55 protein-coding genes and 1 other annotated feature (2 of these 56 cut by a window edge) are annotated in these 57,671 nt (G+C 29.5%); of the genes, 41 read left to right on the forward strand and 14 right to left on the reverse strand.

The window, feature by feature from the left end; genetic code table 11:
• The 10 genes from BUB33_RS02955 to BUB33_RS03000 all read left to right on the forward strand — a co-directional run.
• On the forward strand, positions 1-1,411 hold the 3' portion of the coding sequence (locus BUB33_RS02955) for an ABC transporter ATP-binding protein (protein WP_072973009.1). The gene continues 806 nt to the left of window position 1, outside the view; the window shows 1,411 of its 2,217 coding nt (coding positions 807-2,217); its start codon lies off the left edge, out of view; the stop codon is at positions 1,409-1,411.
• Positions 1,408-3,255, forward strand: a complete 1,848-nt coding sequence (locus BUB33_RS02960; RefSeq protein WP_072973010.1) for an ABC transporter ATP-binding protein — start codon at positions 1,408-1,410, stop codon at positions 3,253-3,255. Before BUB33_RS02955 ends, BUB33_RS02960 begins: the two co-directional genes overlap by 4 nt.
• Positions 3,256-3,379: 124 nt before the next feature.
• Positions 3,380-4,210, forward strand: coding sequence for an ATP-grasp domain-containing protein (locus BUB33_RS02965; RefSeq protein WP_200778104.1), 831 nt, complete (start codon positions 3,380-3,382; stop codon positions 4,208-4,210).
• Between the two features lie 150 nt (positions 4,211-4,360).
• Entirely contained in the window at positions 4,361-5,362 is a 1,002-nt protein-coding gene (locus BUB33_RS02970) for a lipoate--protein ligase (RefSeq protein ID WP_072973011.1), read from the forward strand.
• Positions 5,363-5,364: 2 nt separating this feature from the next.
• Complete coding sequence (gene lipA / locus BUB33_RS02975; RefSeq protein ID WP_072973012.1) at positions 5,365-6,207, forward strand: lipoyl synthase; 843 nt, start codon at positions 5,365-5,367, stop codon at positions 6,205-6,207.
• 173 nt (positions 6,208-6,380) lie between these two features.
• Positions 6,381-7,025 (forward strand): corrinoid protein, encoded by a 645-nt coding sequence (locus BUB33_RS02980; protein WP_072973013.1) that lies wholly within the window; start codon positions 6,381-6,383, stop codon positions 7,023-7,025.
• A 17-nt stretch (positions 7,026-7,042) separates the two neighbouring features.
• Complete coding sequence (locus tag BUB33_RS02985) at positions 7,043-8,116, forward strand: uroporphyrinogen decarboxylase family protein (protein ID WP_072973029.1); 1,074 nt, start codon at positions 7,043-7,045, stop codon at positions 8,114-8,116.
• Between the two features lie 10 nt (positions 8,117-8,126).
• Positions 8,127-9,134, forward strand: coding sequence for a uroporphyrinogen decarboxylase family protein (locus BUB33_RS02990; RefSeq protein ID WP_072973030.1), 1,008 nt, complete (start codon positions 8,127-8,129; stop codon positions 9,132-9,134).
• Positions 9,125-10,849 carry an ASKHA domain-containing protein gene (locus tag BUB33_RS02995; protein WP_072973031.1) on the forward strand — a complete coding sequence of 575 codons (1,725 nt, stop codon included), beginning with the start codon at positions 9,125-9,127 and terminating at the stop codon, positions 10,847-10,849. The genes BUB33_RS02990 and BUB33_RS02995 overlap by 10 nt, the downstream gene beginning before the upstream one ends.
• A gap of 13 nt (positions 10,850-10,862) precedes the next feature.
• Positions 10,863-11,723 carry a uroporphyrinogen decarboxylase family protein gene (locus tag BUB33_RS03000; RefSeq protein WP_072973032.1) on the forward strand — a complete coding sequence of 287 codons (861 nt, stop codon included), beginning with the start codon at positions 10,863-10,865 and terminating at the stop codon, positions 11,721-11,723.
• A gap of 306 nt (positions 11,724-12,029) precedes the next feature.
• Here the strand turns inward: BUB33_RS03000 and BUB33_RS03005 are convergent, their stop codons facing one another.
• Positions 12,030-12,230, reverse strand: coding sequence for a helix-turn-helix domain-containing protein (locus tag BUB33_RS03005; RefSeq protein WP_072973034.1), 201 nt, complete (start codon positions 12,228-12,230; stop codon positions 12,030-12,032).
• Positions 12,231-12,285: 55 nt separating this feature from the next.
• Complete coding sequence (locus tag BUB33_RS03010; protein WP_072973035.1) at positions 12,286-12,873, reverse strand: 5' nucleotidase, NT5C type; 588 nt, start codon at positions 12,871-12,873, stop codon at positions 12,286-12,288.
• Between the two features lie 183 nt (positions 12,874-13,056).
• Here BUB33_RS03010 and BUB33_RS03015 point away from each other — a divergent pair, with 183 nt between their 5' ends.
• From BUB33_RS03015 to hisIE, 11 genes are all read left to right on the forward strand, one after another.
• The gene (locus tag BUB33_RS03015; protein ID WP_084725101.1) at positions 13,057-14,799 is read left to right on the forward strand and encodes an ABC transporter ATP-binding protein; all 1,743 of its coding nucleotides are present in this window, start codon (positions 13,057-13,059) and stop codon (positions 14,797-14,799) included.
• Complete coding sequence (locus BUB33_RS03020; RefSeq protein ID WP_072973037.1) at positions 14,789-16,531, forward strand: ABC transporter ATP-binding protein; 1,743 nt, start codon at positions 14,789-14,791, stop codon at positions 16,529-16,531. Before BUB33_RS03015 ends, BUB33_RS03020 begins: the two co-directional genes overlap by 11 nt.
• 44 nt (positions 16,532-16,575) lie before the next feature.
• On the forward strand, positions 16,576-17,058 hold the full coding sequence (locus tag BUB33_RS03025) for an acyl-CoA thioesterase (RefSeq protein ID WP_072973039.1): 483 nt from the start codon (positions 16,576-16,578) through the stop codon (positions 17,056-17,058).
• A gap of 339 nt (positions 17,059-17,397) precedes the next feature.
• Positions 17,398-18,360: an ATP phosphoribosyltransferase regulatory subunit gene (locus BUB33_RS03030; protein WP_072973041.1), complete on the forward strand. Its 963-nt coding sequence runs from the start codon at positions 17,398-17,400 to the stop codon at positions 18,358-18,360.
• Between the two features lies 1 nt (position 18,361).
• Complete coding sequence (gene hisG / locus BUB33_RS03035; RefSeq protein ID WP_072973043.1) at positions 18,362-18,985, forward strand: ATP phosphoribosyltransferase; 624 nt, start codon at positions 18,362-18,364, stop codon at positions 18,983-18,985.
• A 1-nt stretch (position 18,986) separates the two neighbouring features.
• On the forward strand, positions 18,987-20,270 hold the full coding sequence (gene hisD, locus BUB33_RS03040; RefSeq protein WP_072973045.1) for a histidinol dehydrogenase: 1,284 nt from the start codon (positions 18,987-18,989) through the stop codon (positions 20,268-20,270).
• A gap of 3 nt (positions 20,271-20,273) precedes the next feature.
• Positions 20,274-21,326, forward strand: a complete 1,053-nt coding sequence (gene hisC / locus BUB33_RS03045; RefSeq protein ID WP_084725105.1) for a histidinol-phosphate transaminase — start codon at positions 20,274-20,276, stop codon at positions 21,324-21,326.
• Positions 21,313-21,891, forward strand: coding sequence for an imidazoleglycerol-phosphate dehydratase HisB (hisB, locus tag BUB33_RS03050; RefSeq protein ID WP_072973047.1), 579 nt, complete (start codon positions 21,313-21,315; stop codon positions 21,889-21,891). Before hisC ends, hisB begins: the two co-directional genes overlap by 14 nt.
• A 15-nt stretch (positions 21,892-21,906) precedes the next feature.
• Positions 21,907-22,617 (forward strand): 1-(5-phosphoribosyl)-5-[(5-phosphoribosylamino)methylideneamino]imidazole-4-carboxamide isomerase, encoded by a 711-nt coding sequence (gene hisA / locus BUB33_RS03055; RefSeq protein ID WP_072973049.1) that lies wholly within the window; start codon positions 21,907-21,909, stop codon positions 22,615-22,617.
• Positions 22,611-23,363: an imidazole glycerol phosphate synthase subunit HisF gene (gene hisF, locus BUB33_RS03060; RefSeq protein ID WP_072973051.1), complete on the forward strand. Its 753-nt coding sequence runs from the start codon at positions 22,611-22,613 to the stop codon at positions 23,361-23,363. Before hisA ends, hisF begins: the two co-directional genes overlap by 7 nt.
• 10 nt (positions 23,364-23,373) lie before the next feature.
• Positions 23,374-24,000 carry a bifunctional phosphoribosyl-AMP cyclohydrolase/phosphoribosyl-ATP diphosphatase HisIE gene (gene hisIE, locus BUB33_RS03065; protein WP_072973053.1) on the forward strand — a complete coding sequence of 209 codons (627 nt, stop codon included), beginning with the start codon at positions 23,374-23,376 and terminating at the stop codon, positions 23,998-24,000.
• Between the two features lie 84 nt (positions 24,001-24,084).
• Here hisIE and BUB33_RS03070 read toward each other — a convergent pair whose 3' ends face one another.
• From BUB33_RS03070 to BUB33_RS03085, 4 genes are all read right to left on the reverse strand, one after another.
• Positions 24,085-24,753: a DUF6320 domain-containing protein gene (locus BUB33_RS03070; protein ID WP_072973055.1), complete on the reverse strand. Its 669-nt coding sequence runs from the start codon at positions 24,751-24,753 to the stop codon at positions 24,085-24,087.
• Between the two features lie 15 nt (positions 24,754-24,768).
• Positions 24,769-26,037 (reverse strand): hypothetical protein, encoded by a 1,269-nt coding sequence (locus tag BUB33_RS03075; protein ID WP_072973057.1) that lies wholly within the window; start codon positions 26,035-26,037, stop codon positions 24,769-24,771.
• A 15-nt stretch (positions 26,038-26,052) separates the two neighbouring features.
• Entirely contained in the window at positions 26,053-26,973 is a 921-nt protein-coding gene (locus BUB33_RS03080; protein ID WP_072973058.1) for an alpha/beta hydrolase, read from the reverse strand.
• 130 nt (positions 26,974-27,103) lie between these two features.
• Positions 27,104-27,367 (reverse strand): YciI family protein, encoded by a 264-nt coding sequence (locus BUB33_RS03085; protein ID WP_072973060.1) that lies wholly within the window; start codon positions 27,365-27,367, stop codon positions 27,104-27,106.
• 187 nt (positions 27,368-27,554) lie between these two features.
• On the opposite strand from BUB33_RS03085, the gene BUB33_RS03090 reads away from it, so the two are divergent.
• The 5 genes from BUB33_RS03090 (at position 27,555) to BUB33_RS03110 (ending at position 31,528) form a co-directional block, all read left to right on the forward strand.
• On the forward strand, positions 27,555-28,103 hold the full coding sequence (locus BUB33_RS03090; RefSeq protein WP_072973062.1) for a DJ-1 family glyoxalase III: 549 nt from the start codon (positions 27,555-27,557) through the stop codon (positions 28,101-28,103).
• 191 nt (positions 28,104-28,294) lie between these two features.
• Complete coding sequence (locus tag BUB33_RS03095; protein ID WP_115322204.1) at positions 28,295-29,527, forward strand: ABC transporter substrate-binding protein; 1,233 nt, start codon at positions 28,295-28,297, stop codon at positions 29,525-29,527.
• A 12-nt stretch (positions 29,528-29,539) separates the two neighbouring features.
• Entirely contained in the window at positions 29,540-30,241 is a 702-nt protein-coding gene (locus BUB33_RS03100; protein ID WP_072973065.1) for a GTP-binding protein, read from the forward strand.
• The gene (locus BUB33_RS03105; protein ID WP_084725107.1) at positions 30,234-31,244 is read left to right on the forward strand and encodes an ATP-binding cassette domain-containing protein; all 1,011 of its coding nucleotides are present in this window, start codon (positions 30,234-30,236) and stop codon (positions 31,242-31,244) included. The genes BUB33_RS03100 and BUB33_RS03105 overlap by 8 nt, the downstream gene beginning before the upstream one ends.
• A 41-nt stretch (positions 31,245-31,285) precedes the next feature.
• Positions 31,286-31,528, forward strand: coding sequence for a hypothetical protein (locus tag BUB33_RS03110; RefSeq protein ID WP_072973067.1), 243 nt, complete (start codon positions 31,286-31,288; stop codon positions 31,526-31,528).
• A gap of 68 nt (positions 31,529-31,596) precedes the next feature.
• Here BUB33_RS03110 and BUB33_RS03115 read toward each other — a convergent pair whose 3' ends face one another.
• Positions 31,597-31,992 (reverse strand): bactofilin family protein, encoded by a 396-nt coding sequence (locus tag BUB33_RS03115; protein WP_072973068.1) that lies wholly within the window; start codon positions 31,990-31,992, stop codon positions 31,597-31,599.
• Between the two features lie 17 nt (positions 31,993-32,009).
• Positions 32,010-32,918: a M23 family metallopeptidase gene (locus BUB33_RS03120; protein WP_072973069.1), complete on the reverse strand. Its 909-nt coding sequence runs from the start codon at positions 32,916-32,918 to the stop codon at positions 32,010-32,012.
• Positions 32,919-33,150: 232 nt separating this feature from the next.
• Between BUB33_RS03120 and hcp the strand changes: the two genes are divergently transcribed.
• The 12 genes from hcp (at position 33,151) to gnd (ending at position 46,422) form a co-directional block, all read left to right on the forward strand.
• Positions 33,151-34,803: a hydroxylamine reductase gene (gene hcp, locus BUB33_RS03125; RefSeq protein WP_072973070.1), complete on the forward strand. Its 1,653-nt coding sequence runs from the start codon at positions 33,151-33,153 to the stop codon at positions 34,801-34,803.
• Positions 34,804-34,849: 46 nt separating this feature from the next.
• Positions 34,850-35,035, forward strand: a complete 186-nt coding sequence (locus BUB33_RS15790; protein ID WP_143154880.1) for a hypothetical protein — start codon at positions 34,850-34,852, stop codon at positions 35,033-35,035.
• 149 nt (positions 35,036-35,184) lie between these two features.
• Positions 35,185-35,441, forward strand: a binding site (T-box leader).
• 264 nt (positions 35,442-35,705) lie between these two features.
• Positions 35,706-36,221 (forward strand): tryptophan transporter, encoded by a 516-nt coding sequence (locus BUB33_RS03130; protein ID WP_072973071.1) that lies wholly within the window; start codon positions 35,706-35,708, stop codon positions 36,219-36,221.
• Positions 36,222-36,369: 148 nt separating this feature from the next.
• Positions 36,370-37,545, forward strand: a complete 1,176-nt coding sequence (locus BUB33_RS03135) for a cation diffusion facilitator family transporter (protein ID WP_072973072.1) — start codon at positions 36,370-36,372, stop codon at positions 37,543-37,545.
• Positions 37,546-37,812: 267 nt separating this feature from the next.
• Positions 37,813-38,043 (forward strand): DUF896 domain-containing protein, encoded by a 231-nt coding sequence (locus BUB33_RS03140; protein WP_072973074.1) that lies wholly within the window; start codon positions 37,813-37,815, stop codon positions 38,041-38,043.
• Positions 38,044-38,842: 799 nt separating this feature from the next.
• Positions 38,843-39,007 (forward strand): hypothetical protein, encoded by a 165-nt coding sequence (locus tag BUB33_RS15970; protein ID WP_159429158.1) that lies wholly within the window; start codon positions 38,843-38,845, stop codon positions 39,005-39,007.
• A 698-nt stretch (positions 39,008-39,705) separates the two neighbouring features.
• Positions 39,706-40,167: an OsmC family protein gene (locus BUB33_RS03145; RefSeq protein ID WP_072973076.1), complete on the forward strand. Its 462-nt coding sequence runs from the start codon at positions 39,706-39,708 to the stop codon at positions 40,165-40,167.
• A gap of 20 nt (positions 40,168-40,187) precedes the next feature.
• Entirely contained in the window at positions 40,188-41,426 is a 1,239-nt protein-coding gene (locus tag BUB33_RS03150) for a metal-dependent hydrolase family protein (protein ID WP_072973079.1), read from the forward strand.
• A gap of 149 nt (positions 41,427-41,575) precedes the next feature.
• Positions 41,576-42,433 carry a MurR/RpiR family transcriptional regulator gene (locus BUB33_RS03155; RefSeq protein WP_072973081.1) on the forward strand — a complete coding sequence of 286 codons (858 nt, stop codon included), beginning with the start codon at positions 41,576-41,578 and terminating at the stop codon, positions 42,431-42,433.
• Between the two features lie 116 nt (positions 42,434-42,549).
• Entirely contained in the window at positions 42,550-44,079 is a 1,530-nt protein-coding gene (locus BUB33_RS03160) for a gluconokinase (RefSeq protein ID WP_072973083.1), read from the forward strand.
• 12 nt (positions 44,080-44,091) lie between these two features.
• Positions 44,092-45,438: a GntP family permease gene (locus BUB33_RS03165; RefSeq protein WP_072973085.1), complete on the forward strand. Its 1,347-nt coding sequence runs from the start codon at positions 44,092-44,094 to the stop codon at positions 45,436-45,438.
• Positions 45,439-45,525: 87 nt separating this feature from the next.
• Positions 45,526-46,422 (forward strand): phosphogluconate dehydrogenase (NAD(+)-dependent, decarboxylating), encoded by an 897-nt coding sequence (gene gnd / locus BUB33_RS03170; protein WP_072973087.1) that lies wholly within the window; start codon positions 45,526-45,528, stop codon positions 46,420-46,422.
• Between the two features lie 69 nt (positions 46,423-46,491).
• Here gnd and rsiV read toward each other — a convergent pair whose 3' ends face one another.
• The 6 genes from rsiV to BUB33_RS03200 all read right to left on the reverse strand — a co-directional run bounded on the left by rsiV (position 46,492) and on the right by BUB33_RS03200 (position 53,084).
• Positions 46,492-47,388 (reverse strand): anti-sigma-V factor RsiV, encoded by an 897-nt coding sequence (rsiV, locus tag BUB33_RS03175; RefSeq protein ID WP_072973089.1) that lies wholly within the window; start codon positions 47,386-47,388, stop codon positions 46,492-46,494.
• Complete coding sequence (locus BUB33_RS03180; RefSeq protein WP_072973090.1) at positions 47,381-47,890, reverse strand: sigma-70 family RNA polymerase sigma factor; 510 nt, start codon at positions 47,888-47,890, stop codon at positions 47,381-47,383. Before BUB33_RS03180 ends, rsiV begins: the two co-directional genes overlap by 8 nt.
• 189 nt (positions 47,891-48,079) lie before the next feature.
• On the reverse strand, positions 48,080-48,850 hold the full coding sequence (locus tag BUB33_RS03185) for a Na-translocating system protein MpsC family protein (RefSeq protein ID WP_200778106.1): 771 nt from the start codon (positions 48,848-48,850) through the stop codon (positions 48,080-48,082).
• A 232-nt stretch (positions 48,851-49,082) separates the two neighbouring features.
• A complete protein-coding gene (locus BUB33_RS03190) occupies positions 49,083-51,077 on the reverse strand; it encodes a methyl-accepting chemotaxis protein (protein WP_072973092.1) in 1,995 nt (664 codons plus the stop codon).
• Between the two features lie 133 nt (positions 51,078-51,210).
• Positions 51,211-51,843, reverse strand: coding sequence for a hypothetical protein (locus tag BUB33_RS03195; protein ID WP_072973093.1), 633 nt, complete (start codon positions 51,841-51,843; stop codon positions 51,211-51,213).
• A gap of 44 nt (positions 51,844-51,887) precedes the next feature.
• A complete protein-coding gene (locus BUB33_RS03200; RefSeq protein WP_072973094.1) occupies positions 51,888-53,084 on the reverse strand; it encodes a GAF domain-containing sensor histidine kinase in 1,197 nt (398 codons plus the stop codon).
• Between the two features lie 496 nt (positions 53,085-53,580).
• Here BUB33_RS03200 and BUB33_RS03205 point away from each other — a divergent pair, with 496 nt between their 5' ends.
• From BUB33_RS03205 to BUB33_RS03215, 3 genes are all read left to right on the forward strand, one after another.
• Positions 53,581-54,360 (forward strand): ABC transporter ATP-binding protein, encoded by a 780-nt coding sequence (locus BUB33_RS03205; RefSeq protein ID WP_072973095.1) that lies wholly within the window; start codon positions 53,581-53,583, stop codon positions 54,358-54,360.
• A complete protein-coding gene (locus BUB33_RS03210) occupies positions 54,361-55,986 on the forward strand; it encodes a hypothetical protein (RefSeq protein ID WP_072973096.1) in 1,626 nt (541 codons plus the stop codon).
• A 219-nt stretch (positions 55,987-56,205) separates the two neighbouring features.
• Positions 56,206-57,671, forward strand: the 5' portion of a protein-coding gene (locus BUB33_RS03215; protein ID WP_072973097.1) for a sensor domain-containing diguanylate cyclase. Its footprint extends 118 nt past the window's final position; 1,466 of the gene's 1,584 nt are visible here — the first part of the coding sequence; it begins with the start codon at positions 56,206-56,208; its stop codon lies beyond the right edge, outside the window.

The raw sequence follows: 57,671 nt of genomic DNA on the forward strand, positions 1-57,671 counted from the left end.
AGCTTCCTTAATAACTAGAAGTACAAATGATATACAGCAGGTACAAATGTTTAGTATGTTAATGCTTAGGATGGTATTTTATGCACCAATACTTGGAGTTGGAGGAATTATAAGAGCTCTTAGAACAAATACTTCAATGGCATGGATAGTTGCAGTAGGAGTTATGGCTATTTTAACCTTAGTTATAGTTATTTTCTCCATAGCTATGCCAAGATTTAAAAAGCTACAGAAGTTAGTAGATAGGGTTAATCTTGTAATGAGAGAATCTCTCAATGGGCTTATGGTAATAAGGGCTTTTAATACTCAAGGATTTGAAGAAAAGAAATTTGACAATGCAAATAATGATTTAACAAAGACTAATCTATTTGTATCAAGAATAATGACTACTATGATGCCTACTATGATGTTTATTATGAATGGTATTATGCTCCTTATCATATGGGTAGGAGCCCATGAAATAGATAAAGGTGCGATACAAGTAGGAGATATGATGGCATTTATGCAGTATACAATGCAGATAATCATGTCATTCTTTATGCTATCAATGGTTTCAATAATACTTCCAAGGGCTTCCGTATCGGCAGGGAGAATTGCGGAGGTATTAAATAAAGAGCTTACAATTAAAGAAGCTGAAAACCTTAAAGAATTTAATAAAGATGTTAAAGGATTATTGGAATTTAAAAATGTAAGTTTTAAATATCCTATGGCAGAGGAATATGTTTTAAAAGATATATCCTTTATAGCAATGCCAGGAGAGACTACAGCTTTTATTGGAAGTACAGGAAGTGGAAAATCGACCCTTATTAATCTTATTCCAAGATTTTATGATGTTACAGAGGGAGAGATTCTTCTTGATGGTATAAATATAAGGGATATAAAACTCCATGATTTAAGAGAAAAAATAGGATATGTTCCTCAAAAGGGAGTTTTATTTACAGGAACTATAGAAAGCAATTTAAAATATGGAAAAAATTCTGGAGTTAGTGATGAAGATATTTTAAAAGCTATAGAAATATCTCAAGCTAAAGAATTTATAGATGAAAAGGATAAAGGTATTTTATCTGAAATATCTCAGGAAGGAACTAATATTTCTGGAGGTCAAAGGCAAAGACTTTCAATTGCTAGGGCATTAGTCAAGAAACCAGAAATATTTATCTTTGATGATAGTTTTTCAGCTCTGGATTTTAAAACTGATGCAGCTTTAAGAAAGGCAATGAGCGAAGAAATTAAAGATAGAACTTTATTAATAGTTGCACAAAGGATCAATACAATAATGAATGCTGAAAATATTATAGTTTTAGATGAGGGAAGAATCGTGGGTATGGGAACTCATAAGGAACTTTTAAGAAATTGTGATGTTTACAGACAAATTGCTCTATCTCAACTATCAGAGGAGGAATTGGCTATATGAGTGAAAGAAATATAAAAAGTGGAAGACGAGGAGGACCAATGGGGCAGGGACCAATTGGAGGAAGATTTGAAAAACCTAAGGATTTTAAAGGAACTTTTTCAAAACTTCTAGAATATTTAAGACCCTATAGGTTGAGATTAATTACAGTAGTAATGTTTGCTATAGGAAGTACTATTTTTACCATAAGAGCACCTAAGATACTTGGTAAAGCTACAACTAAAATATTTGAAGGATTAATAAGTAAAATATCTGGTGCAAAAGATGGGGGAATAGATTTTCAGTATATATTAAATATAATTTTACTCTTAATAGGATTATATATATTATCAGCCTTGTTTGCCTTTATACAGGGCTTCATTGTTACAGGTGTGGCACAAAAAGTATCCTATAATTTAAGAAAAGATATATCTCAAAAGGTTAATAGACTTCCTCTTAAATATTTTGACTTGGTATCCCATGGAGATGTATTGTCAAGGGTTACAAATGATGTAGATACAGTAAGTCAGTCATTAAATCAAAGTATGAGTCAGATAATAACTTCTACTACTACTTTAATAGGTGTTCTTATTATGATGTTTTCCATATCTTGGCAAATGACTATTTCTGCAATACTTATATTACCTGTTTCTATGATTTTAGTCATGACAGTAGTTAAAAAATCGCAGAAATATTTTAAGGAACAGCAAAGCTCCCTTGGGAAAGTAAATGGTCATATAGAAGAAGTTTATGGAGGTCATAATATAATGAAGGCCTTCAATGCAGAGGAAGAGGTAATTGGAAAATTTAGTAGAATTAATGGTGAGCTTTATAAATCTGCTTGGAAAGCACAATTTATTTCTGGTATGATGATGCCTATCATGAATTTTATCGGCAATATTGGCTATGTAGTAGTTTCTGTTCTAGGAGGATGGTATGCTATTAGAAAGAAAATTGAAGTAGGAGATATACTTTCCTTTATTCAATATATAAGAAACTTTACTCAGCCAATAACTCAAGTGGCTCAAATATCCAATGTACTTCAATCTACAGTTGCTGCAGCTGAAAGAGTATTTGAATTTTTAGAAGAAGAGGAAGAAACTAAGGAGTCAGAAGTACCTATTAAATTGGAAGAAGTAGAAGGAAGAGTAAGATTTGAGAATATTAAGTTTGGATATAATGAAGACAAGATAATAATTAATAACTTTTCAAGTGATATAAAACCAGGGCAAAAAGTAGCCATAGTAGGGCCTACAGGAGCAGGTAAGACTACTATAGTTAAGCTTCTTATGAGGTTTTACGATTTGAATGAAGGCAGAATACTCATAGATGGTTACGATATAAATGATTTTACAAGGAAGGATTTAAGAGATAATTTTGGGATGGTTCTTCAAGATACGTGGTTATTTAGTGGAACTATTATGGAAAATATAAGATATGGCAGGTTAGATGCAACAGATGAAGAAGTAATACAGGCTTCCAAATCAGCCCATGCTCATAGGTTTATACAAACTTTGCCAGAGGGATATAATATGGTGATAAATGAAGAAGCTAACAATATATCTCAAGGACAGAAACAACTCTTAACTATAGCAAGAGCTATTCTTTCAGATCCTAAAATTCTTATTTTAGACGAAGCAACTTCTTCTGTAGATACTAGAACAGAAATATTGATACAAAGAGCCATGAAAAACCTTATGAAGGGAAGGACGGCCTTTATAATTGCTCATAGACTTTCAACCATTAGAGATGCAGACTTAATCCTTGTTATGAAAGATGGGGATATAATAGAGAAAGGTAACCATGAAGAGCTTCTAAGACAGAATGGATTCTATGCAGAATTATATAATAGTCAGTTTGCAGCTTAATATACAGTAAATATATTAAAATAAAATTCACTCTTAAAGGTAATAAATGACTTTAAGGGTGAATTTTTTACATTTTTTCAATAAAAAAATATTGCTAAAATTATTTTGAAGGAGTAAAATATTTTTGTTGAATATTAGAAAGGATGGTCAGATGAGATTAATTACATTTAACCCTTTTAGAACTATGGGTATTCCTAAGGTTACCTATATTAAACCTGAAAATATGTTTAAAGAAATAGAGAAGATAAAAGAAGCAGACTATATATTATTTCCTGAATACTGGCAAGTAAATACTTTGGTTTATGGACTAAAAAAGAAGATATTTCCAAATATTAACACATATCAGCTAGGACATAATAAAATAGAAACAACTAGGGTATTACAAGCAATATTTCCTGAAAATGTACCATATACACAAATATTAAGTAAGGATAGTGGAAATATAGAAATAATAGAAGAAGAATTTGGATATCCATTGGTTGCTAAGGAAATAAAAAATTCCATGGGAAGAGGAGTATTTCTTATAGAAAATAGAAAAGAACTTAAATCCTATATAGAGAATAATGAATTTTTATATATTCAAGAAAGACTTCCTATAGATAGGGATTTGAGAATAGTCTATGTAGGAGATAAGGTAATAGGTGCTTATTGGAGGATTGCTGGAGAAGGTCAGTTTCACAATAATATTGCAAAGGGTGCATCCTATGATTATGATAATATTCCAAAGGAAGCTATTGATTTAGTAGAGAATATAGCAAGGGAATTAAATATAAATCATGCAGGATTTGATGTAGTAGTAGCTCATAATAAATTATATATTTTAGAATATAATGTGATGTTTGGTAATGAAGGTCTAAGAAATATGGGAATTAATGTAGAAGAATACATTAGTGAATATATAAATAATGACCCGGATTTTACACCAAGCAATCCAACATTTCCAAGAGCCTCTTAATAGAGGCTTTTTTATATGCTTTAAAGAATTAGAGGATAAGTTTTTTTACTTCATAATCAGGAATAAATATGATAGGATAAAAGGTAGATGAGATTGTTAATTTAGATACATAATTAAGTAAGATAAAATTAGGCAATAGGAGAGTGAAAAATGATATATGTAATAAATAACAGCAATGACCCTTTTTTCAATCATGCCGCAGAAGAATATTTAATGAATAATTTTGATGATGAGGTATTTATGTTATGGATAAATAAACCATCCATATTAATAGGCAGAAATCAAAATACGGTGTCAGAAATAAATCTTGATTATGTAAAGAATAATGGAATAGAAGTGGTAAGACGTCTGTCTGGTGGGGGCACCGTATATAATGATTTTGGAAACATGAACTTTACTTTTATAACCAATAGAATTTCATTAGAACCCCAGATAAAAAATGGGTTTGAAAAATTTGCATTGCCTGTAATAAATGCATTGCAGTCCTTAGGTGTTAATGCAATATTTACTGGCAGAAATGATATAACCATAGATGATAAAAAATTTTCTGGTAATGCTCAATATTTTCAGAAAGATAAATTATTACATCATGGCACCCTTTTATTTGATTGTGATATGAGCAAACTATCTTTGGCACTTAAAAGTAAAGCAGTAAAATTTAAAGATAAAGGTGTTAAATCTGTAGGAGCTAGGGTGACTAATATATTTCCTCATTTAAAAAAACCTATGACTTTAGAAGATTTTAAGGAGTATCTGAAGAATTACATAATAGATGATCATAATATAGAGAATATCTATAAATTTAGTGAAGAAGATTTAAAAGAGATAAATAAAATAGCTAAGGAAAGATTTAGTACATGGGAATGGAACTATGGTAAATCTCCAGAGTATAGGTATGAAAATGCAGTAAAATATCCTAGTGGAGTAGTAGAATATAATTTAAATGTAGAAGATGGTATAATAGTAGATATATCTATCTATGGTGATTTCTTTGGAGAAGAGGATATTAAAGAGTTGGAATTGGCTTTAATAGGGGCAAAGCATAGTATGGATGAATTAGAAAATCAATTGAAAAATATTAGTGTGGATAAATATATTAAGGGCTTATCAAATAAGGAATTTATTAAAGGACTATTAGATATGGAGGGATAAAAATGCATTTAAGAAAACCAGAATGGATTAGAGTGAAGATGCAAGGAGGGGATGTGTCAAATAAGGTTGATGCTTTATTATCAGATCTTTCACTAAATACAGTATGCGATGAGGCAAATTGTCCAAATAGAATGGAATGTTTTGCACGGGGTACAGCTACTTTTATGATATTAGGCAGGAACTGTACTAGGAACTGTACTTTTTGTAATGTAACTAGGGAAATGCCAGAAGAAGTAAATCCAAAAGAACCAGAAAATGTGGCTAAGGCTGTGGACAAACTAGGTTTGAAACATGCAGTTATTACATCAGTTACTAGGGATGATTTAGAGGATCAAGGAGCTAACCAATTTGCAAAGGTTGTAGAGGAAATAAGAAAGACTAATCCAAATGTAACTATTGAACTACTTATACCTGATATGCAGGGAAATGAAGAATTAATAGATATTATAATAAACGCAGAACCAAATATATTAAATCACAATGTAGAAACAGTACCAGAATTATATGATGAGGTTAGACCTATGGCAATATTTGAAAGGTCAATAGAATTACTTAATTATGTAAAGAAGAAAAAGCCGGATATGAAAACTAAATCAGGTATTATGCTAGGATTAGGAGAGACTAAAGAACAAGTAATAGATGTATTTAAAAGATTGAGGGAAGTTGATTGTGATATGCTAACATTAGGGCAATATCTGCAACCTACTACTAAGCATATTCCAGTAGTAGAATATATTACACCGCAGCAATTTGATGAATATAAGGAAATTGCATTATCTATGGGATTTAAAAGGGTGGCATCGGCACCACTTGTTAGAAGCTCATATTATGCAGAGGATTTTTAGAGTAGTATATTAGAAGCAAGAGATATCAAAGCATTGATTTCTTTTGCTTCTTTTAATTTTTATAAGCATTTCTATAGTGGCTGATTTATCTATCAATAATATCTATTAGAATAGTATTGTGAATTAATATACAATAATAATTGAGAAATCTAGTAAATCAAGGAGGAGTGGCGATGAATGAAGAGAACTTGTTTCAACAAATAAGTGAGGCTGTAGTTGAGATGGAAGATGAGATAGTAGAAGAGCTTTGCAATAAGTCCTTAGAACTTTCCATACCGGCAGAAAAGACTATTACTAAGGGACTGGTAGCAGGTATGGATAGGGTAGGACAACTTTATGAGGAACAAGAGTATTTTCTGCCAGAAGTACTTACATGCTCAGATACATTAAATATAGGTCTAGATATATTGAAACCACATATAAGAACGGAAGTTAGTGATAATCCTATAAAAGTAGTTATTGGAGTTGTTGAAGGAGATACCCATGATATAGGAAAAAACCTAGTAAAGATAATGACAGAATCTGCTGGAATTGAGGTATATGATTTAGGTAGGGATGTTCCTCTTAAAAACTTTATAACTGTAGCGGAAGAGGTAAAAGCAAATTTCATATGTATGTCAACTTTAATGACTACTACTATGATGGGAATGAAGACAGTAATAGATATGTTAAAGGAATATAATATAAGGGATAAATACAAGGTGATGATAGGCGGTGGCCCCATATCTCAGAGATTTGCCGATGAGATAGGGGCAGATGCATATACTGTAGATGCAAATGAAGCTGTAAAAAGAATTAAGTTATTAGCTGGTAATTAATTAGAGGGGGAATAGAATTGAAAAAAGATCAGATGACTCCTAAGGAAAGAATGGCGGCTTTTTCAAAAGGGAATGAGATAGATCGTATACCATGTATCCCACATATGGGTGTAACTATGGCACCATTTATAAATATACCATTAAAGGAATACTATCATTCGGCAGAAAGAATGGCAGAATTAGAATTGGCACTTTTTAAAAGATTAAGACATGATGGTGTAAGTGTTTCAGCTACTTTAAGAGGGGTGGCTGAGGCAATGGGGTCAAAGATGTACTACCCTGAGAACAATATTTCTTTGATGGAAGCACCAGCTATAAACAAGATAGATGAAATCGAAAATCTAAAGCCTTCTAATCCAGAAAAGGATGGCAAATTACCATTAGTTTTAAGGGCAGCAAAAATTATAAAAGATAGTATAGGACATGAAGTAAATGTCGGGGCAGGATTAGCGGGCCCTTTTAGTACGGCAGCATCTGTAGTAGGGACGGAAAATCTTTTAAAATGGATGCTAAAATATCCAGATAAGATTCATATACTAATGGAGATAGTCACGGAATCAAATAATAGATTTATAGAAAAAGCAGCAGAATTAGGTGTTGGTGTAGGATTATCTGACCCTGTTTCTTCAACTAGCCTAATAAGTGCTAAGCAGTTTAAGGAATTTTCTGCACCATATATTAAGAAAAATGTAGATAAGATGAAATCTTTGACAGGGAGTAGTATTTCAATTCATATTTGTGGTAAAAGTAAGGATATTTGGGAGTCAGTGATGGATACAGGAGTTTCAAGTTTTAGTATAGATAATGTAGAGGATCTTCAAGATGCTAAAGAAATAATGGGACATAGAATTACAATATCGGGAAATGTTCCACCAGTTGATGTAATGCAAAAAGGAACAAGAGAAGATGTGCTTAAAGCTGCTAAAGAATGTATCAGGAAGACCTATGGCATTAAGAAAGGATATGTACTTAGTTCTGGGTGCCAAATCCCAATGAATACCCCTATGGAAAATATCGATGCATTAATGGATGCAGCTAGGCTTTATGGCAGTTATCCAATTGATGAAGAGCTATTATTTAGTGAAGATTAGGAGATAATATATGAATGAAAAAGATAGGATATTAAAAACCCTTAGGGGTGAAAAAGTAGATAGACCTCCAGTGATATGTCCAGGAGGGATGATGAATGCAGCAGTTACAGAAGTTTTAGAAGGGATGAAGGCAAACCATAATACGGATGTAGATGCTATGGTTGCTACTGCCATTAAGATAAGAGAAATCATAGGATTTGAAAACTACGGAGTACCTTTTTGCATGACCTGTGAAGCAGAGCCATTTGGTGTTGTCATTAGTGAAGGTGATAAAAACAATGAACCAAGAATACTGGAGTATAACAAAGCTTCTTTAGAAGATATAATGAATGATTCTTATCCCCATTTATCCATAAATTCTAGAGGTGAAACTGTAATTAAGGCAATAAAAGTCCTAAAAAATGATGAAATTCCTGTAATAGGTAATATAACAGGACCAATAAGTACGGCTACTTCCATAGTTGATCCCCTTAAACTGTTTAAGATGCTGAGAAGGGAACCTAATGAGGCATATAGATTTATTGAATATGTAAATGATTATTTAATAGAATATGCAATAAAGATGGTAGAGGCAGGTGCTGATATCATAGCAATATCTGACCCTACAGCAACTGGTGAAATATTGGGACAGAAAAATTTTGATAAATTTGCAATGCCCATGTATATAAAATTTTTAGAGAAAATGAAAAAGACAAACACACCTGTAATAATTCATATATGTGGTGATGCAAAAACAATCATTGATAGCCTAAATTCTTTAGATGTAGAGGCACTTAGCTTTGATTCCATAGTAAATATGAGATTTGCAAAATCCAAGCTTAGAACAAAGCTCATGGGGAATGTAAGTACATTACTGCTGCAAAATGGTTCTATAGATAAAATTATTTCCATTACAAAGAATGCCATGAATTCTGGTGTAGATATTGTGTCGCCTGCTTGTGGACTTGGGATGTCTACACCTATAGAAAATCTTAGGACTATGACAGATTATGTGAAAGGAAGTATAAAATGCCTATAGTTAAATTTATTAAAGAAGGTATAAATGTCGAAGTAGAGAAAAATAAAACCTTATTAGATGCTATTAGACAGGCAAAATTAGATATAGAAACCCCATGCAATGGTATGGGGTTTTGTGGTAAATGTAAGGTAATAGCTAGAGGACAATTATCACACCCAAGTAATGAAGAAAAAAGCAATATAAATGAAAGTGTAGATGAAAGATTGTCATGTATGGCAATGGTTCTTGGAGACGTAGAAGTAGAGTTAATACGAAATGAAAAGATATTAAAGACAATAAATAAGGGTGTCAGTATTGAAGCACCAGTAGATAGCCCTGTAAAGATTATTAAGCTTCCGAAGATTGATAAAAGTAATTCTGCTCCGTATTCTGATTATTTAGGATATGACTTTAATTCACTAGGATTATATAGAAAGATAAGTAATATAGAAGAAAATAATATTGAAGAAATATGGGGTGTTGTATTTGAGGATAAAATATTGGATATTAGCAGCTATGAAAAAAATATCCTTGGAATAGGAATAGATATTGGAACAACAGGTATTTCCTATTATTTAGTAGAATTATCTAAGGGTGAGATAATGGAAAAATTATCTTCCTTAAACCCTCAAGTGCAATTTGGTGGTGATGTACTTACAAGAATTGCATATTGTATGGAAGAACCATTTGGAGAAATTAAGTTGCAAGAATTAATAGTAAATGAAATAAACAATACAATAAGGAAATTATTAGGTAACACTTACAATATAGATGATATTTATCATATTGTAGTTTCAGCAAATACAACTATGCTACATCTTCTATTGGGAATAAATCCTAAATCGTTGGCTAAAGCACCTTATAGACCCATATTTTTAAGTATAAAGGATATTAAAGCAAAGGATATATCCATTAAAGCTAATGAAGAGGCAATACTTAGTATAATGCCATCTGCTTCCGCCTATGTAGGGGGAGATATAGTAGCTGGAATCATGGCTTCGAATTTTCAGGATAATAGTAAAGCCTTATTTATTGATATCGGTACAAATGGAGAGTTGGCAGCTATAAAGGATGGAAAACTTATATCTACATCTACAGCAGCAGGTCCTGCCCTTGAGGGAATGAATATAGAATGTGGATGTCGTGCACAGAAGGGAGCTATAGAGAAATTCCATATAGATGAGGAATATAATATCCATTATGGAACAATAGGAGATGAAGAAGCTTTAGGAATTTGTGGCAGTGGACTTATAGATATAGCCGGGGCTTTAGTCAAGAAAAATATATTAATGAAATCTGGTAGATGGAATAAAAACCTTCATCCTAAATTAGCTAAAAGATTAGTGGATAAGAAATTCTATATTACAGACAATATATTTATTTCCCAGAAGGATATAAGACAAATCCAATTAGCAAAGGGAGCTATAGCAGCTGGTTTGATTTTGATGTTAGAGGAAATAGGATTAACAATAGAGGAGATACCAAAAGTATATATTGCAGGTGCATTTGGATATCATGTTAACCCTGATAATATAAAGGTCATAGGACTTATACCTAAAGGATTTAGTGGAGAGATATCTTTCCTTGGAAACACCTCATTAGAGGGTTCAAGACTAGTTTTAATAAATAGAGAATGTCTTGAAAATGTATATAGAATTAAAGAAGATATGGAGGTATTGGAGTTATCCCTTAGAAAAAATTTTCAAGATATCTTTGTATCTCAACTAAATTTTTAGGGAAGGTGAAAAAATGGAATTTCAAAATATTTTTAAATGTGTTGCAAATACAGTAGATACAATTCAAGATTCTATTTTAGAAGAATTGAATCTATCTTTTGAAGAAGCAAATAACCATGGCTATAAGATGGCTACACTTTCAAGGAGTATAAAAGAACACAATGGAAAGGCATATTGTAGGTTACCATTTTGCCACACTGTAGAAGCTGAAGCCTTAGGTTCTACAGTAATATTTGATGAAAAAGTAGGTAATAGGATTGGTAAATATGGAATTAGTCAAATAAATGAAATTGAGAATATATCAAAAATAGACTTGAATAAAGGAAGAATTTCAAAGGTTCTAGAAGCCATAAGTATATTAAAAAGAGAGGGAGAAAAGGTAATACTTGATGTAACAGGTCCAATTAGTATAGCAACATCCATCATGGATAGTAAATTATTTTATAGAACCATTAGAAAAGATAAGGATAAGGCTATTAAATTATTGGAAGTAATAGAGGATAGTATAATAGAATTTATTTTAGGGGGTATTGAACAAGGGGCAGATATTATTTCTTTTGCAGACCCTACAGGAACTATAGATATAGTTGGACCAAAGATGTATGAGGAAATAGGGGGAAGGTTCGTATATAATATAATGAAAATGATAGAAAGCAAACTAAATAGCAGTACTATACATTTATGTGGCAAAACATCTACTTCTCTTGCATATATAGGACTTTTAGAAACTGAAGAAATAGAAGTAGAAGGTAAAAATTATTTTGAGATGATAGACAATATTAGGAAGGAAAGAAAAGATATTAAATTTATCGGTCATTGGTGCTTGAAGTTGGATAAAAAAGATAATATATTGATTAACTGTAGACTAAAATAGATTAAAACTATATTAATATTATTTTTATTAAATCCTCATATATAATGGATTGCTATATGCTAATAACTCCTACAGATATGGGATATCTGTAGGTTTTTTTATGTCTAATTTTAGGAATATTAGTTGGGGTAGTTATTGGAGTGCTATTAGGTGTTATGACTATGGGATTTATCATACTGGAAACTATGCTCGCTATAGGAGCAATAGGAATTAGTTTAAGTGGAGAGAAGTTATTATCATAAAAAATATTGCCCCTTGATTTTATTAAGGGGTATTTTTTAATCAATAAAAATGGATATAAGCAGTTTATATTTTCAAGACTAAATCATCTACTTTAACGCCTAAAACTTCTGCTAATAGAACTACTTTGTTAAAAGCGGGATTTTTCTTTGTTCCTCGCTCTAATTCTTCAATATAAGATTTAGAGATATGAGTGAATTTTGCTATATCCAATGTAGTATATCCTTTTCTATTCCTTAGTTCTCTTACCTTTGAACCATTTAGCATAAAAATCCTCCTCTAAAATATTATATTTAATTATACTTAATATAATCTAAAATTATTATGCAATTCTAAAATCATTATATTGTTCTGCAATATTTACTATTATATTTTCTATTTCATACCAATTTGTTACACGAGTAACCTTAGATGGTAATGACCCTCTGTTGTAGTTACAGTCTATAAGCAATACTTCAAATCCAGCCTCAGCCATTTGTATAGCATTTTCATAGCGATCTTCTATAAAGATATCACAATTTAAATCCTTTGCAGTGCCAACTTTATTATGAGAACCTAATAATGTTAATGAATCCATAGGAATTTTATGATGAGAAAGCCACATATAAGTTACAGCCTTCATTCGTTCTTCTCTTGCAGTAACAAAATGGATCCCATGTTCTTTGTACAAATTATCAAGAACTTTTTTTACACCTTTTCTGATTTTGGACTCTAGATGCAATGCTTCACCGTATAAAGTATAAAATAACTCATAGGCTGTTCTATCTACGCCTAAAACTTCATGTATTTCGTATACTGTCACATCTTTAGGGGTGATTTTGGTATTAAAATAATCATTTACTCTAGGGAGCCAGTAATAAGCTTCAGTAATAGTTCCATCAATATCAATACATAAATTTAATTCTTTCATTATTTTCCCTCCTATATTTATATTGTGCTTTGATTATACAATATAAATATAAATTGTCTTTTAATAGTAAGTTAAGTTTAGGTAAAGAATTATAATGCAGAAACAAAAGTCAATAGACATCCCAGAATAAAATGATTAGAATATACATAATGAGATTTTAAAATAAAAGGAATGAAAACTATTATGAAAGATATAAAATTTAAAGAAATCAAGAATCCAAATAAGATAATTAGTTATTGGAAAAATGAAAAGTTTATTGTAATATTGATTATATTTTTTGGTTTGGCATATAATATTGGAATTGTTCTAGGACCTATTTATCAGGGAAAATTAATAGACTCTATTTTGAGAGGAGAAAGTATATCTGATTTAATAGTTTTAGGAATTAAATTTGTTGCTATAATTAGTACAATTCAAATCATGAGATATTTTAAACGTCTTTATATAAGAATGTTTGCCAACAATACCAGTGCTACAATGCGTTTTATGCTTTATAATGATATTATTAATAAAAGTATTATAGATTTGGATAATGAAAACATGGGGAATTTAATGACAAAGGTTATTTCAGATGTGGAATTATGTGTAGAAGGTATGCGTAAGTTCACTACAGAGATATTTGATACAGGTGTAGTTATGGTATCATACTTTATTTCAATGCTTATTTATGACGTAAGGATAACCATTGTAGCATCTGTTTTTATTCCTATTGCTATTATCTTAGCTGAAAAACTTAAAGTTCTTATATATAAGTATTCCACTGCATTTCGTAAAAAAAGTAGTGAGGTCGCTGATTTAACATATAGGAGTATTGAAAATGCTATTCTTTATCGTGTCAATGGAATTGAAAGTCAGAATCAAGAAAGATATAATATAGAGTTAGAAGATTTAAAAGATAAGGCAATTAAGGCTGATATTTTAGAAAATTCTATGCAACCAATTTATAAACTTATTGCTCTGTTAGGAGTTATTCTTGTAATATACTTAGGTGGAAATAAAGTAATAGCTGGTATTTGGACAGTAGGGGTTTTTTCTGCTTATATATCAATTTTTATTTCAATGGCAGCTAAGGCAAGTAAGGCAGCAAAGTTATTTAATTCTGTGCAGAAATCCCAAGTATCATGGAAAAGAATTAGACCCTATTTTTCCCCCTATTATAAGAAGGATATTACCACTAAGATTAAAAAGGGTGAAACAAATCTCATTGTTAGAAACCTTAGTTTTAAATATCCTAACAGTAAAGAGAATATTATTGAGAATATCAATTTTGAAGCTAGAAGAGGAGAAATTATCGGTATAACAGGACCTATAGCCTGTGGGAAAACTACTCTTGGCATATCATTATTGGGACAATATCCTTATATGGGAAGTATAAAGATAGATGGAAAGGAATTAAAAGATTATTCAGAGTATGAACGCAGCCAGATGATTTCTTATTTAGGCCATAGACCCCAACTACTTTCAGATACAATTTATAACAATATTACCCTTGGAGATGCTCAAGACATTAAATATGTTTTAAAAGATGTTTGTTTTGAGAATGATTTAAAAGCTATGCCCAAAAGAGAGTTTACTATGGTGGGGAATAATGGAATTCGCCTAAGTGGAGGGCAACAATCAAGAATAGCTATTGCTAGAACTTTAGTAAGAAAAAATAAAATCATTATTTTAGATGATCCGTTTTCAGCAATTGATATGAAAACTGAAGAAATGATAATTGAAAATTTAAGAAAGAACTATAAAGATAGTATAATCATTTTAATTTCTCATAGATTGAGTATTTTCAATAAAATAAATAAAATTCTGCTAATTAACAGTGATAAGAAAGTGGATTATGGAACACATGAAGAATTGATGAGAGATTCTAGACTGTATAGAACCATATATACTTTACAAAGCAGTGGAGGTGGAAAGGATGAAATCTAATTTAGTAAAAGAAACTTTTAAAAATGTAATTAAAAATAATCTTATAGTATTTCTATTACTTATAATCATTATTATAGGAATAGTTATTATATCCTTACTTCCCCCACAGATTTTAAGAAAGATAATTGATGAAAAATTAGTGCCTAGAGATATTGAAGGGTTGCTGCTATTAAGTATTGCTTATCTTGGTACTTTAATTTTAATTGGAATATTTGATTTTCTAAAGGAAGCTATTTTAACTATTCTAGGTCAAAAATTTACTAAGGAAATTCGTATGGAGATGATGAAAAAACTTGGAAGAATAAACTCAATGTTTTTTTCCTACAATGACTCTGGTTCTATAGTTTCTCGCTTCACTAATGATGTAGATGCTATTAGTTCTTTATTTACATCAGGCATTGTAAGTATGTTAATTGATTTATTTAAAATTATAGGTATTTTAATATCTATTTGGATATTTAGTGTAAGACTTGGGATAATTGTTTTGATTTTATTACCAATTATATATTTTATTATAAGGATATTTCAAAAGAGTATGTTAAAGGCACAAATAGAAAATCGTATATTATTGGGAAAATTAAACAATCATATTTCTGAAAGTTTAAAAAACATACAGATGATTAAATCCTTTAGCAAAGAAAGTTATATGGAGGATAATTATAAAATATATCTATTGGATAACTATAGGACAATGGAAAAGGTTAATTTTTATGATTCCATATTCTCTCCAATTATTATGATTATTCGTGCCATCATAATTGCTATTGTTGCTGTATTATCATCGAAGCAATTGGGATATCTAGGCATATCTGTAGGTATGGTCGCTGCTTCCATTGAATTAATTTCTAATCTTTTAGGACCAATACAGGATTTAGGTATGGAACTTCAAAGTATTCAAGGAGCTATATCAGGTGTATACAGAGTTAATGAGTTTTATAATGAGATAGAGGATGATTATAAAGATAATAGTCTGTCTGCTGAAATTCTTATATCAGATAGAAATGATATAAAACTTTCATTTAATAATCTTAGTTTTTATTATGAAGAAGGAAAGGAAATTCTAGAAGATGTAAATCTTAAAATTCAATCACAGGAAAAGGTGGCTTTTATAGGTAGAACAGGAGTAGGTAAGTCAACTTTATTTAAACTAATATTAGGACTGCTTAAACCATCCAATGGAAATATATCCATAAATGGAGTCGATGTATATAGTATTCCTAATAGTGAAAAGCGAAAAATATTTGGTTATGTAGACCAAAATTTTAATACCATAAACGGTACTGTTGCAGAACAAGTTAGCTTAGGGGATAAGAGTATTACTAAAGAGCAAATTCAAGAAGCTATAGATTTCGTAGGATTAGGTGATTATGTATTATCATTAGAAAATGGATATGATACAAAGATGGATAATAATCTTTTTTCACAGGGGCAAAAACAATTATTGGCTATTGCAAGAGCCATAGTTACTAATCCACCTATATTGCTTCTTGATGAAATAACTGCAAACTTAGATGCTATTACCGAAGAAAATATAATATCTGTATTACAGAAGGCTAGTGATACACGTACTATATTATCCATATCCCATAGACTATTTTCCATGATTTCTTGTGATACTGTAGTTATTTTAGAAAATGGAAAAATTAAAAATTCAGGTTCACCAGAATTACTTTTAAAAAATGATGAATGGTATCGCAACCATATTGAATTAGAAAAGTTAACATGGAGATAATCTCTATTTATTATTAAAGACATAAAAAGATGGAGGAACAAAAGATGAATAATTTAAAACTATATAATAATATATTTTTTCCAAAAACAGAAACATCCATATTAATGGAGCCAATTCATAGTAATATTCATGGTAATGTTCATGGTGGAGAATTGATGAAGATAATGGATACTGTAGCAGGTATAACTGCAACAAAACATTGTAAAGGCATTGTGGTTACTGCTAGAATTGATGAAATTGTATTTCATAAACCAATTCATGTAGGAAATGTTATTACCTGTATTTCTCAATTAGCCTATGTTGGCAACTCTTCTATGGAAATATTAGTTAGAGTTTTAGTTCATGAAATAGAAAACTATTCTGAGCCTGAAACAGCTTTGACTGCATTTTTTACTATGGTTCATTTAGTGGATAACAAACCAGCTAAAGTACCAGAGTTAGCTATAACTACTAAGGAAGAGGAAGAACTTTATAAATTAGGAGAAAAGAAACATAAGGAAATAAAAACAAAACATATTAGTTTATAATATTTTCATTTTAAAAATTATTGTTGCAAAATAATAATATTAATAGTATAATCAATATAATCATTTAACGAATTATCGCAGTAATTAGATAAAGCAAGGAGAGAGTATAAATGAAAATATTAAATATTATAAAATCCAATATACAATTTCATCATCATAGGAATGGGGTTTGCTGTTTGAACTGATTATAGTTCATAGGTGCAATCCCTAATTGTGTTGTTATAATTTTGGGGATTGTACCTATGATGGAAGATAAAAGTAGGAGCCATATAGGTATATCTATATGGCTCCTACTTTTTTTATATAAATATTTTTATCATTAGAAAGGCAGGGGAGAAAATGGAATATTTAAAAATGGAAGATGAAATTAAATATTGTAGTAAAAGATATGAATTGCAAAGAAATATTGAAGATAAGTTTTTAGAGGAAGGATATTTTTATATTGAGCTATCTGCTTTTGAAGATTTAAATAAATTTACATCTCTTTATAAAAAAGCAAAAAAGGATTCCTTGGTAAAATTATTGAGGGAAGGTTCTGAAGTATTGATACTTAGACCAGATAATACGACTAGCATTATAAAAAATTTTATTCCTAGATGGCAAGAAGATATAAGCCTTAAATTATTTTACAATTCAACAGTATTTAGAAATAATCCAAACTCAAATATTAGTGAGATAAGACAGTTAGGGGTGGAATATTTAGGGGGGAATATTTTAGCCGTTGATAAAGAAGTAATAGGTATGACATTAGATGTTTTAAATAGATTTAATAATGATTTTATTTTAGAGTTATCAAATACTAAATATATTTCTGGACTTTTGGAGGAAATAGATATACAAGATTCTCAAAAACAAAAATTAAAGGATTTTATATATTATAAAAATAAGTACGAGCTTTTAGAGTATATAAAAAAATTAAATATACCAAAGGATATCTGTCATTGTTTATTCAATATATTAGATTTTCAAGGAGAAATTCTGGAGGTTATAGATATGGCTGAAAATTATTATACAAATAATATCATGGATGAAGCTTTGGCAGAACTAAGGATATTAGGGGATTTTATTGAAAAAGAAAATTATTCAAAATATGTTCATTTTGATTTATCTATGATTATGGAATTAGATTATTATGATGGTGTGATTTTTAAAGGCTATTATCCTAATTCATTTGAGGAGATTATATGTGGAGGGAGGTATGATTCTTTTACAGAAGAGTTTGGACAAAGAGTTCCCGCAGTAGGATTTTCTTTAAATTTAGATGAACTAACAAAGGTATATTTAGAAAAGGATGGTGAATAAAATGAATTGTTTAAATATAGCTATTTCAAAAGGTAGGGTTGGAAAGGAAGCATGTGATTTATTTAAGAAAGTAGGGCTTGGGAATTCAATAGATTTAGATTCTAGAAAGCTGATTTTTAAAGATGAAGAAAATAAGATTAATTATATATATGTTAAATCTTCAGATGTATTAACTTATGTAGAAAATGGAGTTGCAGATCTTGGTATAGTTGGAAAAGATATTATATTAGAAAATGAAGGGGATATATATGAGCTTTTAGACTTAGGATTAGGAAAATGTAAATTTGCCATAGCAGGATTAAAAGAACAAAAAAATTATGAAGATGAATTATTAAAGGTTGCCACAAAGTATCCAAGAATTGCTAAAAGATACTTTCATGAAAAAAATCAAAAAATTGATTTAATCAAATTAAATGGCTCTGTAGAATTAGCACCTTTAGTGGGACTTTCAGATGTAATAGTGGATTTAGTTCAAACTGGAAATACATTGAAGGCTAATAATCTTGAAATCATAGAAGAAATGTTTGATATAAGTACTAAACTTATATGTAATAGAATAAGTTACAGATTTAAATATACTAGGGTTGTTAACTTGATGAAACTATTAAAGGCGGTGGAAAATTAGTATGGAGGTTATAAAGGGTTCAGATAGAAAAGAAATATTAAAAAGACTTTTGAGCAGAAGCAAATTAGAAATAGATGAAATAAATTCAATAGTTAAAGATATTTTGTATAACACAAGGATGAAAAAAGATAAAGCTTTAAGAGAATATACTGAAAAATTTGATGGAGTTTTATTAGAAAATTTTTTAGTATCTGAAGAAGAAATAGAAAATGCTTTGAAAAATATAAATAGAGAGTTAAAAGAAGATTTAATAAAGGCAGCAGAAAATATAAAGAATTATCATGAAAAACAATTGAGAAAGTCCTATTTTTTAAAAGAAGATAAAAATATAGTGTTAGGTCAAATTATAAGCCCCTTAGAAAAGGTTGGAATTTATGTACCAGGAGGAAGTGCCTCCTATCCTTCTACTGTATTAATGAATGCTTTACCAGCAAAGATAGCTGGAGTAAATGAAATAACAATGATAAGTCCCCCTAATAAATATGGGAAAATAAAAGATTCTATTCTTGTGGCAGCTTTTATTGCTGGAGTAAATAAAATATATAAAATAGGCGGTGCTCAAGGTATAGCTGCTTTGGCTTTTGGTACGGAAACTATAGGAAAGGTAGATAAGATAACAGGACCAGGAAATATCTATGTAACGTTAGCAAAAAAACAGGTTTCAGGATATGTAGGAATAGATATGTTAGCAGGTCCTAGTGAAATTATGATAATTGCAGATCAATGGGCAAATCCAAAATATATAGCAGCTGATTTAATTTCTCAGGCTGAACATGATAAGATGGCGGCATCTATTTTAGTGACAGATTATGAACCAATTATAGATAAGGTGTTGTTAGAATTAGAATTGCAAATCCCATCCCTTGATAGAAAGGATATCATAAAGAAATCTTTAGAGGATTATGGAATTATTATATTAACAGAATCCTTAGAAGAATCTATAGAAATAGTTAATGAAATAGCACCAGAGCATTTAGAAATACTAACTGAAAATCCTTTTGAAATATATAGTAACATTAAAAATGCGGGGGCTATTTTCTTAGGAGAGTATTCGCCAGAGCCAGTAGGAGATTACTTTGCAGGGACAAACCATACTTTGCCTACAAGTTCTACCTCTCGATTTTCTTCTTCATTATCTGTAGATGATTTCATAAAGAAAACTTCACTTATATATTACAGCAAAGAAGCTTTGCTGGAGTCCAAGGACTCAATCATTAGGATTGCAGAAGAAGAAGGGTTAAGGGGTCATGCAAATTCAGTAAAAATAAGATTTGAGGATGTGTAATATATGGAAATGATTAAAAATAATATTAAAAATTTGAAGGAATATAAAATAAATAAAAAACCCTATAGGATAAAACTAGATGCTAATGAAGGGAAAGATATTTTTTTAAAGGATATATCTAAAGAAATTATAAGAGGTTTAGAAAAAATAGATATAAATTTATATCCAGATACGGATTCTTTTTTGTTGAGGGTTGAAATAGGAAAATACTTAAATATAAATCCAGATAATATAGTTACAGGAAATGGTTCCAGTGAAATGATAGAACTTATTATGAAAACTTTTATAGATAAGGATGATATTGTATTAAGTTTTGTACCTACCTTTAGTATGTATTCTATATTTACTCAGATTTATTCAGGAAGATTTATAGGAATTAATAGTAATGAAGACTTTTCTATAGATATAGATATTTTAATTGAAAAGACAAAAGAAATAAATCCTAAGGTTATATTTATATGTAATCCCAATAATCCTACAGGTTCTTTAGTAAAAAAACATGAGGTTGAAAGATTGTTAAATAATGTAAATTGCATAGTGGTAGTTGATGAAGCATATATGGAATTTGCAGAGGGATCTATGGTAGAAGATATCTATAAATATAAAAACTTAATAGTTCTTAGGACTTTGTCCAAAGCTTTAGGTCTTGCTGCAATAAGACTAGGATACATGATATCCAATGTTGATATTGTTAATGTTATAAACAGAGTAAGAGCACCCTATAATTTAAATGCCATAAGCCAATATATGGGAATAGAAGCATTGAAAAACAAAGAAAGGATATTCAAATATGTGGAGGAAGTAAAAAGAGAGAGAAAATATCTATATGAAAAATTAACTGAATTGTCCCTTGAACTATGGGAATCAAATACAAATTTTATATTTTTCAAATCAGATATTGATGAACTTGATAAAAAGTTAGAAGAAGATGGTATATTAATAAGAGCTTTTTCAAAAGAGCTAAGGGGATGTTATAGGGTTACTGTAGGGAATAGATGGGAAAACCATGAATTTGTAAAATCCCTAAAGGAGATATTAAAAAATGAGAAAAGCTAAAATAGAAAGAAAGACTAAGGAAACTGATATTTCAGTAGAAATAAATATAGATGGAACAGGTGAAAATTACATAGATACAGGTATAGGCTTTTTGGATCATATGCTTCAATTAATGGCTTTTCATGGTTCCTTTGACTTAAATATAGTTTGCAAGGGGGATTTGCATGTAGACGATCATCACTCTGTAGAAGATGTGGGAATAGCCCTTGGGGAAGGATTTTGCCAAGCCTTAGGTGATAAAAAAGGCATTAAACGATATGGAAATTTTTATATACCTATGGATGAGGCTTTATGTCTTGCATCATTAGATGTAAGTGGACGTTCCTATTCTGTATTTAATGTTGAATTTGAAAGAGAAAAATTAGGTTCTATGAGCACTGAAAATTTTAAAGAGTTTTTTAGAGCCTTTTCCTATAAATCAGGTATTACAGTTCATATAAATTTATTATATGGTGAAAATGACCATCATAAAATTGAAGCAGTATTTAAGGCTTTTTCAAAAGCATTAAAAGAAGCTATTCAAATAGTATCAGAAAAAATACCCTCTTCCAAGGGGATTTTATGATTAGGAGATGATAAATTGATAATTTTACCTGCAATTGATATTAAAGATAATAAATGTGTGAGACTATCTCAAGGAGATTTTAATAAAATGAAGGTATATTCTTCAGAGCCTGTTGAAATGGCATTAAAATGGGAAAAGGAAGGTGCAGAATATCTACATTTAGTAGATTTAGATGGTGCTAGAAATGAAACTTTTATAAATAAAAAGTCCATAGAGAAAATCCTAAAAAATATTAATATTCCAGTACAAATAGGTGGGGGAATAAGAAATGAAAAAAAGGTAAGGGAGATTTTAGATTTAGGAGTAAATAGGGTGATATTGGGAACGGCTGCAGTTGAAAACATAAAACTTTTGAGGAAATTAATAAATATTTATGGTAATGATAAAATTGTAGTATCTATAGATGCTAAAAATGGAAAAGTCGCTACTAGAGGTTGGGAGCTTATAAGTAATATAGATTCCTTGGAATTTTCCAAGAAATTAGAGGACATTGGAATAAAAACCATAGTTTATACTGATATATCAAAGGATGGAATGCTACAAGGTTCTAATAATGAAATATATAAAGAATTAAAAGAAAAGACTCAGCTGAATATCATTGCTTCAGGGGGCATTTCTTTTATGGAAGATATTATAAGACTTAAAGAGATGGATTTATATGGTGCAATAATAGGAAAAGCATTTTATGATAATTTATTAATATTTAAGGAAGTGGTAAAATGGTAAGAATAATTCCATGTCTTGACATGATAGATGGTAAAGTAGTTAAAGGGAAAAGATTTAAAGATATTGTTGATATAAATAGTCCAGAGGTTTTAGCTGAGTATTATTATAAAACTGGAGCAGATGAACTGGTGTTTTATGATATAAATGCTTCTATTGAAGGTAGGAATACTTATTTGGATCCTATAATAAAAGCAATGTCAAAAATAAATATACCTTTTTGCATAGGAGGAGGAATATCCTCCATTAGAGATGCTGAAAGATGTATAGAGATTGGTGCCAATAAAGTATCTATAAATTCTGCAGCTATTAAAAATCCTAATTTAATAGAAGAAATAGCCATTAAATTAGGTAGCCAAGCTGTAGTTTTAGCTATTGATGTTATGCAAAATAAGGAAGAAAGTTGGAGTGTATATGTTGAGGGTGGGAAAAGAAATACAGGATTAGATGCAATAAAATGGGTTAGAAGGGCAGTTGATTTAGGTGCAGGAGAAATAGTTGTAAATAGTATTGATGGAGACGGAATGAAAAAAGGATATGATATTAAGCTTTTAAAAAAAATTAAAGACTCTGTAAATGTACCTGTTATTGCATCAGGCGGAGCTGGTAAGTTTAAAGACTTCTATGAAGCAGTAATGTTAGCAAAGGTTGATGGAGTTTTGGCAGCTTCAGTATTTCATTATGGGGATATTAAAATTAATGATTTAAAAGACTATTTAATAGATAAAGGAATTTCTATGAAGTATTAGGAGGAAGAAAATGAATATTTCAAATGTAATAGAAGAGATAAGGTTTGATAATAGTGGGTTAGTTCCAGCTGTAGTACAGGATATAAAGACTAAAGATGTCTTGATGCTTGCATATATGAGTAAAGAATCAATAGAAAAAACCTTTGAAGAAAAAGTTGTTCACTATTATAGTAGAAGTAGGGAAAAGTTGTGGAAAAAAGGAGAAACCTCAGGTAATATTCAAAGGCTTAAAGGATTTTACTATGATTGTGATAAAGATAGTGTTTTAGTAGAGGTAGAACAGGTAGGGGCAGCTTGCCATACTGGAAGTTATTCATGTTTTTTTAATAAGGTATTAAAAGAAGAAAGCCAAGAAATAAATATTATTGAAAGCCTGTATTCTCTATTAAAAAATAGAAAGGAAAATCCTAAGGAAGGCTCTTATACAAATTACTTATTTAAAGAAGGGTTAGATAAAATACTTAAAAAGATAGGAGAGGAATGTTCAGAAGTAATAATTGGAGCCAAAAATAAAAATAAAGAAGAGTTAGTTTATGAAATAAGTGATTTAATATATCATATTTTAGTTCTTATGGTAAATGAAGATATATTTATTGAAGATATAAAAAATGAGCTTATTATTCGTAGGAAAGCTTAGTTTAAGGGTTAATCAAATAAGATAAATAACTGAAAAATCCTATTTCCATGGGGAAGTAGGATTTTTCAATTTAGTAGCAATATATTATATATGCATCCTTTTATCCATTTCTATTTTTATATCATTTCCATGAAAAATAAATACAGCAGATAATGAAATAATACTAATTGAGACACATATTATAGCAGGGTAGATAGTATTTATCCATCCCAATAATACAAATATAATAGGAACTATGCCAAATAGACTATCTATTAAGGCATAGGTAATATAGTCCCGTACACTTAGTTTCATAATTTTAGCTATTACATACATAACTATCATTGCAGTTGCAGAAGTAATAGGGATTATATAATCTAAAGACCAACCTTTCCATCCTGTTTTCCAATCCCAAAAGACAGATAATAATGATATAATTGCAACTTGTCGTACAATTTTTTTAGGTATATGATATCTTCTTTGCAAAATAGATATTAAACCTAGCCACATACTAAGTAATCCAAATACTAAGAGTAAAGGCCAGTTTACATTTGAGGGAAAAATAATATTAATGGCAAAGCTAATTACCACAGCAGCAATAGAAATAAAAATCATAATCTTAATAGCTAGATGACTTTCATAAAAAGGTGGTATCTTAGGGAAAATTTCCTTATCTTTAGCCGTATTATGAATATCTGTTAAACTATTACCACATAATATACATTTTTCACGGTTTTCTCGTATATGAACATTACAGTGAGCACAATATTTCATAGTATTTCCTTCTTTCTAAAGATTTGAAGTAATTTCAATTTCAATTTCTCTTTCAGAAAGAAATTGAAAAAATGTTTTTTGTATATCTGTTTCTTCAAAGGGAGAAGTAAAGCTTATAACCATTCTATCTCCATAAGTACATAAGGTAACTAAAGGTCTTCTGGCACTAACACAAATACTAAATTGCCTTATATAGCTATCAAATTCTTTAGGCATAATAATCTTTCCTACATTTGAGATGGAGGATGTTACCTTTTTATCATTGAGCCTATTTGCTATACGAAGGAATAAATCCTTTAGAGGTAATGGAATTATCCTTGTAAATGGATTTTTTTCTAAGGACATAAGATGATTTAGCTTTCTATCTAATTGTTCTTTAGTTAATCCCCTTTTAAAGCTTTCATTAACACTGTCTATGATTTCTTTAAAATCTGCGTTACCATTTGCAAAACTATATCCAACATCCATGGTGCTAAAGAAATTCCTCGCAGTTGCAGAAGCATAATATGGTCTTAAATTAATGGGAACAGACAAGACTATAGGTCTTTTTTTTCTGTTGGCAGGCATTTCTTTATATATAGAATATATAAGTAAAGATGCCAAAAAAACTGTTAAAGTAGTATTATATTCATGTGCTATGTCCAAAACAGATTTTACAGACATAGCTCCTTCAATTAACATCATTCTGTTTTCTGTAATTCTACTTCCTTTAATATAATAGGCATTAGAATATTTTCTGCCTTTGATTTTGTGAGGACTGTCTTCTCCATTATAATTTTTCCAAAAGCTATCATCTAATTTTTGACTTATAGATGCTTTATGGTTTAGTTTGGGCATATTATTTTTAAATATATCCTTATATTTAATAGTCATATAATGATATATAAGTATTTCCATAAACCAAATAAGACCGGCACCATCAGTAAGGGAATGAAAAATTTCCACATTAATTCTTTTATTATAATAAGAAACACGAAACAACAAGTTTTTTTGGTTTTTTATATAAATAGGTGCACAAAGAGGGGTGTCTTCTATATTAACTGTTGGTTTAATATCACTGTATTCAAAATAGTACCAAAAAGCTCCTCGCCTTAAAACAGATTTATATAATGGAAAACTTTCAATAGTCAAATCCAAAGATTTTTGTAAAACTATTGGGTCAACATCTTCATATAATTCACAGCTAAGTCTAAATACTTTAGTATCTTTATTATTAGCGATTGCTGGAAATAATTTAGAGGCATTATCCAGTTTAGTCCATTTTATTTCTTTTTGTTGTTTCATATATATACCTTCTTTTTAGTCAATTTTATCATATAAAAATGAATTTATAATTTCATAACATTTATCAATATCATCAGAGCTTAAAGGATTTGAAATAAATCCATGCAGAGCATCTTTCATTCTATATATTTTGGCATAATTTCCAAACTGTTGCAGTTTTATTCCGTAGGCTTCTCCTTCATCCCTAAGAGGATCAAACTCAGCAGTAATAATTAAAGACTTAGGTTGATTTGAAAGGTCTTTAGCAAGTATTGGTGCAACATAAGGGTTTACTCTATCTTCTTCATTTTGGACATATAAATCCATATAATCCTGTATTTTTTTTGAAGTCATTATATAATTTGTTCCATTTTCTTTTACAGAGGTATATGGAGAATTTTCGCTGTGATCATAATTAGTAGCAGGATATATTAAAATTTGTTTCTTAGGCAAAAATTCCTTATTATCTCTTAACATAAGTGAAACTACTGCTGCTAAATTGCCACCTGCACTATCTCCAATTAAGGTAATATCTTTTTGATTACAGCCCAATATTTCAGGATTTGAAAAAATTTCCCGAGTAACATGATAACAATCTTCTAATCCAGCAGGAAAAGGATTTTCTGGAGCTAAACGATAATCTACGGAAATAACTATATGATTAGTTTTATTAGCCATATTTGCACATACATTAGTATAGGAATCAATATTTCCTGTAACCCATCCACCACCATGAAAGAAAATCAAAACCTTTGGAAGAGGGTTTTCCTTAGGGATGAAAACACGCACTGGAATTTCTCTATTTTCCACCATAATCTTATGATCTAACATTTTGTAGATTGGTTCTTTTGGCGGGTTTAGTACATTAAGCAACTTACGATATGGCTTATAATATTTTTTTAGACTTATATGGGGAATTGATAAAATTTTCAATATGGTCTTTCTAATATTATTCATATGGTTAAATTCTCCTTACATTAGAGATAGTCAATATCTATATATTATACATTATAATACCCATAAAGGGTCAATATCTTTACATTATAAAATGAAATACTGAAGATTAATAAAATCTTCAGTATTTCATCTATTCTATATTGCTACGCCATTCCTTTAAAACTAAGGTACGAGATTTCTGCAATACTGCTGGGTCATTTTCTGCCATTTCTTTAGCTTCCTCATAGGAATTGGCCTTATATATTACAAGTCCCCCACTATGGTCTGTAAAAGGACCTTTAGCAAATATTTTACCTTCATCTATAAATTTTTGAAGATAGGCTTTGTGAATATCAAGTATTTCCATATCCTTTTTTTCATCAACGGTTTTTAATATAGCAGCATATAAAATCATTTTTTCACTCCTTATAAATTTTTTGATAATTTTAAGTAATCTACTAAGTATTATACATATAATTTTAATTCTTCATATGTATAATTTATATAAAAGACTATTTATAAAGATTTAATAGCAGGAAATTGACTATACTTCATAAAGTTTTGGGTATAAATATATATACAATAAAAATGGGAGGGGTTCTATGAAGAAGGTTATTTTATTTTTAGCAGAGGGATTTGAAGAAGTAGAGGCCTTAACGGTAGTCGATTATCTTAGGAGAAAGGATGTGGCTGTTGACACTGTATCTATTACAGAAGATAATAAGGTAAAGGGAGTTCATGATATTGTAGTTATTGCAGATAAAGTTATTAATAGTATTAATGATATAGACTCCTATGATGCTGTAATTATTCCAGGAGGATTACCAGGTGCTACAAATCTTAGAGATAATAATAAAGTAATAGATATTGTAAAAAAGGCGAATAGAAATGGGAAATTAGTAGCTGCAATATGTGCAGGTCCCATAGTTCTTGAAAAAGCTGGAGTCATACATGGTAAGAATGTAACTTCATATCCTGGATTTGAAGATGAGTTAATGAGTGGAATATATATTGATGATAGTGTTGTTAGAGATTGTAATATTATAACAGCCAAGGGACCAGCTTTAGCTGTAGAGTTTGCTATAGAGATAATGAGATATTTATTAGGTGAAGAAAAGGTGGATGAATTAAAGAAAGATATACTGTACTAGAATTAAACTATAGAGGGATAGCTTTATGTGGTTAAGAAACCTTAAGAAATAAAAAGTGGTGGGTAACAATTGTTACCGACTACTTTTTTATTTAAGGATATAATAGTTATTAATATATGAGATTTATATTTGGATTTCCATAATAATCTCTTAGAGGTAAGATGAAAACTTGAAAGATAAGGAGGAATATAATGAATAAATATTTTAATAGTAAAGATACAATATACGATATAACGGAAAAATATCCTGAAACTATAGATATATTTGTAACAAATGGATTTGGGCAATTAGGCAATGAAAATATGAGAAAGATAATGGGGAAGACCATTTCTTTAGAAATGGCTTGTATGTCTAAGAAGATTAATATAGAATTATTTACTGAAAAAATAATAGATGCAATAGATCAACACAGAATATCTGTAGACTCAGCCTTAGCTTCAACAAAACAAAATAATGGTGGAGATATTAAAATAGAGGGAATTGTGCCTTGTCCCGTAAGAGTTCCATTATTAGAAGGTTTTAATGATTGGATGAATGAAAATAAAACTAGATTTGATTTTAAAGTTGATTATGAACTAAAGTCTGCAAATTTAGGTGTGGACTGGATTAAGGAGAGAATTGAATCAGATAAAGAAGAGTCCTTATCAGATTTATTCATGTCAGCTGGATTTGATTTATTCTTTGATAAGGGATTAATGGGGAAGTTTAAGTCTAGAGGAGTATTTGAAGATATTACAGGTTTAGACAAATTAAATAAGGATTTTGATAATGAGAAAATAGATTTAAAAGATCCTCAAAAACAATATTCTATAATAGGAGTAGTTCCAGCAGTATTCATGGTAAATACTGAAGAACTAGGAGATAGAAAGATGCCTAAATCTTGGGCTGATTTACTAAAACCAGAGTTTGAAAACTCAGTATCTTTACCTATGAGAGATTTTGATTTATTTAATGCCATATTATTAAATATTTATAAGAGTTATGGAGAAGACGGAGTAACAAATCTTGGGAAAACTCTATTAAGAAGTATGCATCCAGCTGAAATGGTTAAATCTCATATTAAGAAAACGGAATCAGGAATACCCACTGTAACTATAATGCCGTATTTCTTTACTAAGATGGTTAGGTCAGAATCTCCATTGAAACCTGTATGGCCAGAGGATGGTGCTATAATATCTCCAATATTTTTATTAGCCAAGAAGAAAACTAAGGATAAAACAAAACCATTTGTAGATTTTTTCTTCTCTAAAAAAGTAGGGGAAATACTTTCAATCAATGGTAAATTTCCTTCAACTAATCCAGAGGTAGATAATGAATTGTCATCTGACCAGAAGTTTATGTGGCTTGGTTGGGATTATATAAATAATCATAATATCGGTGAACTAATAAGAAAATGTGAAAAAATATTTCATGATGCAGTTTAGGAGGTTATATAAATGAATTTAATTGTATTTTCAGGGCCCCCATCATCGGGTAAGACTTCAATAATATTAAAAACAATAGATGCATTAAAACAGAGGAAACTTTCAGTAGGAGTAGTTAAATTCGACTGTTTATATACGGATGATGATGTATTATATGAAAAGGCTGGAATACCAGTGAAGAAAGGGCTTTCTGGTGCCCTTTGTCCAGATCATTTCTTTGCTTCAAATATTGAAGAAGTAGTAAAATGGGGAAAACAAATGGAATTAGATATGTTAATTACTGAATCAGCAGGACTTTGTAATAGATGTTCTCCTTATATTAAAAATATAAAAGGGGTTTGTGTTATAGATAATCTGTCTGGGATCAATACACCAAAGAAAATTGGACCAATGTTAAGGTCGGCAGATATAGTGATTATAACTAAGGGGGATATAGTGTCTCAAGCAGAAAGAGAGGTATTCGCTTCAAAGGTGAGTTCAGTAAATCCGAGAGCAACTACTATGCATATTAATGGACTTACAGGTCAAGGAGCTTATGAGCTAAGTACATTATTATATGATGAAAATGAACAAATTGATTCTGTACAAGGGATGGAATTAAGATTTCCAATGCCTTCTGCCTTGTGTTCTTATTGTTTAGGTGAAACAAGAATAGGAGAGGCATACCAGATGGGTAATGTAAGAAAAATGGAACTAGGTGATGACTATGAATAATTTAACTATAGGGCAGTTAGAAGAAAAATATCCTTTTATAATCAGTTATTTTGAAGAAAATAAATTAGATACTAGAAGCCATAAAGACAAGACATTTAGGGAATATTTAGATAGTTTTAGTCAAGAAGATATAGAGAATTGGGCTATAGATAAGGAAAGGTTGGAGTCAGATTTACAAGTGTTTATTAAGCAAATGAAGGAGTTTTTAGGAATAACAGAGGATACTAAGGTGAATTCCTTAACTATATTGCCAGGTTATGATAAATCGGGAAATAAAGAAGGATTTGAAGAATTAACTATAAATAAATCTGAAATCATCTCCATAGTAGGGGCTACTGGATCAGGTAAATCTAGGCTACTAGCTGATATAGAGTGGACTGCCATGGGAGATACACCTACAGGCAGAGGAATACTGATAAATGGTAAATTACCAGATAAAAAATGGAGGTTTTCATCTAATAACAAATTAGTTGCACAACTTTCACAAAATATGAATTTTGTAATGGATCTTACAGTTAGAGAATTCTTGGAATTACATGCACAGAGTAGATTAGTTGAAAATGTAGAAGGAGTAATAGAGAAGATAATTAAAGAGGCTAACAATTTAGCAGGGGAGAAGTTTAATATAGATACACCAGTAACATCTCTAAGCGGTGGACAATCAAGGGCATTAATGATTGCAGATACAGCAATCCTTAGTTCTTCACCTATAGTGTTAATAGATGAAATAGAAAATGCAGGAATAGATAGAAAGAAAGCCTTAGAATTATTAGTATCTGAGGATAAAATAGTTCTTATGGCAACCCATGACCCAATATTGGCCCTTATGGGCAATAGAAGAATCGTAATTAAAAATGGTGGTATAGATAAAATAATTGAAACAAGCAGTGAAGAGAAAGAATTATTATTAGAGCTTGAGAAAATGGATAATATCATTCAAGGAATGAGAAATAGACTTAGAATTGGAGAAAGTTTAAAATCAATGAATAGTGAAAAACTTTAAATGAAGTTTTGGAGTCTTTAAATAGAGGGAGGAAATATAAAATGCATGATGGATGTACAGGAAGTTTTGGTAGTGGAAAGGAAGTTGTAGATAAAATAAGAATGATGGGATTTAATACTCGTCCAATGCCTCCAGGAGTTATTATAAAATGTATTGAATGTGGGAATGAAATTGAAATGACTCATTTAGAAACAAAATGTCCATATTGTAGTATGGTATATGGTGTAACACCTTGTTCAGTAAAATATCCAGAAAGGATTAAAGCAGCTGGAAAAGATTATTAAAATAAAAGAAGTTGTCACAATAAATGTTAAAATCCTTATTGTGATGACTTCTTTTATTTTTCAATTATTTATTTACTATTTTCAGTTGTATCCTTTAAAGGTAATTCAGTAATATTATTATTTAGCATTTTACAATTACCGTCAAATTTAGCATTTTCATGAACTATAAAACTAGAAACTTCAATATCCCCTATTAATGTTCCAGTAGGAAGAATAACTAGCTTTGTTTTTGAGTCAATATTTCCATGTGTAGTTCCTGCTAAAGATATATCATTAGCATTTATGTTTCCATAGACTTTTCCACTTTCACCTATAACAATATTTCCATCATAATCTATATCACCTTCAATAAAACCATCAACTCGAAGATTTCCTTTACCTTCTATCTTTCCAGTAATTTTAATATTTTCACCGATTAGAGAATCTAAATCTTCAACAATAACCTCGTCCTTTTTTCTAAACATTTTACCACTCCTTAGATCTAATCTTTTATTATATCAAATGGATTTACAGGACTGCCATTTTTATGAATTTCAAAATGCAGGTGATGTCCTGTTGACCTTCCTGTTTTACCCATTTTAGCAATCAATTGACCCTTGTCCACCTTATCGCCAACAGAAACTAATAGATCATTGTTATGAGCATATAAAGTTTTGTATCCGTATCCATGATTAATAATTATAGTTTTTCCATATCCACCCTTTCTTCCTGAAAAAATAACAGTACCTTTTGCAGAAGCTATAATGTTTGTCCCCTTTGAATTTGCAATATCTATACCTGGATGGAATTGAATTCCTCTACCAAAGGGATTTTTTCTATTTCCGAATTTTGAAGTAAGTCTTCCTGATGTAGGCATTAAATCAGGAACGGATTTTAGATAAGAAAATTTAGATTCTAAGTCCTCTATAAAAACTTCTAGTTCCAATTTTTTATCCTCTAAAACTTCTGTTAATACATCCATTTCCATTTCGGAATCTAAAGATTTAAGAGATATATTTGGACTTGTTTCTCCCCCCTTAGAGGGCCTACTGATGCCAGCCATTTCTTCTAAAACCCTTTGTAATTCATCAATTTCTACAAGCTTATTTTCAACTTGTATTGTTTTATTTTGCAATTGTTTATTTTGGGATTTAAGATTAGCCAATTCTAAATCCTTTTTTCTATTTTCCTCTTTTAAATCATTAATGATAGAGGATTTATTATTTGCTTCCTGCTTTAAACTTAGATGATATGTAGTGTTTCTGCCAATATAAAGTAATAATACTATAGTGAAAGCAGAGAAGATGGATAATAAAGCTTTAGGCATCCATTGTGGTATTACTAATTTTCTAACCTTTTCAGTATGGGGGACTATCATTATGCAAATCTTTGAGTTACCTTTACTATTCATATCTTTCTCCTTTGTCTAAAAATATTAAATATATAAAACATTTATTTAAATTTTTACTTGACATTAATTGTACCACATATGGATAAAAATGGAAATTATAAATATATTTAATGTTTTTTTATTTCGTAACATAGGTTACCGAATAAGTTATAAAACAGATATATAATATGAAATATAAGGTGAAGACAATAGAGTGTAACAAGCACTAATAATATAAATAGGGGGTAAAATAATGAGTATGTTTTGTTATCAATGCCAAGAGGCAGCAGGAGGAAAAGGATGTACAAAGGTAGGGATGTGTGGGAAAACTGCAGATTTAGCTGCATTACAAGATTTAATGATTTATACATTAAAGGGTATTTCATTATTAGGTGTTAAAGCTGATGAAAAAGGAATTGAAATGCCTGGACTTGACAGATTGATAATTGATGGATTATTTATGACAATTACCAATGCAAACTTTCATAAGGATAGATTCCTTGCAAAGATTAAAGAAGCCTTAAAGGCAAGAGATGAGCTAAAAACCATATTAATTGAGCAGAATGTAGAATTAGGTGAGCTAGAGGATGCATCTACATTTACTGTTAATTCAGATGATGAAATAGTGTTTAAATCAATTAGTGAAAAAGTTGGTGTGTTAGCAACAGAAAATGAAGATGTAAGGTCATTGAGAGAGTTAATTACCTATGGTTTAAAAGGTATGGCAGCATATGCAGAACATGCTATGAACCTTGGTTATGAAGATAAGGAAATTTCCAAATTCATAAGACGTGCATTAGCAGCTATTACAGATGATAGTTTAACAGCAGATGAATTAGTGGCACTTACACTAGAAACAGGTAAATTTGGTGTCGATGTAATGGCATTACTTGACAAAGCTAATACATCTACTTATGGAAATCCAGAAATTACAGAAGTTAATATAGGAGTAGGAAGTAGACCAGGTATATTAGTATCAGGTCATGATCTAAAAGATTTTGAAGAATTATTAGAGCAAACTAAAGACTCAGGGGTAGATATTTATACTCATGGTGAAATGTTACCAGCAAACTATTATCCAAAATTCAAACAATATAACCATTTTGTAGGAAACTACGGAAATGCTTGGTGGAAACAAAAAGAAGAATTTGAAAAATTTAATGGAGTAATTTTATTTACAACAAATTGTATAGTGCCACCAGCTGCATCCTATGCTGATAGAGTATATACAACAGGTTCGTCAGGATATCCAGGATTTAAACATATTCCAGATAGAGTAAATGGTAAGCCTAAGGATTTCTCAGAATTAATTGAACATGCTAAGAGATTACCAGCACCAACAGAAATAGAAAAGGGTAAAATCATAGGTGGATTTGCTCATGCACAAGTATTTGCATTAGCAGATAAAATTGTAGATGCCGTTAAATCAGGAGCAATAAAGAAATTCTTTGTAATGGCAGGTTGTGATGGAAGACAGTCAGCTAGAAACTATTATACAGATTTTGCAGCAGCACTTCCAAAGGATACAGTAATTCTTACAGCTGGTTGTGCAAAGTATAAATATAATAAATTAAATTTAGGGGATATTGGTGGAATTCCAAGGGTTTTAGATGCAGGACAATGTAATGACTCTTATTCATTAGCAGTTATAGCTATGAAGCTAAAAGAAATATTTGAATTAAATGACATAAATGAATTACCAATAGCATATAATATAGCTTGGTATGAGCAAAAGGCTGTAATAGTATTACTTGCTTTATTACATTTAGGTGTTAAGAATATTCACTTAGGACCTACACTACCAGCATTCCTTTCACCAAATGTAGCTAAGGTATTAGTAGAGACCTTTGGAATTGGAACCATATCAAATGTAGAAGATGATATAGCTATGTTCATGGGAGCATAATATAAATAACTCCTCAACCATAATGGTTGAGGAGTTAAATTTTTAAGTGTTTTGCCATGTTCCATTATCAGTACATATTACCTCTGACCCGTCTTCCATTTTTATTACTGAGCCAACTGTATGCCTCATACCTGCATATATGCAGAATACATCCTTCGCAGCATTGCCAACAGGTGATTTAGAAACAGGTTCGACATTATTTGGGGCAGATAAGCCAATAGTATTATTTTAATCCAAATTTGAATAAATATTCTATATATAATTTTCAGTATTTGACCCATGAAATATAGCTAAAGGATTGGTAAATATTTTTGAAATTAGGATTTATAAAAATTCACATTGACTTCATTATGATGTTATGGTAAAATGATAAAAATCAAGATAAATCTAATGCGTAGAATTAGTAGTTAAACTATTATGGTTTTAGAGAGTTGGCGCAGGTGAAAGTCCAATACCAGAGGTTTAATGAATGGATCTACAAAGAGTTTGGCGAAATGGCTTTTCAGAGTAGCTAATACTGGGGGTTTCCCGTTATAGAAACAGGATATCTAGCAATGCTATGTATCTGCTGAGTGAGATTATCTAATGGATAATCTAATTAAGGTGGTACCGCGAAATAATAGTCTTTCGTCCTTTTCAAGGATGAAGGACTTTTTTTATGACCTAACACAACGAATGTTAGTGAGTTGATGTAGGTCAAAGGCAACGAACGCCAAATTCATGGGAGTGATAACGAGCAAATGAATTTGTGCTGTGAGACTGCGGGGAATGACCTAACACAACGAACGTTAGTTAGTTGATGTAGGTCAAAGGCAATGAATGGAGGGTGGTGAATACAATGTTGTGAACTGAACCAAGTGACTGGAATAAGAAAAATAAAATAGGAAAAGGAGATGTTTTTAATGAAATTAAAAAACAATATTTTTACAACATTGCTATTAGCCATAGGTCTTATTATGCATCAAATTACACCAGGGATATTAGGTGGTATGAAATTTGATTTTCTATTGATTTTTATGGTTGTATCACTTTTATTAAATTATAAATTTCAAAATGCTATATTAACGGGCATACTAGGTGGATTGCTTTCTGCTATGACTACTACTTTTCCAGGAGGGCAAATACCTAATATATTAGATAAAATAGTTACTTCTTTAATATTATTTGTTTTAATAAAATATCTTAGTAAGTTTAATATTAATTTTTTAGTAGTAGGAATATTAGGAGGTATTGGAACCTTTATAAGTGGCATAGTATTTCTAACTTCAGCTGCTCTTATTGTTGGTCTACCAGTGCCAATAGGAGTATTGATAACTGGAATAGTCATACCTACTACTATAGTAAATTTCATAGGTACAATCTTTGTATATAAATTAGTTAAAATTGCAATAAAAAGATCAGGAATAGCTATGAATTGAGATAAATTAAACTGACCCAAAATTCTAAAAGAATTTTGGGTCAGTTTAATTTGTTGGACGTTCTTTTAGGATTAACTATATATTTGGGTATAATGAATAAATATAGTATAATTATTAGGACTATTATTATAAGTTTCAAGGAGGACATATGTTTACGAAATATTTTTTAAACCTTGCTGCAAAAGGAAATCATAATTATTCAGATAAAGATGTAAGGGAGAGAATAGGATATACTGCTGGTTTAGTAGGAGTATTTGTAAATTTATTACTATCTATATTAAAGCTTGCTGTAGGATTAACCACATCATCTATTGCTGTTACTGCCGATGCTTTTAACAATTTATCTGATACTGCCTCATCTATTATGACAGTAATAGGATTTAAGCTTTCAAATGTACCACCAGATAAAGAACATCCTTATGGTCATGGAAGGATAGAATATTTGACTGCATTAATGATAGCATTTATGGTTATTTTAGTAGGATTTAAATTTGTTAAATCTTCAGTTGATAGGATAATTAACCCAAAGGTAATAGTATTTCAAGTAATTCCTTTTATATTACTGGTAATATCAATATCTCTTAAAATATGGTTAAGTATATTTAATAGGAAACTGGGAAACAAGATTTCTTCAGCTGCTTTACAAGCAACGGCTACAGATGCTTTAGGTGATGTAATTATTACTTCTGTAGTAGCATTTTCTTTACTTCTATCATTATTTACAAATTACCCTATTGATGGATATATAGGTATCTTAGTATCTACTTTTATATTATATTCAGGATTTTCTTTGGTAAAGGAAACTGTTAGTCATTTAATTGGTAAGGCTCCAGATAAAGATTTAATAGATGAGTTAATGGATGAAATCCTTTCCTATGATTATATATTAGGGGCACATGATCTTATAGTTCATAACTATGGACCCGGTAAGGTAATGGCAACTATAGATGTAGAGATACCCTTTGATATAGATGTGGTTACTATTCACGACATAATTGATCAGGCAGAAAGAGAATTAAGTGAAAGATTTAACTTACATTTAGTAATTCATATGGATCCAGTAGGCTTTCAATCAAAAGAAACTGTTGAGATTATGAATAAAATAAAAAATAGAATAAAAAAAGATGAATTTATTAAATCAATGCATGATTTTAATATTATAGAACAAAATGACAATAAAGTTGTTGTATTTCATGTAGTAGTCGATGGGAATAAAATCGATAGACAATTTTCAGGAGAAAAATATAAAGAAGAATTGGCAGAAATCATAAAAGGAATAAATTCAGCTTTAGATTGTGATATTATTGTAGATACTGAATATTAATAAAACTTATTGAATATATAACAAATATATTTTTATTATTGAAATAGAAAGTCTTTATAAGTAAATTAGGGAGATAGAATTTAAGAGAATATTTGAATAATTTTCAAGAATTTCCATGAAGTATAGTTGTAAATTAAAGTTAATGTTTACATCTTTAATTTTATAGAAGAAAGTGCTTGGAATTAGTATAAGATTCTATTTCTTGAATAAATATTTGCTAAATGTTACAATTTAATAGAGTTTTTTAAATTAGATTGGAGAGATATAATGAAGGATTTAATAAAACGAATAAATGAACTTGCACATAAGGCAAAGACCATTGGATTAACAGAAGTAGAAAAGGAAGAACAACAAAATTTGCGTCAAAAGTATTTAGCTATTTTTAGAGGAAACATGAAGAATACCCTTATGAATGTAAAGGTAGTAGATGAGGAAGGTAATGACGTTACTCCAGAAAAGCTAAAAGAAGAACAGAAAAAAACGAAATATATAAACTAAAAACTTCCCTCAATTATTTTAAGATTGAGGGAAGTTTTTTATGAATATAATCTTATTTGATGTGTTTTTTTAAAGAGTTTTAGTTATGGCATAAAAATGAAAACTTTCATTTATATAAAAAAGCTAGGATTTAGCTAACCATAGTAATCTAAGGAATTTAAAGGCAGATTATTGATATTTAATATAGAAGTTTTAAATATAAGTATAGTCATAGATGCTATAATATAAATATACATTTAGATGATAATATGGATTAAACTGTACAAAAATAATTTTAATTATTACATTTTAAATTATAAAGGAATTGTAAGATATTTAGGTCTTGCTAAATTGGACAAATAATTATAAATAAATTTATAGGAATTTAAGTATATTGTTCTATGTATAGAAATACTGTCGGAATTTACCATAAGTAAAGTAATTTGGTAGTTTGTATGTTATTATATGATATGAGGTTCAAACAATTTTATTTAATGAACTTTCTAAGCATGATGAGATTGATATTTTTAGGCTGGGGCTAGAAGATATATCTAATGACTATATTATAGAGTTAAATGTCTTTGAAGTGGAGAATGCTGATACTTATGTTAATAATATAAATTTAAAAAATGATGACTTAATAAAAAACTTTCTAATGATGAATATTTTAAGAGATATTTTAAAAGCAATTCTGTAAATAAATTAAAACTAATTTATAATGTGCCATGGCATAAAGAATAACAATTTAAATATGATTATGACCTGTAATTTATATTAATATTAATTAGTTTATTTAATATATTAGAAAACGAGGACTAAAATGGAAAATATTTGTATGCTTTTCATTAATTGTCACCTATTATTAATTGGAACACAAGCGTTCGCTGTTAAAGATTCAGATGTGAAAGAGTTCTACGGTGATAATCCAGTTAATAGTTTAAGAGAGCAAGTAGGAGAAACAGAAATTCTTGAAGTAAGGTGTTAACACAATTAAAAGTTATAAACATTATGAGCCACTGCAGGGGGTTGCTAGATTAACGTTAACAGGAGAAGCTGCTGCGGGTGTGGAATTACTTGGAGTAAGAGATGCAGTTGAACATGTATATCATGTATATGCAAATGGGAAATATGCGTTTTCAAGATTTACAATGCCAATATGATAATTCGGAGTTTTTACAAAAAATGAACATATAATAAATTTATATATATTTTATACATTTATGAAAAAAGACCAATGCATATTTAAGTCATGGGTCTTTTTCTTGTTAATGAATACCACCCTGTCAAGTAGACACTGAAAACAATAGAAAACTAGATACAATAGAATCATTTTAGAAGCTGCTTGAGAGGTTGTTAGACCTTTCAATATGTTTTGAATACTCACCACTATAGTGCTCAAACTACTGGTTTTATTGGTGGTTATGATTCTAAATTATTGTTGATTATTTTTTGCTGTATTTTGACAGGCAATTTTATGGAATACATTTATATATGCTAATGCATTTTCACCTAATCTATTTGTACCATGGATTGTCAGTAACTTTTCCAGCTGCAAACAAGCAGGAGGTTATAAATATAAATTTATTATTGTATATTTCTATAATACTGTCAAAAGATTGACAATATTATTTGCTAGTAATATACTGTAAATGTTAAATTAAATTAAATAAGGGGGTTTTTTTAATGGCTATTGAGGTTTTTAAAAGTACAACTAAATTAACTAATGGTATGAAGGTAGAGTGTAAAGCTAGGAATCATACTATCCTTTTAGATGAACCAGAAGAACTAGGCGGAACAGATACTGGAATGAATCCAGTAGAAGCAGTACTATCTGCACTAGGAGCTTGTAAATGTATAGTAGCTAGATGTTTTGCAAAAGCCCATAAAATTGATCTAGAAGATTTTTATATTGAATTAGAAGGGGACTTAGATCCAGATGGATTTATGGGAAAAAATAAAGATGCTAAAATTGGTTTTTCTGAGATAAGATCTAATATATATATTAAATCAAACTCAGCAAAAGAAGATATTGAAAAATTTATTGAATTTATAGATAGAACTTGCCCAGTGGCAGACACTTTAGCAAACTCACCTAAATTAATAACAAATGTAAAAATAGAAAGTGATAAAGCTTTATCATTTTAGACAAAGAGGAGGATGTATAGGTGAAGACAACTATATTTACTGGTGGATTATTGATAAGAGGAAATGGAGAAGTAGTGGACAACTCCATGGTTGTTGTTGAAGGAACAAAGATTAAATATGCAGGACCTATTATGAATATTGATTCTGATGGAGAAAAGATAGATATAACTGGAAAAACTATTATGCCAGGTCTAATAGATACACATCTTCATTTTAGTGGAAACCTAAGTGATAATGATACGGAATGGGTTCTTGAACCAGTTATACAAAAGACTATAGTTGCTGTAGCTCAGGCTAAGGAAGCATTGGAACATGGATTAACAACTGTTGGAGAAATTTCCCGATCAGGTATTCATATTAGAAATATGATTGAGAAAGGCATTATTCCCGGACCTAGAGTTATAACAACTGGTCTTGGGTTTTGCAGAACTGCTGGACATGGAGATTCTCATGAATTGCCTTTAGAATATAACAATGATTCCCATCCTTGGGCTGAAAGAGTAGATGGACCTTGGGAACTTAGGAAAGCTATTAGAAAAAGACTTCGTGAAAACCCAGATGCAGTTAAGATTTGGTCTACAGGCGGAGGGATATGGAGATACGATGCTAAAGCAGCTACCCATTACTCCATGGAGGAAATACAAGCAGTAGTTGATGAATGTAATATGGTAGGCATCCCAGTATGGTCCCATGCAGAAGGCTATGAAGGTGCATTAAATTCATGTAAAGCTGGTGTGTCAGCTATTATCCATGGACAAGAGTTAAATGAAGAATGTCTAGAAATCATGAAGGAAAAGGATATTACCTTCTGTCCTACTTTACAGTTTTTCTATGAATGGTTCACTGTATATGAGCCACCTTATAGACCTATACATGATAAATATCCAGGTAATACAACTGCAGAGAAAGAATTAAATCGTATAATAGATAATCTGCAAAATGCCAATAAGAAGGGAATTCGTATAACAGTAGGGTCAGATTCATTTTGCAGTAGTTTAACTCCTTATGGAAAGTATGCCATAACTGAAATGTATGCTCTAAATAAAGCTGGTTTATCGGAGATGGAAGTAATATTAGCTGCAACGAAGAATGGTGCAGAGATGTTAAAAATAGATGATATTACTGGAACTCTAGATGAAGGTAAGTATGCTGATTTAATAGTTCTTCAAGATAATCCGCTTCAAGATATTCATAATATATCCGTTGAAAAGATGGAAGTAATTATGAAGGAAGGGGAATTTGTAAGGCGATTAATATAAAATAATATTTAATAAAAGTATCTCTCAATTTTTATAATTGGGGGATACTTTTTATTATATAAATACTATAAGTTTTATACTAGATACTATAAATATGTTAAAATATTAGAATAAGAAAAAAATTTTTTTCTAATAAAAGGAGAATGATTATGGATAAAAATAATGAAAAGGGTTGTTTAGAAAGAATTGTAAAGTTGTATAGTAATTTAAATAAGGCAGAAAAGAAAGCAGCAAAATATATATTAGAAAATCCTAGAGATATAGTACATTTTTCAATAACAGAACTTGCTGAATCTAGTGATGTAAGTGAAACGACTATTTTTAGATTATGTAATAGTTTAGGATATAAGGGATTTCAAGATTTGAAAATTAATTTAGCAGGTACAATTATTAAGCCTATAGAAAATATACATGAGGAAATAGAAGAAGGTGATGACTCGTATATTATTATGAAAAAAGTATTAAATGCCAATATCTTTAGCATGGAGAACACCATCAAGCTAAATAATCCAGAAAAACTAGAAGCCATAAGTAAACTTATATTAAATTCCTCACAATTATTATTTTTTGGGATGGGAGGATCAGCATCCTTAGCAGAAGATGCATACCATAAATTTATTAGAACAGGGATAAAATGTAATGTAAGCGGAGATTCTCATTGGCAGGCAATGTATATATCTATGGCAGAAAAAGATGACCTAGTATTTGCTTTTTCAAATTCTGGAAGTAATAAAGAATTGTTAGATACAATTAAGATAGCGAAAGAAAAGGGGCTGAAGGTAGTTTCTATAACAGGAAATACCAAATCTCCTATTGCACAAGAGTCAGATATTAGCTTGATCTGTTATGGAAAAGAATCTATGTTTAGATCTGAAGCTATGGAATCAAGATTAACTACATTAATGTTAATGGATTGTATTTATATTAAGGTGGCATTAGTAAAGAAAGAAGAAACTTTAGGAAATCTTATAAAGATAAGAGATGGGATAGCCTTTAAAAGATTATAGTAAAGTTTTCTGTCTTTAGAAAGAAATTTTCTTCATGGTTGAATAAATATAGTAATATGATATAATAAACAAAAAAGTTTCGTATTATTATACTATAGATTATAGGAGGAACAAAAATGTTTTCTGTTGGGATAGACATTGGTACCACAAGCACAAAGGCTATATTATTTGATGAAAATGGTAAAATGTATGGAAAATCATTAAAAGAATATCCAATTAATAGACCATCACCTGCCATGAGAGAACAGAACATACAAGAAATCTTTAATGCAGTAATAACTACACTCAGTGAAGTATCAAAGTTAGCTAAAGATTTAAAAGGAGAGGTTTCTTTTGTTTCCTTTTCTTGTATGATGCATAGCATTATTGCAGTAGATGAAAATTGTAATCCTCTTACAGAATGTATTATTTGGGCAGATAGTAGAAGCGTTGATTATGCAGAAGAATATAAGAATAATGGAAAAGGAATAGAGCTGTATAAAAGAACTGGTACTCCTTGTCATCCAATGTCACCTCTTTATAAGATTATGTGGATAAGAGACAATCAACCAGAAATATTTAATAGGACTTATAAGTTTATTTCAATAAAAGAATATATTTTATATAAATTTTTTAATGAATATATTGTGGATTACTCCATAGCATCAGCTACAGGTATGTTTAATATATATGATTTTAAATGGGATGAAGAGGCACTTAGACTTGCAGGAATTAAAGAAAGTCAATTATCTAAGGCATTTCCTACTACATATTACATTAAAGGAATGAATGAGAAATATCAAATATTAACAGGACTTAATAATAATACTGTAATAGTCTTAGGCGGTAGTGATGGCTGTTTAGCTAATCTTGGCTCAAATGGCATAGAAGTTGGTTCAGCAGTAGTCACTATAGGAACTAGTGGAGCAATTAGAGTAGTATCTGATAAACCTATGATAGATAGTGAGGGAAGAACTTTTTGCTATATATTAACTGAAGATAAGTATGTATCAGGAGGCCCAATAAATAATGGGGGAATGGTTTATCGTTGGTTTAGAGATAATTTTTCTCAAAAGGAGATAGAAGAGGCAGATAAATTAAATATAGATCCCTATGAATTAATTAATATTTTAGTAGAAAATACCAAGGTAGGTAGTGATGGGTTAATTTTTCTACCTTTTTTAACAGGAGAAAGAGCACCTTATTGGAATGCAAATTTAAGGGGGGCTTTTGTAGGAATATCTGATATTCACAAGAGAAGACATTTTGCTAGAGCTATAGTTGAAGGCATATCCTATGCTATAAATGATGTATTTCAAGTATTAAAGGAATTAACAGATAAAATTGATGTAATATATGTTAATGGCGGATTTACAAAATCAAAGTTATGGATTCAAATACTATGTGATATCTTAAATACTAATATTGTTGTATCCAATAATTATGAAAGCCCCTGTTTAGGAGCAGTAATGTTAGGTATGGTAGCAGTAAATAAGGTCAAAGATTTTTCTGAGTTAAGTTATATGCTGGAAGATGGAGATAGGTATACTACGACAGAAGCTAAAGAGTTATATGAAGAATTATTCAATATTTATCAAGAAATTATTTTTAGCTCGATGAATGTGTTAGAAAAACTGGCACATTTTCAAAAAAATAAAATATCTTAGGAGGGTAAAAGTATGCAAAGCCAACTGTATTTAGTATCACTTCTTATTATTTCGGTTGCGGTATTATTATTTCTTATTATGAAACTTAAACTCCATGCTTTTGTTTCTCTATTGATAGTTAGTATGCTAACAGCAATTGCTGCTGGAATGCCTATTCAATCTATTATGGGAACAATACAATCTGGTATGGGAGGAACTTTAGGTTTCATATCAGTAGTAGTAGGATTAGGTGCTATGTTTGGTCAAATGTTAGAAGTATCTGGAGGCGCAGAGAGATTAGCTAGAACTCTTATTAAATCTTTCGGAAAAGATAGGGCAGCTTGGGCATTAGGATTGGCTGGGTTTATTATATCAATACCAGTATTCTTCGATGTAGGATTTATTATTTTAGTTCCATTAGTTTACTCATTATCTAAAGAAACTAAAAAATCTTTACTTCATTATGGAATACCATTATTGGCAGGATTAGCAGTAACTCATGCATTTGTACCACCTACACCAGGGCCTGTTGCAGTTGCTCAATTAGTTGGAGCAGATTTAGGTAAGGTAATTTTGTTTGGTATTATTGCAGGTATCCCAGCTATGATTATAGCTGGTCCAGTATTTGGAAAGTTTATTGGTGAAAGAATATATGCAGATATACCAGAGTATATGTCCTTTGACGATAGTATTGTAACAAAGGATGATAAAGATTTACCGTCTTTTTCATTAATAATTACATTAATACTAATTCCAATAGTTTTAATATTATTAAATACTTCAGCAACTGTATTTTTGCCTGAAGGCAACTCATTGAGAAATATTGTAAGTTTTATTGGACATCCTTTTTCAGCCTTGACTATTGCAACTGTATTGGCATTTGTTACTCTTGGTAAACATAAGGGACTTAGTAGAGAAGAAGTAAGTAAAGTTGCTACTGCAGCTCTGGCGCCAACAGGACTAATTTTATTGGTTACAGGTGCTGGTGGTATATTTAAACAAGTTCTTACAGATAGTAATATAGGAAAGATGTTAGCAGAAGGATTGGCTAGTTCAAGTATGAATCCAATTATTTTAGCATTCTTAATTGCAACAGTAGTTAGGGTTGCAGCAGGCTCAGCAACAGTAGCTATGATGACTGCAGGCGGTATTATGGCTCCTCTTCTTCCAGCTTTTAATGTAGAGCCAGCATTAGTAGTAATTGCCATTGCCTCTGGTGCAACTGTACTTTCCCATGTAAATGATAGTGGATTTTGGTTAGTAAATAGATATTTTGGAATATCAGAAAAGGATACATTAAAGTCTTGGACTGTAATGGAAACATTAATTGGTATAGTGGGATTGATATCAGCTCTAATATTAAGTATATTTATTAAGTAAAAGTAAATAATCCTCCTGTACTTTTGTATGGGAGGATTATTTTACGGATGGATTATGTTATTGATTAACTAAAGAGAGGATGGTAATATGGAAGTTGGAATAATTGGACTTGGAAAAATGGGCTATAACTTGGCGTTAAATTTAAAGAAAAATGGACATAAGGTTGTAGCCTATGATGTATCTGAGGAAAATGTAAAAAATATTATTGAAAAAGAAATAGAGGGTGTTTTTTCTATTGAAGATTTAGTAAGCAAACTAAATAATAGAAAAATTATATGGTTAATGATACCAGCAGGAGAAATTGTTGATGAAGTAATTAAAGAACTTCTAAATTATTTATCAGATAGGGATATAATAATTGATGCTGGAAATTCAAATTATAAGGATTCTATTAGAAGATATAATTATTTGAAAGAAAAAAACATTGAGTTTCTAGATTGTGGAACCAGTGGTGGACCATCTGGAGCATTAAATGGAGCTTGTTTAATGATAGGTGGAGATGAAAATATATATAATTATTGTGAAGAAATGTTTGAAGATATATCTGTAAAAGGTGGATATCTATATGTAGGTAAAGCAGGTTCTGGACATTTTGTAAAAATGGTTCACAATGGAATTGAATATGGTATGATGCAATCAATAGCAGAAGGTTTTGAAGTGCTGCATAAATCTGAGTACGATATAGATTATGAAAAGGTAGCAAAGTTATGGAATAATGGCTCTGTAATTAGATCTTGGTTAATGGAACTAGTAGAAATAGCTTTTAATAAAGATAAAAATCTTGAGTCTATAAAAGGAATTATGCAATCTTCGGGAGAAGGGAAATGGACAGTAGAAACAGCACTAGATTTACAAGTGCCTACGCCAGTTATTGCAATGTCACTATTTATGAGATATAGATCACTAGAAGAAGATACTTTTGCAGGGAAAATAGTAGCTGCCCTTAGAAATGAATTTGGTGGACACGAAGTTAAAAAAAGATGATTATTTAAACTTAATTAAAAAATAGATATCCCCTTGACTATTATAGTAAGGGGATAAATTTATTGAAATTTATTTTATATATTCATTGCTAATTAGTATATCTGATATTGCTTCTGTTGGAATAATAAACTCAGGGTTTCCCATGTATCCAGGGGCTACTTCATATTTATCAAAGGAGATTACTAATTTTCCTTCACTTGTGATATAGAAACTTTGATCATTTGAAATCTTTTCAAAAGGATCTACAAGTTCTTTGTCTAGATTTTCAACCCAGTAAACCTTATTTTCATCGGATTTCATTTGTTCTTTCATTTGACTCTTAATATTTTCGCTTATAATATCAACATAGGTACTATCCTTAAATAAACTAGGTAATGTTATTAAAATTTGCTTTTCTTTATCTATAGTATCGTATTTAATTGTTGTTGAAGATGAAGCCGCTGTATTTACAACAAAACGTCCTATAGAAAGTATTTTATCTGTATCAGTTTTTATTTCATATCCATGATCTATCCCTAGATGTCCGCCACCATCTTTTTCCAAATCCTTCATATCCTTCATAAATGCATCATATAGTCCCTTGCCTTCGTTTAAATATTTTTCATTTAAACTATTTTCTAATTCCTTATTTTCTAAGCCTTGCACTTCTGGAACTTTAATATCGGCATTATAAGTATCTTCATCTATTTTATATTCTCTAAATGTCAATACCTTTACTATTCCACCTACAACGGGTACCTTTGATAAGGTACTTGCTAATACTGGACTAGAGTTTACCCCAGCTGTTAATAAAACAATTGATGCAGCTACAGATGCTGATGTTACTTTTATTTTTTTAATATTATTTTTTCTTTTCATGTTTTTCCTCCCATTTTTTATTGCTTTTCTAACTAAAAAATCTAACTCTTCTGGAATTTGAGTATTTATATGATCTTGTTTTAGTTGTTCCAGATTTCTATTATTCATTGTTGACCTCCTTATTTTTATCATCCATTGAGATACGTAATTTTTTTAGACCGTTATAAAGTCGAGTTTTTACAGTATTTATATTTTCATCTAAAATTTCTGCAATTTCTTCTAGCTTTAAATCCTCGAAAAATCTTAGCACTATTATACTTCGATAATTATCTGGTAAAGCTTCTAAGGCCTTTTCTAAGTCTATGTTTGGATAATTGTCAACTGCACCTATATCATTATTTAATAAAAACTCTTCATCAGTAACAACTTCTCTTTTTCTCTTGCGAAGTAAATCTAATGAAACATTTACTATAATTCTATAAAACCAAGTTTTTATATAATCAAAATTTTTAAGTGAATCAATAGATGAAAAAGCTTTATAAATAGATTCTTGAACAACGTCCAATGCATCATCAATATTTTTTACATAACTATAAGCTAGCCTATAAAAAAGTTCTTTGTTTTCAATAATATAATTTTCAAGTTGTTTTTCTAATTTGTTATTTGCCATTCGTACGAATTTCTCCCTTCAGCTGTTGTGGGGTCTTTTTTCATCTTACACTATATAGACGGATATGTAGTGTGGAAAGTTTTGGATTTGAAAAAATAATTGATAAATTTTTAAATTCCATAAAACTTCATCCATAAGATTGTCTTATAGATTAGGCTAAAAACAAAAAGGAAAAGGATATTACTAAAATTATATAATTTCTAGCAATATCCTTTCAAATTCTTCTTTAGGGTAAACTTCTATTTTTCTAGTTTTTACTTTTCTATCTATTAATTTATTTATATCATCTTCAACTTTCCATATAGTATTTTCATAAACAATTTTTCTAAACATTTCAATACCTTTATAATATTGTCCTATAGCCAATATATTCTCTTCTAAAATTGTTAAAGTGGATTTTGAAATTATCTCAATTCTTTTACCATTTATGAAAACATTAATATATTTTGCTCCTTTTCCTGCTATTTCTTTTAGATATTTGGAATAAATATTTCTTATTTCTATTTCTAGTTTATTTTTTGCATCCTCTGTTAAAATAAAACTTTGATTTATTACTAATAATCCTTCCGTTTCTTCTAAAATATCTGTAGCTATTTGAGTTAAGCTTTTTACTAAAATATCTATATCAATAGGTTTAATTAAATATTTTTCTATTTTCAAGTCTACAGTTTCTAAAATAGTTTTTGCATCAGATAAAGCAGATGTTATAATACAAGGTATACGATATCCTCTTTCCCTTAATTCTCTCATCATTTCAATGCCATTCATATCGGACATGATTAAATCAGTTACTATTATGTCAGGCATAAACTTAATGCATAATCTTATGCCAGCATTTCCATTCTCTGCCATGATTATTTTTCCAACCTTTTTCTTCAAAGAATTACAAACCCAATTTCTAGTAAGATTATCATCCTCCACATATAATATTTTAATATGTTGTAATACATCTTTATTCACAATTCACAGCTCCTTCTATTCTTTGCAACCTTTTTGAGATATTAATAAATTATTGATACTATAATATCATTATATATTTTTTAAAAACTTTTCCAATAGCATTAAAGTACTATAATAGAAACTATATTTACATTTGAGAATATACTAATATTTATAGATACAAGGTTATTATCAATTTAAGTTAATAAAAAATCCCTTGTTTTATTTTACCAAAGGGATTTTTTACTTACAATTAAAGTTTAACTTGTGATACTATTTCTTCTAAATTCCGGGATACTTCTCTATTTTTCTCCATTGTATCTTTTATATCAGATATGGCCTCCACTATATTCATATTTTTTTCAGCTATATTGGTAGTTGCAATTGTAGATTCTTCTACGGTGCTGGAGATTTCATTCATAGAATTAGATACTTGATTAATAGTGGCAGATAATTCTTCTGAAGTAGCAGATAATTCAGAGAGTATATTATTTAGTGTAGAACCATCCTCTCTATATTCTTTGACTGCTTTTACCATCATTTCATAATCATTTATAATATCTTTTTCTAAGAAATGTATTAACTCATTTGTATTATTTACCAACTGTTCTACAGCCTTAGTTATACTTTCAGTAACATTTTGTATTTTTTCCACTGTATCATGAGAATTTTCAGCTAACTTTCTTATTTCATCAGCTACTACGGCAAATCCCCTACCAGATGTACCAGCCCTAGCTGCTTCTATGGCTGCATTCAATGCAAGCAAACTGGTTTGTTCTGATATTTCTAATATGGCATTGGAAAGTATATTTATTTCATCTACTTTTTTAGAAGATTTAATAGCTTCTTCTATTTCCTTTTTTGTATTAAGGTATATACTCATAGTACTATCCTTTGCTTCTGTAAATTGACTACTTAAATTTCCAGCCTTACTGCTTATTTCATTGGAAGTAATAGCACCATCCTCCACTTTTTGGGCGAAATCTGATATAGCCTTGTCAATATCGTTGGTGGATTCTTTTATAGATAAAGCTGTAGCAGTGGTTTCTTCCATTCCTGCCGATAATTCTTCAGTAGTAGCTGAAGTATCCTCTGCTTGATTTACTAAGAAATTCAATCTTTCTAAAGTGTCTTTATATACTTGATGATTTGCATTAATAGATTCATTCATGTTTTTCATAAAATCTTTTAGCTTAATGATTATATTTTGATAGGAATTATACATTTGACCAATTTCATCTTTTCTGTTTAAATCCTTTTCATCTATTGTATCCAATAAATTAAGATTTCCTATATTTTCTGCGATTTTAACTGTTTTAACTATTGGTTTTGTAATAGAATTTGATATATATATTGATATAATCAAAGAAAGTACTAGAACAATAATGGTTGTTACAATGGTATAGAAAATTACATTATCAATAGTGCCTACGGCTTCTTTAACAGATATTGCTAATCCCACTTTCCAGTTGGATTCTAGAATATCTCCAAATAAGAAAAATCTGTTTACTCCGTCATAGTCTTTTAATTTCCTATCTCTTATTTTCAAACTATCTTCTTCTATTAATTTTAAAAGGCTTCCATCTAATAATTTATCAATATTTATGTAGTTTCCATCAATAGGTTTAAATTCATCATTAAGATGAGTTAAAAGATTTCCATTATGGTCTATTAGAAATGCATATGAATCTTGTCCTACATCTACATTAAGTATTAGATTTACTAAATAATCAATCTTTATATCTGTAGATATAACTCCTTCTTTTCCATCAATTGTTTTAAATGCCTTTGAAATTGTTACTACCATATCCTTTGTTTGTGCATCTATATAGGGTTCTGATATATAGAAATCCTTAGTCTTCATTGCACCTATATACCAGCCTCTTTGAGTTGGATCATAATCAGGTTTAAATTCACTAGAATCTAAATAATATTGGTCAGAAAAACACATATAATATTCATTTCCTGGATTTCTTTCTGTTGCTTTTTTCAAATAATTAGAGGCATAATTATATTCAAAATTATTTGTTACTAACATACCATCCATAACTTCAAATAAAGAATCTTTTTGTAAAGACATCCATTTATCTATGTCTTTTGCTATACTTGTAGTTATTAGCTGGGATTTATCATTGACCTCCTTTTCAAGTTTCAGTATAGATAAGTTAAAGTTAATTATTGAAATAGATAAAATACTAATAATACATAATAATGTAGTAAATAAGATTATTTTATTTCTTAATTTCATAAACAAAAACTCCTTTCCCTTAATAGGCAATATAGTTATAAGTTTATCAATTGTTATTCTAAGTATATATAGCCATAATCTTACCTTTTGAAACAATTTTCTAAATTTTCTATACACATTATAATTGCTTTTATCATTGAATTATTTGAACATAATTACTTTCATAATTGATAATATTCTTTTTCATATTTTTTTCTTTATCATATTCTACTTTTCTTATAAACCAATCTGGTAATTTAAACTCTATGTGTAGATAACCTTTAATAAAATCTAATCTTGCTCTTGAAGCATCCCACTTCTGAGGGTGTTCTTTTAAGAATAAAATAAAATCTTCTGCCTTAACTTGAAAAATCTTTTTTTCTCCAAATTTTCTACTCTTTATATATCCATCTTTTATCCATCCATAAATTAAACTTGGATCTTTATTTAATAAATATCCAATGTCTCCAGTGGTTAAGAACTCTCCATTGGCTATTCGGGAAGGACCTAATTGAAGCTGTATTGCCTTTTTTTTAATAGCATTATTACTTCTATTCAATTGTTTCGATATTTTTTCCATGGGTTCATGTCCCCATTTTTCAATTAAGTAATTTATCTCTTCTTCTTTCCATTTTTTCATAGTGTTTGTTAGGTTTAAGCGTTTTGCTTTTTTAAATATAGAATTGCGACTTCTTTTCAATTTATTTTCAATTTCTTCTATATTTTTGGTTCCATAGTTATCCTTTAAATACTGTATTTCATCGTCATTCCATTTTCTATAAATCATCTTATCCCTCTTTTCCTTATGAAAATTAATATTATAACTTAGTTCTAATAAGAATCTTTTTGTTGGAAAGGTAGTTTTATAGTAAATTTAGCACCTTGCCATTGGCTTTCACTGGCTGTTATTAAGCCATTGTACTTATTTGTAACAATATCATATGCTATGGTTAACCCTAATCCTGTTCCTGCCACTAATCCTTTTGTGGTAAAAAAGGGTTCAAATAATTTACATTTTACCTCTTCAGAAAATCCCATTCCACTATCTTCTACTTCACACACTAGGTACATATTTTCTTTATAAGTTTTAATCTTTAAATTATTGGAGATTGTTTGTCCAGTTTGGGAATGTAACTCTATCTTTTTTCTAATTTCGTAAATAGCATTTTTTATAATGTTTAAAAGGACTTGACTTATTTCTATTTTATTGCATAAAATAGAAGGTAAATCTTTAGAAAGTTCTAATTCTACTTCATCAAAAATCTTCATATCTAAGCTTAATATATTTAATACATAATATATAATTTCATTAAAGTTTTCTTCATTCAATCCTACTAATTTAGATAATTCCTTACTTTGCATTAGTTTAATTATTTCATTTTGTTTAAGTATTTGAGAGTTTAAACCCTCTATATGTTTTTCTTTATCATCTAAAGCCTTCACTATAGATTGAAATTGTTTTTCGTACTCTAATTTCGAAAAAATACTTGAAAACATTTCAGCTGTGATTTTTAATAAAAACTCACAATCCTTATCCCAGATTTTATTTTCAAATATATTATCTAAACCTAAATAACCAATTAAGTTATCATTATAGATTAGGGGCAATACAATAAGTGATTTGACATTTTGCTTGAATAGAGTTTCCTTTTCTGTCTCGGCTTCTTCTGGCATATGCTCTACATTACTGACAATAATACTTTTATTATCCTTTAGTTTTTTAAACCACCATGGAAAAAATTTAGTTTTCAAATCTTGCAAATTATCTTTTTCAGAACTAACACCTTTAGCACACCATTCATAAACATTATCCATATATTTAAAATCATCTCTAAATAAAAACACATATGCTCTGGAGGAGTCAGTATTCTCCCCTAATTCTTCTAAACATTTTTCTATTAAATAGTCTTCACCTAATTTAATATTTATTAATTTAGATGATATGCTGGAGAATACCTCCAAAAATATTTTAGCTTCTTTAATACATTTCTCGTAGCTAATATCTTCAAGATTATTGTTTTTCACCATATTCCTTTCCTCCCTTTATATTTATATAGTTAAAACAATTTTTATAAAAGTTTATTAATAAAATTTTAATATTTTAAATCATATTATCTATAATTTCCGTCAGGTTATAGATTTCAAGCACTGTTATTTCCTAAATTTATAATTTTAGAAAAATAAAAAAGCCCATAATAAAAGAAAGTATGATCTTTTATTATGGGCTTTTTAAATTACAAAGGTTTCCTTTGGTTTAAATAGTTGTTCCATAATTATATAATTTTAATTTTAAGATTTTCATAATTTTAGATTTAAGTCTAGCTTATACATATGTATATCCATACTTATTTATCTAATATTTAACAAAATAATTTATTACAACTTTATCATATACTAAGGAGGTTTAAAAGTCAAGTTTCTCTTTTTTATACTATGGTAAAATCCAAATAGTTTAATAAAATTATAACAAATAAAATCCATTATGATATAATACCATTAATATTTTGATAAAGGGGATGGGAATATGGAGCCAATAATAAAAATAAGGGATTTAAGAAAGAGCTATGGGACTAGAGAAGTTTTAAAGGGAATTAACTTAGATATATATAATGGGGAAATAATAGGATATATAGGACCTAATGGAGCTGGGAAAAGCACTACTGTAAAAATCATGCTGGGTTTAGTGGGAGAATATTCTGGAGATATAAATATATTTGGAAAAGATATAAGGAATGGAGAAGCGGAATATAAAAAGAAAATTGGCTATGTACCAGAAACTGCTGAGATTTATGAGAACCTTACAGCAAGGGAATATCTTACCTTTATAGGAGAACTTTATGGAATGGAATACGAAGTTGCAAATAAGAAGGCAGAGAAATTAATGGAGTTATTTGGCATTAAGAACGTTTATGATGCAAGGATTAGCTCATATTCAAAAGGAATGAAGCAGAAAGCAGTTATAATATCAGCTTTGATTAATGACCCAGACATTCTCTTTCTAGATGAACCTTTATCTGGAATGGATGCAAATAGTGTTATGGTGTTTAAAGAAGTATTAGCAGAATTATCTAGAAGAGGAAAGACCATATTCTACTCTTCCCATATCATGGAGGTTGTAGAAAAAATCAGCAGCAGAATAATACTTATAAATAAGGGAGAAATAGTAGTAGATGGAAGTTTTAAAGATTTAAAAAGCAGCTCTATGGATGGCTCCTTAGAGGAAATTTTCAATCAACTAACAGGGTTTAATGAACATGAGAAAATAGCTAAAGACATAGTATCCACCATAGAAGAGGTGATATAGGTGAAGGATTTTAAAATATTAAAATTTCTGGATATTTTTAAATGGTTATTTGAAAAAATGGGTGTAGATTATCAGATTATGAGAAAGATACTTAATGTGAAGCTAATATTAGACGGAAGAAGAGTTTCTACTGTTATAAACAATAGAAATAAGAAAAAAGAAGAGGAAACTGACAATAAAAATAATTTTTTAAAATCTTTAGGTGTATATATATTAATGGGGTTTTTTTTAATTTTCTTTATAGTAATAGGAGAAAATTATTTATTTCAGATGAGTTTTATATTTGGGGTTATTATGTTTTTATTGATGACCTCTTTAATGGCTGATTTTAGTTCTGTGTTACTTGATGTAAAGGATAAGGAAATATTGCTCTCTAAGCCAGTGAATAGTATAACATTAAATATGGCTAAAATAATTCATATATTTATATATATTAGTGCCATTACATTAGCAATTTCAGGACCATCACTTGTTGTATCTATAGTAAGACATGGAAGGATATTTTTTTCTATATATTTAATGGAGGTTATTTTAATAGCATTATTTATAATTATAATTACAGCACTTATTTATCTTTTAGTTCTTAGATTCTTTAGTGGTGAAAAGTTAAAAGATATAATTAATTATGTTCAAATAGGATTAACTATAGTTATGTCCATAGGATATCAATTAATAGGCAAACTTTTTAACTTAATAGATATACATAATATAGATTTTAAGCCTAGTATATGGAAATACTTTTTTCCTCCAATATGGTTTTCTGCACCCTTTGAGTTGATTTTAAACGATAATCGAGAGATGTATATTATTATTTATTCCATACTTGCAGTAGTAGTTCCCATATTATCAATTATAATCTATATTAAACTGATACCAGTGTTTGAAAGAAATCTACAAAAGTTAAACAGTGTTGAAGGGCATACTAAGGATAGGAATAAATCTATTATTTTCATATCAAGAATATTTTGTAGAGATAAAGATGAAAGAACTTTTTATAGATTTGCAACAAATATGTTGAAGAACGAAAGAACATTTAAACTAAAGGTTTATCCAAGTTTAGGAATATCCATTATATTTCCTTTTTTAACTATAATTACCATGGGTAGGAGGGAGTTCTTAAATATAGCTAATACAAAGAGTTATTTGTGTATTTATATGGTATTTGTCATGATACCTACTGTAATATCATCCTTAGGTTATTCTGGTAATTATAAAGGTTCATGGATATATGAAACTATACCTATTAAAGATAAATCTACTATTTATAAAGGAACAGTTAAAGCAGCTATTTTGAATTTATTTATTCCTGTATATGCTTTAGTAAGTTTAGTATTTTTAATTATTTATAAGATGAAAATAGTTGATGAAATCATAGTAGTGGGAATAAATATATTGCTTTTTACAAGTATTGTATTTAATATTTTTGATAGCAATTTACCCTTCTCTAAATCCTTTGAAGTAGGAGAGAAGCCAGAAGGTGGAGGAAAGGGAATTTTCTCTTTGGTTATAATGGGGGCGTTTGTACTGGGACATTTTATACTGACTAAAATTCCTTATGGTACATATATTTATATTCCTATTGGATTAATCATAAGTAAAATTATTTGGAATAAATGTATTGTTTAGGATAATTCTATTGATGCTGTAATGAAATTTAATTTCATTACAGCCCTTTTTATTTTATAATGAGCATATAACTTACTATATATTAATTCAATTATTCTTAACTAGGAATTTCTTAATATTCAATTAGTTTTTATATAAGAAGTTACAACTATTATAGCAATTATGATACAATAAAGACATAAATAATAAGGCGATTGTTAGTTTGAAAGGATGGGGCAATTGAAAAAGGGGATACATAAATTAACTGCCAAAATTGACAACTTAGAGAGAGTAAGAAAACTATATATTTTTTTGCTTATCTTTTCTATAGTATTTCTATTAGCTATTATAAACTATTTTTATATATCTACCTTTAAAGATGTAAAAATATTATATGCCCAATATATTAAAGAACGTATTATAAACATAAAAAAAGATTTTCTAAAGGATTCTGTTAATAATATGATAAATAATATTGAGCAAACGCAAGCTGAGATAATAGAAACTAATAAGAAGCGTGTAGACAGAGCCACTAAGGTTATATCAGAATATCATCAGTTAAAACAAGGAGATTTTTTGAAAAAAACTATTGATTATTTTGAAATAGGAACTACAAAGGAATCTTTTAGTATACTCATATTAAATAGAGATTTAGATGAAGTTTTATATCAAAATAATATAGATCATAGGATAGATATTGGAGGTATTCATTCTTATATTGAGAATTTAAAGAAGGATTTCATAGCTTATAACGAAGATAATTATGGAGGATACTATATTCTTTATGGTGTAACTAAAGATTATATAAAAGATGCCACTACAGAATCTATAAAAAAACGCATACATAAAGATAGCTTCGAAAATGATGCTTATATTTGGATAAATGAGGTTATAAATTATGATGGGGGAGATAATTATGCTATTCGGCGTATTCATCCAAATTTAAAAGACACAGAAGGTATATATTTATCTACAAAGATGCAGGATATTAATGGAAATCATCCCTATCTGACGGAACTCAATGGAATTAAAGAAAATGGAGAGGTATATTTTACTTATTTTTTTAAAAAGAAAACATGTGATGAAGTTGCTGAAAAGTTAACTTATGCAAAATTATATAAAGATTATAATTGGATTATAGCCATGGGAATTTATTTTGATGATATCCAACCATATATAGATGAGATTTCTAAGGATGGAGATAAAGCTATTTCTAAAATTACTACATTGATAATTATCCTATCATTAGTGTTGATTTTTATAGGGATTTTAATAGTGTTAATCTTAGAGCATTGGTATTACAAAAACTCTAATAAAGAATTAAGAGAAGAATTAAATATAGATGAACTTACTAAGGCCTTTAACAGAAGAGCTGCTACAAAAAAGTTAGAAGAAATATTCTATTTATTTAGAAGATATAATTATGTTTATACAATTATTTTCTTTGATATAGATGATTTCAAGCAAATTAATGATAATTATGGACATGATGTGGGAGATATAGTTTTAACTAATATTGTAGAAATCATAAATAAGTCTACAAGAAGGACAGATTTTCTTTATAGATGGGGGGGAGAAGAATTTCTTCTTATTTGTGAAGGGCTGAAAGAAGAACATTTAGAATCATTTACAGATAAAATTTTAAAGGATATAGAAAGTTTTGAGTATGAATCTGAAGGAAAAAAATATCATGTAACTATTTCAAT

Origin of the sequence: Tissierella praeacuta DSM 18095, from assembly GCF_900128955.1 — a bacterium.
GTDB classification, from domain to species: domain Bacteria; phylum Bacillota; class Clostridia; order Tissierellales; family Tissierellaceae; genus Tissierella; species Tissierella praeacuta.

What these genes read in the sequence shown, in the direction of transcription:
- BUB33_RS02960 (WP_072973010.1), top strand. Translation starts at nt 1,408, where the DNA reads ATGAGTGAAAGAAATATAAAAAGTGGAAGACGAGGAGGACCAATGGGG.
- BUB33_RS02970 (WP_072973011.1), top strand. Translation starts at nt 4,361, where the DNA reads ATGATATATGTAATAAATAACAGCAATGACCCTTTTTTCAATCATGCC.
- lipA (WP_072973012.1), top strand. Translation starts at nt 5,365, where the DNA reads ATGCATTTAAGAAAACCAGAATGGATTAGAGTGAAGATGCAAGGAGGG.
- BUB33_RS02980 (WP_072973013.1), top strand. Translation starts at nt 6,381, where the DNA reads ATGAATGAAGAGAACTTGTTTCAACAAATAAGTGAGGCTGTAGTTGAG.
- BUB33_RS02990 (WP_072973030.1), top strand. Translation starts at nt 8,127, where the DNA reads ATGAATGAAAAAGATAGGATATTAAAAACCCTTAGGGGTGAAAAAGTA.
- BUB33_RS02995 (WP_072973031.1), top strand. Translation starts at nt 9,125, where the DNA reads ATGCCTATAGTTAAATTTATTAAAGAAGGTATAAATGTCGAAGTAGAG.
- BUB33_RS03000 (WP_072973032.1), top strand. Translation starts at nt 10,863, where the DNA reads ATGGAATTTCAAAATATTTTTAAATGTGTTGCAAATACAGTAGATACA.
- BUB33_RS03005 (WP_072973034.1), bottom strand. Translation starts at nt 12,230, where the DNA reads ATGCTAAATGGTTCAAAGGTAAGAGAACTAAGGAATAGAAAAGGATAT.
- BUB33_RS03010 (WP_072973035.1), bottom strand. Translation starts at nt 12,873, where the DNA reads ATGAAAGAATTAAATTTATGTATTGATATTGATGGAACTATTACTGAA.
- BUB33_RS03015 (WP_084725101.1), top strand. Translation starts at nt 13,057, where the DNA reads ATGAAAGATATAAAATTTAAAGAAATCAAGAATCCAAATAAGATAATT.
- BUB33_RS03020 (WP_072973037.1), top strand. Translation starts at nt 14,789, where the DNA reads ATGAAATCTAATTTAGTAAAAGAAACTTTTAAAAATGTAATTAAAAAT.
- BUB33_RS03025 (WP_072973039.1), top strand. Translation starts at nt 16,576, where the DNA reads ATGAATAATTTAAAACTATATAATAATATATTTTTTCCAAAAACAGAA.
- BUB33_RS03030 (WP_072973041.1), top strand. Translation starts at nt 17,398, where the DNA reads ATGGAATATTTAAAAATGGAAGATGAAATTAAATATTGTAGTAAAAGA.
- hisG (WP_072973043.1), top strand. Translation starts at nt 18,362, where the DNA reads ATGAATTGTTTAAATATAGCTATTTCAAAAGGTAGGGTTGGAAAGGAA.
- hisD (WP_072973045.1), top strand. Translation starts at nt 18,987, where the DNA reads ATGGAGGTTATAAAGGGTTCAGATAGAAAAGAAATATTAAAAAGACTT.
- hisC (WP_084725105.1), top strand. Translation starts at nt 20,274, where the DNA reads ATGGAAATGATTAAAAATAATATTAAAAATTTGAAGGAATATAAAATA.
- hisB (WP_072973047.1), top strand. Translation starts at nt 21,313, where the DNA reads ATGAGAAAAGCTAAAATAGAAAGAAAGACTAAGGAAACTGATATTTCA.
- hisF (WP_072973051.1), top strand. Translation starts at nt 22,611, where the DNA reads ATGGTAAGAATAATTCCATGTCTTGACATGATAGATGGTAAAGTAGTT.
- hisIE (WP_072973053.1), top strand. Translation starts at nt 23,374, where the DNA reads ATGAATATTTCAAATGTAATAGAAGAGATAAGGTTTGATAATAGTGGG.
- BUB33_RS03070 (WP_072973055.1), bottom strand. Translation starts at nt 24,753, where the DNA reads ATGAAATATTGTGCTCACTGTAATGTTCATATACGAGAAAACCGTGAA.
- BUB33_RS03075 (WP_072973057.1), bottom strand. Translation starts at nt 26,037, where the DNA reads ATGAAACAACAAAAAGAAATAAAATGGACTAAACTGGATAATGCCTCT.
- BUB33_RS03080 (WP_072973058.1), bottom strand. Translation starts at nt 26,973, where the DNA reads ATGAATAATATTAGAAAGACCATATTGAAAATTTTATCAATTCCCCAT.
- BUB33_RS03085 (WP_072973060.1), bottom strand. Translation starts at nt 27,367, where the DNA reads ATGATTTTATATGCTGCTATATTAAAAACCGTTGATGAAAAAAAGGAT.
- BUB33_RS03090 (WP_072973062.1), top strand. Translation starts at nt 27,555, where the DNA reads ATGAAGAAGGTTATTTTATTTTTAGCAGAGGGATTTGAAGAAGTAGAG.
- BUB33_RS03095 (WP_115322204.1), top strand. Translation starts at nt 28,295, where the DNA reads ATGAATAAATATTTTAATAGTAAAGATACAATATACGATATAACGGAA.
- BUB33_RS03100 (WP_072973065.1), top strand. Translation starts at nt 29,540, where the DNA reads ATGAATTTAATTGTATTTTCAGGGCCCCCATCATCGGGTAAGACTTCA.
- BUB33_RS03105 (WP_084725107.1), top strand. Translation starts at nt 30,234, where the DNA reads ATGAATAATTTAACTATAGGGCAGTTAGAAGAAAAATATCCTTTTATA.
- BUB33_RS03110 (WP_072973067.1), top strand. Translation starts at nt 31,286, where the DNA reads ATGCATGATGGATGTACAGGAAGTTTTGGTAGTGGAAAGGAAGTTGTA.
- BUB33_RS03115 (WP_072973068.1), bottom strand. Translation starts at nt 31,992, where the DNA reads ATGTTTAGAAAAAAGGACGAGGTTATTGTTGAAGATTTAGATTCTCTA.
- BUB33_RS03120 (WP_072973069.1), bottom strand. Translation starts at nt 32,918, where the DNA reads ATGAATAGTAAAGGTAACTCAAAGATTTGCATAATGATAGTCCCCCAT.
- hcp (WP_072973070.1), top strand. Translation starts at nt 33,151, where the DNA reads ATGAGTATGTTTTGTTATCAATGCCAAGAGGCAGCAGGAGGAAAAGGA.
- BUB33_RS03130 (WP_072973071.1), top strand. Translation starts at nt 35,706, where the DNA reads ATGAAATTAAAAAACAATATTTTTACAACATTGCTATTAGCCATAGGT.
- BUB33_RS03135 (WP_072973072.1), top strand. Translation starts at nt 36,370, where the DNA reads ATGTTTACGAAATATTTTTTAAACCTTGCTGCAAAAGGAAATCATAAT.
- BUB33_RS03140 (WP_072973074.1), top strand. Translation starts at nt 37,813, where the DNA reads ATGAAGGATTTAATAAAACGAATAAATGAACTTGCACATAAGGCAAAG.
- BUB33_RS15970 (WP_159429158.1), top strand. Translation starts at nt 38,843, where the DNA reads ATGGAAAATATTTGTATGCTTTTCATTAATTGTCACCTATTATTAATT.
- BUB33_RS03145 (WP_072973076.1), top strand. Translation starts at nt 39,706, where the DNA reads ATGGCTATTGAGGTTTTTAAAAGTACAACTAAATTAACTAATGGTATG.
- BUB33_RS03155 (WP_072973081.1), top strand. Translation starts at nt 41,576, where the DNA reads ATGGATAAAAATAATGAAAAGGGTTGTTTAGAAAGAATTGTAAAGTTG.
- BUB33_RS03160 (WP_072973083.1), top strand. Translation starts at nt 42,550, where the DNA reads ATGTTTTCTGTTGGGATAGACATTGGTACCACAAGCACAAAGGCTATA.
- BUB33_RS03165 (WP_072973085.1), top strand. Translation starts at nt 44,092, where the DNA reads ATGCAAAGCCAACTGTATTTAGTATCACTTCTTATTATTTCGGTTGCG.
- gnd (WP_072973087.1), top strand. Translation starts at nt 45,526, where the DNA reads ATGGAAGTTGGAATAATTGGACTTGGAAAAATGGGCTATAACTTGGCG.
- rsiV (WP_072973089.1), bottom strand. Translation starts at nt 47,388, where the DNA reads ATGAATAATAGAAATCTGGAACAACTAAAACAAGATCATATAAATACT.
- BUB33_RS03180 (WP_072973090.1), bottom strand. Translation starts at nt 47,890, where the DNA reads ATGGCAAATAACAAATTAGAAAAACAACTTGAAAATTATATTATTGAA.
- BUB33_RS03190 (WP_072973092.1), bottom strand. Translation starts at nt 51,077, where the DNA reads ATGAAATTAAGAAATAAAATAATCTTATTTACTACATTATTATGTATT.
- BUB33_RS03195 (WP_072973093.1), bottom strand. Translation starts at nt 51,843, where the DNA reads ATGATTTATAGAAAATGGAATGACGATGAAATACAGTATTTAAAGGAT.
- BUB33_RS03200 (WP_072973094.1), bottom strand. Translation starts at nt 53,084, where the DNA reads ATGGTGAAAAACAATAATCTTGAAGATATTAGCTACGAGAAATGTATT.
- BUB33_RS03205 (WP_072973095.1), top strand. Translation starts at nt 53,581, where the DNA reads ATGGAGCCAATAATAAAAATAAGGGATTTAAGAAAGAGCTATGGGACT.